At 61.3% G+C, this 54,659-nt stretch carries 56 protein-coding genes, 1 tRNA gene and 3 pseudogenes (1 of these 60 running past the window's edge); 29 read left to right on the forward strand and 31 right to left on the reverse strand.

The window, feature by feature from the left end:
* Positions 1 to 364 precede the first annotated feature (364 nt).
* From LC343_RS19035 to LC343_RS19045, 3 genes are all read left to right on the forward strand, one after another.
* On the forward strand, positions 365 to 634 hold the full coding sequence (locus LC343_RS19035) for a hypothetical protein (protein ID WP_223478762.1): 270 nt from the start codon (positions 365 to 367) through the stop codon (positions 632 to 634).
* Between the two features lie 401 nt (positions 635 to 1,035).
* Positions 1,036 to 1,797: a hypothetical protein gene (locus LC343_RS19040; RefSeq protein ID WP_223478763.1), complete on the forward strand. Its 762-nt coding sequence runs from the start codon at positions 1,036 to 1,038 to the stop codon at positions 1,795 to 1,797.
* Positions 1,798 to 2,061: 264 nt separating this feature from the next.
* On the forward strand, positions 2,062 to 2,727 hold the full coding sequence (locus tag LC343_RS19045) for a recombinase family protein (RefSeq protein ID WP_223478764.1): 666 nt from the start codon (positions 2,062 to 2,064) through the stop codon (positions 2,725 to 2,727).
* Positions 2,728 to 2,729: 2 nt separating this feature from the next.
* On the opposite strand, the gene LC343_RS19050 is transcribed toward LC343_RS19045, so the two are convergent.
* The gene (locus tag LC343_RS19050; protein WP_223478765.1) at positions 2,730 to 3,833 is read right to left on the reverse strand and encodes a hypothetical protein; all 1,104 of its coding nucleotides are present in this window, start codon (positions 3,831 to 3,833) and stop codon (positions 2,730 to 2,732) included.
* A complete protein-coding gene (locus tag LC343_RS19055) occupies positions 3,826 to 4,197 on the reverse strand; it encodes a hypothetical protein (RefSeq protein ID WP_223478766.1) in 372 nt (123 codons plus the stop codon). Before LC343_RS19055 ends, LC343_RS19050 begins: the two co-directional genes overlap by 8 nt.
* Positions 4,198 to 4,640: 443 nt before the next feature.
* On the opposite strand from LC343_RS19055, the gene LC343_RS19060 reads away from it, so the two are divergent.
* Positions 4,641 to 5,303, forward strand: coding sequence for a hypothetical protein (locus tag LC343_RS19060; RefSeq protein WP_223478767.1), 663 nt, complete (start codon positions 4,641 to 4,643; stop codon positions 5,301 to 5,303).
* Positions 5,304 to 5,311: 8 nt separating this feature from the next.
* On the opposite strand, the gene LC343_RS19065 is transcribed toward LC343_RS19060, so the two are convergent.
* The gene (locus LC343_RS19065; RefSeq protein ID WP_223478768.1) at positions 5,312 to 6,847 is read right to left on the reverse strand and encodes a recombinase family protein; all 1,536 of its coding nucleotides are present in this window, start codon (positions 6,845 to 6,847) and stop codon (positions 5,312 to 5,314) included.
* Complete coding sequence (locus LC343_RS19070; protein ID WP_223478769.1) at positions 6,834 to 7,421, reverse strand: DUF4145 domain-containing protein; 588 nt, start codon at positions 7,419 to 7,421, stop codon at positions 6,834 to 6,836. The genes LC343_RS19065 and LC343_RS19070 overlap by 14 nt, the downstream gene beginning before the upstream one ends.
* 53 nt (positions 7,422 to 7,474) lie before the next feature.
* Here LC343_RS19070 and LC343_RS19075 point away from each other — a divergent pair.
* Positions 7,475 to 8,377: pseudogene (locus tag LC343_RS19075) on the forward strand (YifB family Mg chelatase-like AAA ATPase); the annotation flags it as partial.
* A 22-nt stretch (positions 8,378 to 8,399) separates the two neighbouring features.
* On the opposite strand, the gene LC343_RS19080 reads toward LC343_RS19075, so the two are convergent.
* The 6 genes from LC343_RS19080 to LC343_RS19105 form a co-directional block, all read right to left on the reverse strand.
* Entirely contained in the window at positions 8,400 to 9,059 is a 660-nt protein-coding gene (locus LC343_RS19080; RefSeq protein WP_223478770.1) for an HAD family hydrolase, read from the reverse strand.
* Positions 9,060 to 9,072: 13 nt separating this feature from the next.
* Positions 9,073 to 9,531, reverse strand: a complete 459-nt coding sequence (dut, locus tag LC343_RS19085; protein ID WP_223478771.1) for a dUTP diphosphatase — start codon at positions 9,529 to 9,531, stop codon at positions 9,073 to 9,075.
* Positions 9,532 to 9,612: 81 nt separating this feature from the next.
* Positions 9,613 to 10,080, reverse strand: a complete 468-nt coding sequence (locus LC343_RS19090; protein ID WP_223478772.1) for a VOC family protein — start codon at positions 10,078 to 10,080, stop codon at positions 9,613 to 9,615.
* Positions 10,081 to 10,098: 18 nt separating this feature from the next.
* Positions 10,099 to 10,452 carry a DUF1428 domain-containing protein gene (locus tag LC343_RS19095; protein ID WP_223478773.1) on the reverse strand — a complete coding sequence of 118 codons (354 nt, stop codon included), beginning with the start codon at positions 10,450 to 10,452 and terminating at the stop codon, positions 10,099 to 10,101.
* Between the two features lie 32 nt (positions 10,453 to 10,484).
* Positions 10,485 to 10,715 (reverse strand): DUF4287 domain-containing protein, encoded by a 231-nt coding sequence (locus tag LC343_RS19100; RefSeq protein WP_223478774.1) that lies wholly within the window; start codon positions 10,713 to 10,715, stop codon positions 10,485 to 10,487.
* Positions 10,716 to 10,737: 22 nt separating this feature from the next.
* A complete protein-coding gene (locus tag LC343_RS19105) occupies positions 10,738 to 11,157 on the reverse strand; it encodes a VOC family protein (protein ID WP_223478775.1) in 420 nt (139 codons plus the stop codon).
* A gap of 166 nt (positions 11,158 to 11,323) precedes the next feature.
* Here LC343_RS19105 and LC343_RS19110 point away from each other — a divergent pair, with 166 nt between their 5' ends.
* The 3 genes from LC343_RS19110 to LC343_RS19120 all read left to right on the forward strand — a co-directional run bounded on the left by LC343_RS19110 (position 11,324) and on the right by LC343_RS19120 (position 14,986).
* On the forward strand, positions 11,324 to 12,916 hold the full coding sequence (locus LC343_RS19110) for a peptide chain release factor 3 (protein ID WP_223478776.1): 1,593 nt from the start codon (positions 11,324 to 11,326) through the stop codon (positions 12,914 to 12,916).
* Positions 12,917 to 13,051: 135 nt separating this feature from the next.
* Positions 13,052 to 13,705 carry a peroxiredoxin gene (locus LC343_RS19115; protein WP_223478777.1) on the forward strand — a complete coding sequence of 218 codons (654 nt, stop codon included), beginning with the start codon at positions 13,052 to 13,054 and terminating at the stop codon, positions 13,703 to 13,705.
* A gap of 96 nt (positions 13,706 to 13,801) precedes the next feature.
* Positions 13,802 to 14,986: a BaiN/RdsA family NAD(P)/FAD-dependent oxidoreductase gene (locus LC343_RS19120; protein WP_223478778.1), complete on the forward strand. Its 1,185-nt coding sequence runs from the start codon at positions 13,802 to 13,804 to the stop codon at positions 14,984 to 14,986.
* A 7-nt stretch (positions 14,987 to 14,993) separates the two neighbouring features.
* On the opposite strand, the gene LC343_RS19125 is transcribed toward LC343_RS19120, so the two are convergent.
* A complete protein-coding gene (locus LC343_RS19125; RefSeq protein ID WP_223478779.1) occupies positions 14,994 to 15,590 on the reverse strand; it encodes a hypothetical protein in 597 nt (198 codons plus the stop codon).
* 101 nt (positions 15,591 to 15,691) lie between these two features.
* Positions 15,692 to 16,609, reverse strand: coding sequence for a pirin family protein (locus LC343_RS19130; protein ID WP_223478780.1), 918 nt, complete (start codon positions 16,607 to 16,609; stop codon positions 15,692 to 15,694).
* 159 nt (positions 16,610 to 16,768) lie between these two features.
* Here LC343_RS19130 and LC343_RS19135 point away from each other — a divergent pair, with 159 nt between their 5' ends.
* Positions 16,769 to 17,032: a hypothetical protein gene (locus LC343_RS19135; protein ID WP_223478781.1), complete on the forward strand. Its 264-nt coding sequence runs from the start codon at positions 16,769 to 16,771 to the stop codon at positions 17,030 to 17,032.
* Between the two features lie 4 nt (positions 17,033 to 17,036).
* Here LC343_RS19135 and LC343_RS19140 read toward each other — a convergent pair.
* From LC343_RS19140 to ubiE, 4 genes and pseudogenes are all read right to left on the reverse strand, one after another.
* Positions 17,037 to 17,261, reverse strand: a pseudogene (locus LC343_RS19140) (Lrp/AsnC ligand binding domain-containing protein); the annotation flags it as partial.
* A 36-nt stretch (positions 17,262 to 17,297) separates the two neighbouring features.
* Positions 17,298 to 18,539, reverse strand: a complete 1,242-nt coding sequence (gene coaBC / locus LC343_RS19145) for a bifunctional phosphopantothenoylcysteine decarboxylase/phosphopantothenate--cysteine ligase CoaBC (protein WP_223478904.1) — start codon at positions 18,537 to 18,539, stop codon at positions 17,298 to 17,300.
* 304 nt (positions 18,540 to 18,843) lie between these two features.
* Complete coding sequence (gene ubiB, locus LC343_RS19150; RefSeq protein WP_223478782.1) at positions 18,844 to 20,421, reverse strand: 2-polyprenylphenol 6-hydroxylase; 1,578 nt, start codon at positions 20,419 to 20,421, stop codon at positions 18,844 to 18,846.
* A 4-nt stretch (positions 20,422 to 20,425) separates the two neighbouring features.
* The gene (ubiE, locus tag LC343_RS19155) at positions 20,426 to 21,202 is read right to left on the reverse strand and encodes a bifunctional demethylmenaquinone methyltransferase/2-methoxy-6-polyprenyl-1,4-benzoquinol methylase UbiE (RefSeq protein WP_223478783.1); all 777 of its coding nucleotides are present in this window, start codon (positions 21,200 to 21,202) and stop codon (positions 20,426 to 20,428) included.
* 122 nt (positions 21,203 to 21,324) lie between these two features.
* Here ubiE and LC343_RS19160 point away from each other — a divergent pair, with 122 nt between their 5' ends.
* The 3 genes from LC343_RS19160 (at position 21,325) to LC343_RS19170 (ending at position 24,091) form a co-directional block, all read left to right on the forward strand.
* Positions 21,325 to 22,287 carry an adenosine deaminase gene (locus tag LC343_RS19160; protein ID WP_223478784.1) on the forward strand — a complete coding sequence of 321 codons (963 nt, stop codon included), beginning with the start codon at positions 21,325 to 21,327 and terminating at the stop codon, positions 22,285 to 22,287.
* A gap of 101 nt (positions 22,288 to 22,388) precedes the next feature.
* Complete coding sequence (gene upp, locus LC343_RS19165; RefSeq protein WP_223478785.1) at positions 22,389 to 23,018, forward strand: uracil phosphoribosyltransferase; 630 nt, start codon at positions 22,389 to 22,391, stop codon at positions 23,016 to 23,018.
* A gap of 41 nt (positions 23,019 to 23,059) precedes the next feature.
* A complete protein-coding gene (locus LC343_RS19170; protein ID WP_223478786.1) occupies positions 23,060 to 24,091 on the forward strand; it encodes a nucleotidyltransferase family protein in 1,032 nt (343 codons plus the stop codon).
* A gap of 11 nt (positions 24,092 to 24,102) precedes the next feature.
* Here LC343_RS19170 and LC343_RS19175 read toward each other — a convergent pair whose 3' ends face one another.
* A complete protein-coding gene (locus tag LC343_RS19175; protein WP_223478787.1) occupies positions 24,103 to 26,502 on the reverse strand; it encodes a glycosyltransferase in 2,400 nt (799 codons plus the stop codon).
* Between the two features lie 122 nt (positions 26,503 to 26,624).
* Here LC343_RS19175 and LC343_RS19180 point away from each other — a divergent pair, with 122 nt between their 5' ends.
* The 3 genes from LC343_RS19180 (at position 26,625) to LC343_RS19190 (ending at position 28,044) form a co-directional block, all read left to right on the forward strand.
* Positions 26,625 to 27,032, forward strand: a complete 408-nt coding sequence (locus LC343_RS19180) for a hypothetical protein (protein WP_223478788.1) — start codon at positions 26,625 to 26,627, stop codon at positions 27,030 to 27,032.
* A gap of 35 nt (positions 27,033 to 27,067) precedes the next feature.
* Positions 27,068 to 27,355: a PqqD family protein gene (locus tag LC343_RS19185; RefSeq protein ID WP_223478789.1), complete on the forward strand. Its 288-nt coding sequence runs from the start codon at positions 27,068 to 27,070 to the stop codon at positions 27,353 to 27,355.
* 140 nt (positions 27,356 to 27,495) lie between these two features.
* Positions 27,496 to 28,044, forward strand: coding sequence for a retropepsin-like aspartic protease family protein (locus tag LC343_RS19190; RefSeq protein ID WP_223478790.1), 549 nt, complete (start codon positions 27,496 to 27,498; stop codon positions 28,042 to 28,044).
* Between the two features lie 19 nt (positions 28,045 to 28,063).
* Here LC343_RS19190 and LC343_RS19195 read toward each other — a convergent pair whose 3' ends face one another.
* From LC343_RS19195 to cdd, 6 genes are all read right to left on the reverse strand, one after another.
* Positions 28,064 to 29,146 (reverse strand): alpha/beta fold hydrolase, encoded by a 1,083-nt coding sequence (locus tag LC343_RS19195; protein WP_223478791.1) that lies wholly within the window; start codon positions 29,144 to 29,146, stop codon positions 28,064 to 28,066.
* Between the two features lie 125 nt (positions 29,147 to 29,271).
* Positions 29,272 to 30,585 (reverse strand): thymidine phosphorylase, encoded by a 1,314-nt coding sequence (gene deoA, locus LC343_RS19200; RefSeq protein WP_223478792.1) that lies wholly within the window; start codon positions 30,583 to 30,585, stop codon positions 29,272 to 29,274.
* 16 nt (positions 30,586 to 30,601) lie between these two features.
* On the reverse strand, positions 30,602 to 32,995 hold the full coding sequence (locus tag LC343_RS19205; protein WP_223478793.1) for an aldehyde dehydrogenase family protein: 2,394 nt from the start codon (positions 32,993 to 32,995) through the stop codon (positions 30,602 to 30,604).
* Between the two features lie 10 nt (positions 32,996 to 33,005).
* On the reverse strand, positions 33,006 to 34,031 hold the full coding sequence (gene deoC / locus LC343_RS19210; RefSeq protein ID WP_223478794.1) for a deoxyribose-phosphate aldolase: 1,026 nt from the start codon (positions 34,029 to 34,031) through the stop codon (positions 33,006 to 33,008).
* Positions 34,028 to 34,825, reverse strand: a complete 798-nt coding sequence (locus LC343_RS19215) for a purine-nucleoside phosphorylase (RefSeq protein ID WP_223478795.1) — start codon at positions 34,823 to 34,825, stop codon at positions 34,028 to 34,030. Before LC343_RS19215 ends, deoC begins: the two co-directional genes overlap by 4 nt.
* The gene (gene cdd / locus LC343_RS19220) at positions 34,822 to 35,220 is read right to left on the reverse strand and encodes a cytidine deaminase (protein ID WP_223478796.1); all 399 of its coding nucleotides are present in this window, start codon (positions 35,218 to 35,220) and stop codon (positions 34,822 to 34,824) included. The genes LC343_RS19215 and cdd overlap by 4 nt, the downstream gene beginning before the upstream one ends.
* A 213-nt stretch (positions 35,221 to 35,433) precedes the next feature.
* On the opposite strand from cdd, the gene LC343_RS19225 reads away from it, so the two are divergent.
* The 3 genes from LC343_RS19225 to LC343_RS19235 all read left to right on the forward strand — a co-directional run bounded on the left by LC343_RS19225 (position 35,434) and on the right by LC343_RS19235 (position 38,450).
* On the forward strand, positions 35,434 to 35,646 hold the full coding sequence (locus LC343_RS19225) for a SlyX family protein (protein WP_223478797.1): 213 nt from the start codon (positions 35,434 to 35,436) through the stop codon (positions 35,644 to 35,646).
* An 18-nt stretch (positions 35,647 to 35,664) separates the two neighbouring features.
* Positions 35,665 to 37,461 (forward strand): SLC13 family permease, encoded by a 1,797-nt coding sequence (locus LC343_RS19230; RefSeq protein WP_223478798.1) that lies wholly within the window; start codon positions 35,665 to 35,667, stop codon positions 37,459 to 37,461.
* Positions 37,462 to 37,673: 212 nt separating this feature from the next.
* Entirely contained in the window at positions 37,674 to 38,450 is a 777-nt protein-coding gene (locus tag LC343_RS19235) for a helix-turn-helix transcriptional regulator (RefSeq protein WP_223478799.1), read from the forward strand.
* 103 nt (positions 38,451 to 38,553) lie between these two features.
* Here the strand turns inward: LC343_RS19235 and LC343_RS19240 are convergent, their stop codons facing one another.
* On the reverse strand, positions 38,554 to 40,122 hold the full coding sequence (locus LC343_RS19240) for a hypothetical protein (protein ID WP_223478800.1): 1,569 nt from the start codon (positions 40,120 to 40,122) through the stop codon (positions 38,554 to 38,556).
* A gap of 238 nt (positions 40,123 to 40,360) precedes the next feature.
* A complete protein-coding gene (locus LC343_RS19245) occupies positions 40,361 to 40,597 on the reverse strand; it encodes a hypothetical protein (protein WP_223478801.1) in 237 nt (78 codons plus the stop codon).
* Between the two features lie 318 nt (positions 40,598 to 40,915).
* On the opposite strand from LC343_RS19245, the gene LC343_RS19250 reads away from it, so the two are divergent.
* The 3 genes from LC343_RS19250 (at position 40,916) to LC343_RS19260 (ending at position 42,762) form a co-directional block, all read left to right on the forward strand.
* Positions 40,916 to 41,494 carry a hypothetical protein gene (locus tag LC343_RS19250; RefSeq protein ID WP_223478802.1) on the forward strand — a complete coding sequence of 193 codons (579 nt, stop codon included), beginning with the start codon at positions 40,916 to 40,918 and terminating at the stop codon, positions 41,492 to 41,494.
* Between the two features lie 167 nt (positions 41,495 to 41,661).
* Positions 41,662 to 42,222, forward strand: coding sequence for a hypothetical protein (locus LC343_RS19255; RefSeq protein WP_223478803.1), 561 nt, complete (start codon positions 41,662 to 41,664; stop codon positions 42,220 to 42,222).
* 30 nt (positions 42,223 to 42,252) lie between these two features.
* Positions 42,253 to 42,762: a hypothetical protein gene (locus tag LC343_RS19260; protein ID WP_223478804.1), complete on the forward strand. Its 510-nt coding sequence runs from the start codon at positions 42,253 to 42,255 to the stop codon at positions 42,760 to 42,762.
* 24 nt (positions 42,763 to 42,786) lie between these two features.
* Here the strand turns inward: LC343_RS19260 and LC343_RS19265 are convergent.
* Positions 42,787 to 42,876 (reverse strand) — tRNA-Ser (locus LC343_RS19265).
* A gap of 221 nt (positions 42,877 to 43,097) precedes the next feature.
* Between LC343_RS19265 and LC343_RS19270 the strand changes: the two genes are divergently transcribed.
* The 3 genes from LC343_RS19270 to LC343_RS19280 all read left to right on the forward strand — a co-directional run bounded on the left by LC343_RS19270 (position 43,098) and on the right by LC343_RS19280 (position 45,056).
* On the forward strand, positions 43,098 to 43,421 hold the full coding sequence (locus LC343_RS19270) for a hypothetical protein (protein ID WP_223478805.1): 324 nt from the start codon (positions 43,098 to 43,100) through the stop codon (positions 43,419 to 43,421).
* Positions 43,422 to 43,446: 25 nt separating this feature from the next.
* Positions 43,447 to 44,097 carry a peptide-methionine (S)-S-oxide reductase MsrA gene (gene msrA / locus LC343_RS19275; protein WP_223478806.1) on the forward strand — a complete coding sequence of 217 codons (651 nt, stop codon included), beginning with the start codon at positions 43,447 to 43,449 and terminating at the stop codon, positions 44,095 to 44,097.
* 71 nt (positions 44,098 to 44,168) lie between these two features.
* Entirely contained in the window at positions 44,169 to 45,056 is an 888-nt protein-coding gene (locus LC343_RS19280) for a carbon-nitrogen hydrolase family protein (RefSeq protein ID WP_223478807.1), read from the forward strand.
* Positions 45,057 to 45,066: 10 nt separating this feature from the next.
* On the opposite strand, the gene LC343_RS19285 is transcribed toward LC343_RS19280, so the two are convergent.
* Both LC343_RS19285 and LC343_RS19290 read right to left on the reverse strand, forming a co-directional pair.
* Entirely contained in the window at positions 45,067 to 45,756 is a 690-nt protein-coding gene (locus tag LC343_RS19285) for a hypothetical protein (protein WP_223478808.1), read from the reverse strand.
* A gap of 78 nt (positions 45,757 to 45,834) precedes the next feature.
* Complete coding sequence (locus LC343_RS19290) at positions 45,835 to 46,131, reverse strand: DUF1127 domain-containing protein (RefSeq protein ID WP_223478809.1); 297 nt, start codon at positions 46,129 to 46,131, stop codon at positions 45,835 to 45,837.
* A 135-nt stretch (positions 46,132 to 46,266) separates the two neighbouring features.
* Between LC343_RS19290 and LC343_RS19295 the strand changes: the two genes are divergently transcribed.
* The 4 genes and pseudogenes from LC343_RS19295 (at position 46,267) to LC343_RS19310 (ending at position 48,555) form a co-directional block, all read left to right on the forward strand.
* On the forward strand, positions 46,267 to 47,163 hold the full coding sequence (locus tag LC343_RS19295; RefSeq protein WP_223478810.1) for a LysR family transcriptional regulator: 897 nt from the start codon (positions 46,267 to 46,269) through the stop codon (positions 47,161 to 47,163).
* A gap of 222 nt (positions 47,164 to 47,385) precedes the next feature.
* Positions 47,386 to 47,586: pseudogene (locus LC343_RS19300) on the forward strand (transposase); the annotation flags it as partial.
* A 112-nt stretch (positions 47,587 to 47,698) separates the two neighbouring features.
* Positions 47,699 to 48,286 carry a Panacea domain-containing protein gene (locus tag LC343_RS19305; RefSeq protein WP_223478811.1) on the forward strand — a complete coding sequence of 196 codons (588 nt, stop codon included), beginning with the start codon at positions 47,699 to 47,701 and terminating at the stop codon, positions 48,284 to 48,286.
* On the forward strand, positions 48,286 to 48,555 hold the full coding sequence (locus LC343_RS19310; RefSeq protein WP_223478812.1) for a hypothetical protein: 270 nt from the start codon (positions 48,286 to 48,288) through the stop codon (positions 48,553 to 48,555). Before LC343_RS19305 ends, LC343_RS19310 begins: the two co-directional genes overlap by 1 nt.
* Before the next feature lie 108 nt (positions 48,556 to 48,663).
* Here the strand turns inward: LC343_RS19310 and LC343_RS19315 are convergent, their stop codons facing one another.
* Both LC343_RS19315 and polA read right to left on the reverse strand, forming a co-directional pair.
* Positions 48,664 to 49,416, reverse strand: a complete 753-nt coding sequence (locus LC343_RS19315) for a DUF3307 domain-containing protein (protein WP_223478813.1) — start codon at positions 49,414 to 49,416, stop codon at positions 48,664 to 48,666.
* Between the two features lies 1 nt (position 49,417).
* A complete protein-coding gene (polA, locus tag LC343_RS19320) occupies positions 49,418 to 52,351 on the reverse strand; it encodes a DNA polymerase I (RefSeq protein WP_428982623.1) in 2,934 nt (977 codons plus the stop codon).
* A gap of 165 nt (positions 52,352 to 52,516) precedes the next feature.
* Here polA and LC343_RS19325 point away from each other — a divergent pair, with 165 nt between their 5' ends.
* Positions 52,517 to 54,406, forward strand: a complete 1,890-nt coding sequence (locus LC343_RS19325) for a L,D-transpeptidase family protein (RefSeq protein WP_223478815.1) — start codon at positions 52,517 to 52,519, stop codon at positions 54,404 to 54,406.
* Here LC343_RS19325 and LC343_RS19330 read toward each other — a convergent pair.
* Positions 54,403 to 54,659, reverse strand: the 3' portion of a protein-coding gene (locus LC343_RS19330) for a septal ring lytic transglycosylase RlpA family protein (protein WP_223478906.1). The gene runs 73 nt beyond the window's last position; only the last 257 of its 330 coding nucleotides appear in the window; the start codon falls outside the window, past its right edge; it ends in the stop codon at positions 54,403 to 54,405. The two genes, LC343_RS19325 and LC343_RS19330, sit on opposite strands and share 4 nt — an antisense overlap.

The raw sequence follows: 54,659 nt of genomic DNA on the forward strand, positions 1-54,659 counted from the left end.
GTAAGGGCTGATTGTTTATCAGACCCATCCTCATCGATAAGGAAGAGCATGGAGACGGGAGCTTAAAGCATGTGCTTGAGGTGTTTCCTCACGGTAGCGACACCAAGTCCAAGGGGGAGAAGGTGGTCTAACCTCCCCCACTTCTTATAGCTGAGTGGACCCGCACTGAGCCCCTTCCTTTTGTGTTTAACCGGACTGGGTTGCTTCCGGCTCCCGAAGCTGGGCGGCCACCTCAAGCACGACACCGCAAGCCAACCGACCTTCTGTGCTCGCGAGGTCTCCAGCCCCTTGCTCCGCCATCCCGACTCGACCTAAGGCTTTCCACGCGGCGACACTCCACGACCAAGACAGGAGGTCTACCGCCGTGTCCAGCCGCCACAAGCGCCGCCCGAAGCTCCTTGAGACGCAAGCCGCCGAGTTCGTCTTCGAGGCCGCCGAGTTCCACCGCAAGCTCTCTAGGCACCTCATTGCATTGAAGCCGCAGGAGGCTCAGTACCGGGCAATCCTTGCGCTGTCCGAAGAGGTCTTTCGTGCCGTGGCGCTGGTCTCAGAGGAGACGCCTCCTTGGGCAGTCTCTAAGCCCTCCGAGTGGTCTCAGAGTGCCATCGGGACAGAGGATGCCGAGGAACAATAGACCCCCGGCACCCGCTGTGGCAGTCTCCAAGCCGTAACCTAAAGACCGGCCACGTGAGCGGTGATGAGCGGATACGAGAAGTCTCCCGACTATGGTGGCCCCGAGTTCAACCTCAGGCGGACGCTATTCTGGTTTGCCGTTGTGGTGGTCGGAATGGTTGTCATTAAGTGGCTGGTCTTCGGACGGCCTTTTTGACTCCTCAAGCGCCATTGTCAGAAGGTAGGTGAGGAAGTCTTTGCGCTCCCTCTTGGAAAGGAATAAAGCGAATTCGATTGTAGTAGTAAGTTCCATTGGGTTGCCCTCTAGCTAACCCGATGAAGTTGCGAGGGGTCCGGCGAGTGCTTGTATTGCAATAAGCCGTAGCAACTAGTTGTATTGTATGGGGTGTTTGGGGGATTTCGATGAGGTATTTTCGAGCAGCGTTTGGCGTTATTGGTCTGTTCGCTCTTTACGGCTGTGTCACTGAGACCGCTCAGTTTACACCTCTTGACGGACAAACCGCCTTGGTCCGCGACGGACAGCCCGCGATAGTCTCGAAGAAGCCGGGGTCAATTCTGATCGTGCAACCGGCGAAGGAAGGGTTTCCTCAGGGGAGCCGACCCGAGTATGTCATCGGGCTCTTCAATCCTGGGACTGAGCCGCTTGCGTTCTCAGTGGCAAACATCCGCGTCAAGCAAACGCTGGAGACTGGAAAGCCCCATAAGCTCAAGGTGTTCACCTACGAGCAATTGGTGGCGGAAGAGCGCTCCCGGCAAGTCGCCACGGCCATCCTTCTTGGGGTAGCCGCTGCCGCTGACTCCTACTCAGCCTCGCAGGCAGGCTACTACAATTCCACATCCACCGTTTACACCCCAAGAGGCACCGCAGTTGTATCGACCACGGGATATAGCTCAACGGCTGCCGCTATCGCCCAAGCAAGCGCGACGGCAGAGAGCAACGCACGGATGGACAGCGCGATTGAAAGCGGGCGGCGAAACCTAGCGAACCTGCGCAACACGATCCTGAAGGACCACACGTTGCTTCCCGGCGAATGGTATGGGGGCAAGCTGCAATTCGAGCCTCCCAAGAAGCAAAGCACGCCGCAGCAAAGCTATCAGATTACCGTCTACATTGGTGGGGACGCTCACGTGTTCGACATCAAGCAGGGTGACCCAACCAAGTAGCATGGCGGCAATCCCGGACGCGTTCAAAGGGTCGTAAATTCGACATCTGGAGTAAACGTGGCGGCGCTCGCGTTTCCCCCCGTGGCCCCTCCCGCTGCCAGAGAAAACGATCATAGGTCCCCACCCCATGGCGTGAAGGTGTGCCGGGGGCGTCTTGCCCTTCCTGATTTCGCCTTTCTCGTGGAATTGTCAGGCACAACGTTCCTTGACGTTTGACAAATGAACTCCTACCTTGGTGCCAGACGCCATTTGGAGGGCCGAACGATGAAGCGATATGTGGTCTACACGCGAGTGAGCACCAAGGAGCAAGGCAAGAGCGGCCTAGGGCTGGAGGCCCAGGAGCGGGACATTGAGATATTCCTTGAGAACTACTCGGAGGAGCCGTGGGAGGTCATTGGCCGCTTTCAAGACGTACTATCCGGCAAGAGCGACGACAGGCCCGAACTCATGGCGGCGCTGGAGATGGTCCGGCAGACCGGCGCGGAGCTTCTGGTGTCGAAGCTGGACCGACTGAGCCGCAAGGTCTCTTTCGTGTCGGCCTTAATGGAAGACCCTAAGGTGCGGTTCCGCGTGGCGCAGATGCCGCAGGCCGATGAATTTCAACTCCATGTCTACGCGGCGCTGGCGGAGCAAGAACGGAAGTTCATCTCCAAGCGGACCAAGGCGGCGCTAGCCGCAGCTAAGGAGCGTGGCGTGAAGCTCGGCGGTCTAAGAGATGAGACCATGCGGCGTAACGAGGTCCTCAAGGAGAAGGCGGACAGGGAAGCGGAGCGCTTGGTAAAGGTTATCCGACCGATGAGAGAGGGAAGAGCAACCCTCACCACCATAGCGGAGACCTTGCAGGACATGGGGATACCGACCTCAAGGGGCGGACGTTGGACCGCCAAGCAGGTGAGCCGAGCGCTGGAGCGGATGGAAGCCAAGAAGTGACCCTACGTGTCTGCTGTAGGAACGTATTTTCCGGCCAACAGGTCATCAATAACTGACGGATCGGCACCCAAACGCCGTGCCGCAGCATGAATCCGCTGGTTGTCCTGCGGGGCTGAGGCCAAGGGATAGCCCCTCCTTGCGGCCTCCTCTGTAATGTGGGTCATCTCCACCATCATACTTCTGATTATCAAGTCAGGTGGTTTGATCGGCGTATTCTTGTAGAAAGCAGCAACGCCAAGGACGTAGAGCTCATCCCATTTCGCCAGTAGGCGGCCTTCGCTCCAGTCAGCCATGTAGGGGTTCCGCCGGTAGTCAAGTCTCCACCGCTCGTGGGCACGCATCCTCTCGGGAACCGGCTCAATCTCTACAAACTTATTATCCTCGAATTCGGTAGAACCTTTGGGCTCGAAACCATTCCAAGTGCTCCACCGTGCAGCTATCAAATCCAAGACGGCCTGCTTCCACGGATACAGGTGAAGCTCCGGCCCATCCACCTCTACTATCGGAAAGGTGACACGGCCTTCGTGCATCGCTGCATGGCGCTCCGAAATGTAGATGACCGCATCAATGTGCCGATATTTGGGGTCGCCAGTTTTGACGCCCCGAGCAAGCTCTCGAAGGAGCAACTGTGAGGTAACCTCAGGATCATATTGTGCGTGATCTTCATTGACCAGTATCACCACGTTGACGCCGTTGGTCCTCACGCGTCTGTCGTCATGCGCGGCAAGCTGTTTGTTCGCTTTTTGTAGGTGTCGCCCGAAAGGTTTGCCAAGGCGCTCCACCATCTGGTTTGTCAGCTCATCGCCATCTGGAAGATGTTTTACAATCGACTGTAGCGGCCACTTTCCGAAAAATAGAGGCCAGTTCGGATCATTCCTCTTTTCATTCATTTCCGCGTCGAGTCGCGGCTGCGGATCGCCTTCGAGGGTCTTGATTTCCACCACCAAGAGGCCCCGTAAGCATTCGAAGTCTGGGCGGGTGTATTTATCCCCGTCCAAGTCGAGCGATTTGCCACCCATCGCCGTTTCAAGGAAGCGCTCTATCCGGGGGGTAATTGGCTCTGCATCCCCGGTTCTTTCAAACCGGTATTCGGGGCGATTATCCATCGGACGCAAGCAGGGCTTCCCGGAGTCTCCCCAAGACCTCGCGTCCCTTAGGCGTCAGCCTAGCGACCTTCTCCCGCATGTTGTCTGGAGCGATCTCGGTCTCAACAAGGCCCGCTCCAGGTCTCCCACGCCGCACCCCTTTCCCCAAGCTCCTCATGTCATGCGAGACCCGCGTGAAGCTCCGCCCTGTAGCCTCGCCAATGGCCCGCAATCGGACGCCCTCGCTCATGTCCTCACGGCTCTCCAGCATCGCGACAGTCAGGAAGGTGTCCACGTTGGCTGCGGTGAGGTGGCGGCTGGTATCGATGAGGATTTGGTTGGCGCGAAAATAGCTCGTGAGGAGCGCGTTGGGGTCGTTAGTCATGGCCTTACGAGGTCCCTTGGTTCGATGTCTCGGAGTCGCGAAGTTCGAACGACCAGGTCACCACTCGGAGTCCCGATCATTAAAGCTATATGAGAGTCCCGAAGGTGATTGCCAATGGTGGAGGCGGAGATTGCCAAGCAGAGGGGAGACGGCATGTCTATCCGCAATATCGCTGTGGAGGTGGGGTTCTCAAAGGCGACTGTGCAGAAGCTGGTCGGAACACCATAGTTCTCATAGTGGACGGGTAGAAGCGCCATCGTTAAGGCGCTATTGATAGCAGTCCAACAACATGAATAGTGGTAGTCATGCCAGATCGGGAATTTTTAGAGAGTTACCCTCTCTACCGGAAGTTTCGTTACGAGGTGCCTAATTATACTAATGGGCTATCCAAACCTCGCATTAATATGGAGTGTGAAGACTGCGGGAAATTTGAAACCTTCGTCATGGTCAATGATTACTGGGAGGTCACGAGAGTCGTGAACACCTCGACGAGCGGAGAAATTTTTAGGCTGCAATATGTATGTGCCTCCTGCCAAAAATTCGAAAGATACTTCATAATAAAGATAGACGAGGAACGAGGCTGGATATCTAAAGTTGGACAATATCCACCTTGGAGCGTTAAAACTGACGCCAATCTGTCTGCGCTCTTAGGTGAGCATAAAGACTATCTGGCTTCCGGCTTGATACTGGAGTCTCAGGGGTACGGAATAGGGGCGTTCGCGTACTACAGGCGGATTGTCGAAGAGACAATTGATGAGCTCTTATCTGATGTCGGAGAGCTGCTAGCGGGCGAAGAGAAGGAAACCTACCTCACAGCACTTTCCGCCGTTAGAAAAACACGAGTTACTGCTGAGAAGATAGACCTAGTTAAAGACCTATTGCCGCCGATATTAAGGCCTGATGGGATGAATCCACTGAGAGCTCTACACGAGGCGCTCAGCGAAGGCCTCCACGCGCAAACGGACGAAAACTGCCTTACGCAAGCGATGATTATTCGGGAGCTTCTTGTCTATTTGGCAACCCAACTCGCAGCTAGCCGAAATGCCGCGAAGTCTTTCACCGATAACATGCGAAAGCTCTTGGACGCGAAAACCTCCAAATCCTAAACGCTACACTATCCGGCAATGCTCAGCAGACTCCTTCCTCCATGCAGCCAATGGAAGTCTAGCCGCCCAAGGTCCCATTGCACATAGACCCGGCTGAACACCTGAAGCATCGCCGCGTTGGCCGCAGGGTAGTCCAGGTCGGATTTGGAAAGCTCCCTCACCAAGTCCTCAAGGCGCTGCTTGCGGGTAATCGGATTACGGACGGCTTCAAGCTCCTCCAGCTTCTCCTCCTCCTCCCGGACCTCAGCGAGCCTAGCCTCAAGCTCCCTGAGCCTTTGCCGGACTCCCTCCGCCTCGCCTTCCGCAAGGAAGTCCACGAGCTTCTCAATCTGGCCTTGGAGGGTCTCTCGCTCCTCCGCCCGCCGGGCCTTCACGTCTGCTACCGTCTTGGAGCCCCTTGGTGCGCTCTTCGCTAACTCCGAGGCCTGTCCCACAATGGCGGCCTCAAGGTGGTCGATCCTTACACCGTGATACTCGCAACCGGCTCCCGCCTTGGCCTTAGTGCAGACTAGGTACGGATGGCCGCATTTAGGCCCGGACCCTTTGTTGACGCGGGTCATGGAGCTCCGGCATCGGGGGCACCGAGCGAGGCCCGCCAAGAGGTGGGAGACTCCCTTGGAATTCCTTAGCCGCACCGAGGGGGCACGCCGACCCTCCCGCATGGTCTGGACGCGAGCAAAGACCTCAGGCTCCACAACATTGGGGAAGTAGTCCTCCACGGGTTCCTGAGGCTTCCTCGTGCGCTTGCCCTCCACGTATTCGATGGTGTGCGGGGTGAACCGACCCACCACCGCCGGGTTCTCCAGTATCTTCACCACGTAGGAGCGATGCCAGAAGGCCGCCCTCCCGAACGGCTTGACACCATCCTTATTGAGACCATCGGCGATGCCATGAGTCCCCTTCCCTTCAAGATACTCTCGGAAGATACGCTTCACCACCTCCACCCGCTCTGGGACCACCTCATAGGCCCGCCTGTCCTCGCGAAGCTCCAGCCACCCCGGAGCAAGCTTGGTCATTGGTCTCTTACGGGATGCATTCGCCCGCTTGGCGGTCCATGCATTGCGGAGGCGGTGGGACTTAGTGGCACTCTCCTCATGGGCACGGATCAAGATCACCACGGCTTCCAATAGATCAAAGCCGTTACCCTGTGCCGACTCCTCCCCGTAGACCCGCCCTGTGGAAACGGTGACCACACGGATGCCGGACTTAATGATGTTTCGGAGAAGCGACACCGCATCCCACGGGTCATCGCGGCTCATGCGGTCCAAGTTCTCCATGAGGAGGTACGAGCCGGGAGGCACTAGCCCCGTGCGGACGGCTTCAAGGAACTCACCAAGCTTGCCGCCGTGGAGATTGGCACCACGGAACGCGGAGACCCCGAGGTCTAGGAAAGACCTGTTGTCGAGCTTGAGGCCATGCTCACGGGCGTACCGCGCGGCCCCGTCTGTCTGACGCCTAAAGCTGTCACCACGCTGTTGCTCTGGAGTAGAGAAGCGTAGGTAGGAAAAGGCGAGCGGGGCAGTCGAAACGCTATGCGTGTTCATCGGGCTTTGCAGCAGGAACTTTAGCCGGAAACTCATAGATGAATTTGAGGAGCATCTCGATGAAGGTGATTAGCTCGGTGGCATCAGCCTCCGTCATCGCCGGAATCTCGTGAGTGGCCTCATTCCCACGCTTCCGAATGTGATCTACCCAACCACGACCATGAGGCGGGACATACCCACTGCTTGAGAGGAATTCGACGTATTGTACAAAGCTCTGTCCAGCGTTCGCCCCTTGAGTAACCGCGATGTTCATCAGGAGTTTTCTAGAAGCCAAAACTGAGGCTGTGAACGCACCCACCGAGATGCATCTTCGCGCTTCCACGTACAGCCCATCTACATCGCTTGGAACTTCCGCAACGTTGTTTCCGGGAGCAACTGCCGGAGTGCGGCTCTCATCGCAGAAGTACGTAGGCTGCTCGCAGAGTGGACAGATATATATATACCCGTTGTCTGAGTTGCCGGGAATATAGTTTCGGGAGAAGAACCCTTGATTGCTCGCGATTTTGTTTTCACAAAAGCCGCACTGATAACTTATCGACGTTAGGCTCGACCGATTTACCCAGTCTGCGTCCATGTTGTCCTCCTATTCCACCGCTAGCGCACAATCAGCATCGTAGGTCTCTTGTCAATAATATGCTGATGGTCGGGCCGCCCGGATCCGGCAAGTCGATGCTGGCCCAGCGCCTGCCATCGATCCTGCCGCCGCTGACGCCGGCCGAACTGCTCGATGTCTCGATGATCGCCTCGATCGCCGGCCAGCTTGCCGGCGGCAAATTGTCGGATCGCCGTCCCTTCCGTGCGCCGCATCATTCCGCCTCCATGGCGGCGATGGTCGGTGGCGGGCTGCGCGTCAAGCCGGGCGAAGTTTCTCTCGCCCACAATGGCGTACTGTTTCTCGACGAGTTTCCCGAATTCACGCCACAGGTGCTCGATTCGCTTCGCCAGCCGCTGGAGACGGGTGAATGTGTCATCGCCCGCGCCAATCACCGCGTCTCCTATCCGGCGCGCATCCAGCTTGTCGCGGCGATGAATCCGTGCCGCTGCGGCATGGCCGGTGAGCCCGGTCACACATGCGCGCGCGGGCCGCGCTGCGTCGCCGATTATCAGGCCCGCATCTCCGGCCCGCTGATGGACAGGATCGATCTGCGCGTCGAGGTTCCCGCCGTCACGCCTGGTGATCTGATACGCTCCCGCCCCGGCGAGCCGAGCGCGTCGGTCGCCAAGCGTGTCGCTGCCGCCCGCGCGATCCAGACGGAGCGTTATGAAGCGCTCGCGATAAAGGGCGTCACCACCAACCACCACTGCCCGACGGCACTGATCGAACAGGTCGCGGATGTCGATGCCGGAGGGCTGCAACTGCTGAGCGATGCCGCCGACAGGATGAAGTTTTCGGCGCGCGCCTATCACCGCATCATGAAGGTTGCCCGCACGCTGGCCGATCTCGATGGTGCGGCGCAGACGGGCCGCATCCATGTCGCCGAGGCGATTTCCTACCGCATTGCCGGCGAGCGGCTGGCGTCCGCGGCATAGGTTCTCCAGCCGGACAGCACGGTCATCGCAGGCCAAGCAGGGCCGGAAGCGCCCGCATGTCGTCGAACAGAATGGCGCCCGCATCGGCGAGGCCCTCGGCATCGGTCAGCGGATCGGCGGTGTAGCCGAAGACGCGCATGCCCGCTGCCTTGCCGGCCAGCGCGCCGGCCGGGCTGTCTTCGATTACCGCGCAGCGTTCGGGCGGATGGCCCAGTTCGCTCGCGGCAAACAGGAACAGGTCGGGCGCGGGCTTGCCCTTCTCGACCATCCATGCCGAATACAGGACGTTCTCAAACAGTGGCAGGAGCCCTGAAACGCCGAGCGTCAGGTGCATCTTCTCGACCTTCGCCGATGAGGCGACGCAATAGGGCGTGTCGATGGCGTTCAGATAGAGGATGACCTCGCGCACATGCGGGATGGCCTCCACGCCGGCGGAAAAAAGGTCCGGCAGGCCGGCCAGCCAGCGGTCGGGGAAATCCGCGCCGAGATCGATCCCTTCTTCCTCCAGCAGAATGTCGCGGACGCTCTTCATGGTGCGGCCCATGAAGCGCTTGCGGCATTGTGCCATTGTCAGGTCCAGGCCGTGCTCCGCGATGATCGCTGAAAGCCGCTGATTGGCGACGGTTTCGGTATCGACGAGCACGCCGTCGCAGTCGAAGATTACAAGTTCGGGGGGTGTCATTTGGGGGTGTCCGTCAGTGGGTGCCCGTCGAGCCGAATCCGCCACCGCCGCGTGTCGTCCCGGAGGCCAGTTCGCCTTCCGTGACGGCGACCTGCGTGACCGGAGCGATGACCATCTGGGCGATACGCATGCCGCGCGTGATTTCGAAGGGATCCGTCCCGTGGTTGATCAGCAGAACTTGCACCTCGCCGCGATAATCGGCGTCGATCGTGCCCGGCGTGTTGAGGCAGGTGATCCCGTGCTTGAGAGCGAGGCCGGAACGCGGCCGGATCTGGCCTTCGTGGCCGGCCGGAATCTCGAAAACGAAACCGGTCGGCACGAGCGCCCGCGCGCCCGGCTGCAAGGTCAACCGCATGTCGTCGGCCACAGCCGCGCGTAGATCCATGCCGGCGGCCTCCTCGGTTTCGTAACCGGGAAGGGCGATCCCGTCGCCATGCGGCAGGCGGATGAGTGTCAGGGTTGGAGACGTCATTGCGGCTATCTGCCGCGCCCGCCCGTCTTCCGCAAGCGAAAGACGCAGCAATTCTGTGAGCAACGTCTCACATCGGGAGACTCACGCCGCCGCCGCTTCCAGCGCGGCGATGTCGATCTTCTGCATGGTCATCAGCACCGGCCAGACTTTCGACGCCTGCGGGCCGCTGAAAAGCTCGGCCGCGCGTTTCGGCACGATCTGCCAGGACAGGCCGAACCGGTCCTTGCACCATCCGCACTGGCTTTCCGCGCCGCCGTCGGCGGTGAGCGCCGCCCACAGGCGGTCTGTCTCCGACTGATCTTCGGTGCTGACCGAGATCGACACGGCTTCGGACAGCTTGAAATGCGGTCCGCCATTGATCGCCTGATAGGGCGTTCCGGCCAGGGTGAACTCAACCGCAAGCACCTCGCCCGGCTCGCCATGCGTCGCGTTCTCGATATGGCGGCTCACATGGTCGATGCGCGAATCCGGTATCAGGGAGCAATAGAACTCCGTCGCGGCAAGCGCCCCGTCATCGAACCACAGGCAGGTCTTGACCTTCCGCGTCATGTCGGCGTCCTCCCTGGTTCAGGATCTGGCGATTGTCTCGAAGCCGCCGAAGATCAGCCGCTTTCCGTCGAAGGGCATCTCGCCGAGACGTTCGAAAATCGAGGGATCGTCCTCGAACTTTTTCCAGCCCGCGTCGCGTGCTTCCTTCGAGGGCCATTCGACCCAGGAGAAGACGACGACCTCGTCATCCTTCTTCTTGACGGCCATCGGAAACGACGTGACTTCGCCATCCGGCACCGTCTCACCCCAGCAGTCGACAACGGATGTCGCGCCCAGACTTTTGAAAACCTCGGCGGTGCGTTTCGCATATTCGAGATATGCCTCTTTTCCATTCGCCGGCGCCGCGGCGACCATTCCGTCTACATAGGTCATGATGCTTGTCCTTTAGTGCTTGGCCGCCGAAGCTATTGGCTGCCTTCCTTGTTTGCGCCTTTGAGAAGCGCGACGATCGCCATGGCGTGGCCGTGGCCGAGCCCGAAATCCTGCTTCAGCCAGTCGGTGATCTGCGTCGCCTTCACGCCCGGGGCGAGCCCGGAGCTGCCGGTGAAGCCTTTTCGGGCGGCCATCGCCTTGAAATCCGCCGGTGATTTGCAGGTCTTGGCCTGTATGTTGTCGAGATATGCTCGGAAAGACATCGGGTTGTCCGCCTCCCTTGCCTCAGTTCATCGCCTTGGAACCGGTGAAATTGATCATCCACGGCGTACCGAACCGGTCGGAGAACATGGCAAAGCGTTCCGCCCAAAAGGTCTCCTCCAGAGGCATGCGCACGTCACCGTCCCTGGACAGGGCGTTGAAGATCCGCTCTGCCTCCTCAATCGAGTTCGCCGCCAACGAGATGTTGAAGCCTTGCGGCTTCGTATACCATTCGCCCGGCGCGTCAGAGGCCATGATATTGGCCGAGCCGAGCCGCATGTTCATGTTCATCACAAGATCGTCGCCGCCGGGCATTCGGCTTTCCGGGTCCGGCGCGTCACCATTCTTGAACACGCTGGTGATCTCGCCGCCGAGCGCCTCGGCATAGAACGTCATGGCTTCAAGGCAGTTGCCGTCGAAATAGAGATAGATGGTCGGTTCCATGCGGGTTCCTCTCGCAATGGCTGTGTGGATGAGGCGACTGTAGATCGAAGATAGATTGATATCAACGTATATTTGACGAAAAGATGCAGTCGTCGCCCCTCGTGATCGTGTTTGACAGCCGCGCCCGCGCCTGCGAGAAGCGCGGCAAGTTTTCACGGACACGACCATGGCCGAAAATCTCAAGGACGCCGTCGCGCGCCGTCGCACTTTCGCGATCATTTCCCACCCGGATGCGGGCAAGACCACGCTGACCGAAAAGCTGCTGCTGTTCGGCGGTGCGATCCAGCTCGCGGGTGAGGTGAAGGCCAAGCGCAATCGCGTGCAGAGCCGGTCCGACTGGATGAAGATCGAGCGTGAGCGCGGTATCTCCGTCGTCACCTCGGTGATGACCTTCGAATATGGCGGGCATGTCTTCAACCTGCTGGACACGCCGGGTCACGAGGACTTTTCCGACGACACCTATCGCACGCTGACCGCCGTCGATGCCGCCGTTATGGTGATCGACGCCGCGAAGGGCATCGAGCCGCGCACGCTCAAATTGTTCGAGGTCTGCCGCCTGCGCGATATCCCGATCGTCACCTTCGTCAACAAGATGGACCGCGAAAGCCGCGATCCCTTCGAGATCCTGGACGAGATCGAACAGAAGCTCGCGCTCGATACCGCGCCTGTGACGTGGCCGATCGGTCGCGCCAAGACCTTCGCCGGAACGTGGAACATGGCCGAGGGCACGATGCGCCGCGAAGACGCTCAGGTCGAGCCGGTAAAGGTCAATGGCCCGGAATCGGACGGTGTCTCGGGCCTGCTGCCGGAAAACGAGCGCGAGACCTTCATCGAGGAGGCCGCGCTCGCGCAGGAAGCCTGCCGCCCCTTCGACAGACAAGCCTTTCTCGAGGGCCATCTGACGCCGGTCTATTTCGGTTCGGCCCTGAAGAACTACGGCGTGCGCGACCTGATCGAGGCGCTTGGCGATTTCGCGCCGCCGCCGCGCGCCCAGGAAAGTGACAAGCGCGTCATCGAGGCGACCGAGCCGTCACTGACGGCCTTCGTCTTCAAGATCCAGGCCAATATGGACCCGAACCACCGCGATCGCATCGCCTTCGTACGCGTCTGCTCCGGTTCGCTCGATCGTGGCATGAAGGCGAAGCTCGTGCGCACCGGCAAGTCGATGACGCTGTCGGCGCCGATGTTCTTCTTCGCCCACCAGAGACAGATCGCCGACAATGCGGTTGCCGGTGACGTGGTCGGCATTCCGAACCACGGCACGCTTCGCATCGGCGATACGCTGACCGAGGGAGAGGATCTGCTGTTTCGCGGCGTGCCGAACTTCGCGCCGGAAATCCTCCGCCGCGTCCGCCTCGGCGATGCGATGAAGGCCAAGAAGCTGCGCGAGGCGCTGCAACAGATGGCCGAGGAAGGCGTTGTCCAGCTCTTCGTGCCCGAAGACGGCTCGCCGGCTGTTGTCGGCGTGGTCGGCGCGCTGCAGCTCGACGTGCTCAAGGAGCGGCTGAAGCAGGAATACGGTCTGCCGGTCGATTTCGAGGCCGCGCGTTTCAATGTCTGCCGCTGGATCTCGCATGAGGACCGGGGTCAGCTCGAAACCTTCATGCAGAAACACCGCGCCGCGATTGCACGGGACCTCGACGGCGACCCTGTTTTTCTCGCCGAGAACGCCTTCTCGCTCAATTACGAGGCCGACCGCGCGCCGGGCATGGTCTTCGACGAAATCAAGGACTATCAGATCCGCGCCAAGGCCGCCTGACCGCCGGTTGGCACGATGCGCTGTTCTGCCGCGCAAAGGCAGAAAGCTATGTCTTTGTTCCAGGCGGTCGGATGACTATCTGAGGCATGAACACAGATTTTGCGCCTTGGCGCGGTAACCGAAAAGGAGAGTATGATGAGCCTTCGTATCAACGACACAGTGCCGGACTTCACCGCAGAAACCAGCGAGGGAACGATCAGCTTCCATGACTGGATCGGCGATTCCTGGGCCATCCTGTTTTCGCATCCGAAGGATTTCACGCCCGTTTGCACCACCGAATTCGGTGCCGTCGCGCGCCTCGACGACGAGTGGACCAAGCGCAACACCAAGGTGATCGGCATCTCCGTCGATGGCGTCGAGGAACACAAGCAGTGGAAGAGCGATATCGAATCCTATGCCGGACTGCCGGCGAAGTTCCCGATCATCGCCGATACCGACCTCGCGGTCTCCAAGGCCTTCGACATGCTGCCCGCTGAATATTACCTTCCGGGCACGCCGACGCCGGCCGATAGCCAGACCGTGCGATCCGTGTTCATCATCGGTCCCGACAAGAAGCTGAAACTGTCGATGACCTACCCGATGACCGTCGGCCGCAACTTCGCCGAGGTTCTTCGCGCGCTTGATGCGCTGCAGACATCGACGAAAAACGCTGTCGCGACGCCGGCGGACTGGAAGATCGGCGAACCGATCATCATTCCGACCTCGGTCAATGACGAGGCGGCGAAAGAGAAGTTCGGCGAATTCGAGACGATCTTCCCGTATCTGCGCAAGGCAAACCTGCCGGGCTGATATCGGGTCGCATCAAGTTTGGAACCGGCGGCATTGTCCGCCGGTTTTTTCTTGCGCGGTTCTGACATCGCCGACGCGCCGGGTTAAGGGAATGGCATGAAGTCTCGCCGCTACGATGTCGTCATTCTCGGAGCCGGAGCCGCCGGTTTGTTCTGCGGCGTGGAAGCCGCTAGGCGCGGCCGTGCCGTGCTCGTCGTCGATCATGCGCGACAGCCCGGAGAAAAGATCCGGATTTCAGGTGGAGGCCGCTGCAACTTCACCAACATCCATGCGTCGCCGGCCAACTTCCTCTCCGCCAACCCGCATTTTTGCATTTCGGCCCTGAAGCGGTTCACCGCCGCCGATTTCCTCGCCCGCGTGGAGGAACGCGGCATAGCCTGGCACGAGAAGACGCTCGGTCAGCTGTTCTGCGACGGCTCGGCAAGACAGATCGTCGACATGTTGACCGACGATCTCGTGCAGGCCGGCGGAACGCTCGAACTCTCGACAAGCGTCGACGAGATCACGCGGCCGGGCGCAGCATTCGAATTGCGCCTGTCCACGGGCCCGGTCTCCTGCGCGTCGCTTGTGATCGCGACCGGCGGCAAATCGATCCCGAAAATGGGCGCGACCGGTTTCGCCTATCGTGTCGCCGAGCAATTCGGCCTTGCTGTCACCGAAACCCGGCCGGGTCTCGTCCCGCTGACATTCGAACCGAACCTCCTGGAGCGTATCAAGCCGCTGGCGGGCGTCAGCACGGAGGCGCGCGTTGCCCATGGCGGGACGAGCTTCGACGAGGCGTTGCTGTTTACCCATCGCGGCCTCTCGGGCCCGGCGATCCTGCAAATCTCGAGTTACTGGCGCGAAGGCGACGCGATCAGCGTCGATCTGGCGCCGGGCGATGATGTTTTCGCGATCCTGCGCGAAGCCCGCCAGTTGGCCGGCAAACAGGAGGCCCAGACCGTCCTCGCTAGAACGCTGCCGAAGGCGCTGGCGCAATTTATCGTCACAGAGGCAGGCGCCTCGGGCACGCTGGCGGAACTGAACGACGCCGCGCTGCGCCGTATCGCCGACACGATTCATCGCTGGAAGGTCAAGCCGTCCGGCTCGGAAGGCTATCGCACGGCCGAAGTAACGCTGGGCGGCATTGACACGGCCGGCCTCGATCAGAAAACGATGGAATCGAAATCGGTTCCGGGACTTCATGTCATCGGCGAGGCTGCCGATGTTACCGGCTGGCTCGGCGGCTACAATTTCCAGTGGGCCTGGTCGTCCGGCTGGGCGGCGGGACAGGCGGTCTAGATACCCGTCAACGTTTCAGATCGCCTCTTATCTGCTTGAGGTTCGCGCGATAGGTCTCGGCGTCCCCGTAATCGACAAACGCCTCGAAATGGTCATGCGGATCGGCGCTTCGGCGGGCATGCTTGATCGGGCACCAATATTGTTCCGTACGCCCGGCCACCTCGCGCACATAGGCGATCAGCCCGTTGGCATAACCGCAATAGACGCAGTTCAGCTTCTCGATCCCGTTCAGATAGGCGAGATGCTGCCGGTCGACGATGATGTGGTCGCGCCGGCGCACAAGCGGGATCCCGTAAATCCGGAAACAGACATGCTGGTAGAGCGTCACGGCCGCATCGAGAAAGACCAGCGGCACAATCAGCCCGTAGATCAGCGGTGCCGACAGGATGAAGCCGAGCGGCGCGCCGACGATGTATTTCACCAGTCCGATGCGATAGCGCCGCTGCAATTCGCGGATATCGCGTTCGAAACGCACCTTGCCGCGATGCAGCGTATAGCGGAAATGTTCGCGCTGTTCGGCGAGCTCCGTTTCGAATTCGGATTCGATCTCCTGCCGCGTGGCGCTCAACCGCGCCTGCAGGTCTTCGAGAACGGAACGTCCCATCGTCACACCTCATTTCGACAATGGGTGGACGATAGCACCGGGTGACCGATTGTCGATCCGGAAGAAATGGCCGCCGGATGGAGTGCCGGCGGCCATAAGTCCTAAACGGTGGCGGATTCCCGGATGAAGGAGCCGCTGCGAAGGTCGCGGAACGCCTGTTCCAGTTCCTCGCGGGTGTTCATCACGATCGGCCCGTGCCAGGCGACCGGCTCCTTGATCGGCGCGCCGGAAACGAGCAGGAAACGCACGCCTTGCTCGCCCGACTGCACGACGATCTCGTCACCGGTTCCGAAAACCACGAGCGTGCGGTTGCCCGACATGTCGCGCATATGGACTTCCTCGCCGCCGATTTCCTTTTCCACCAGAACGCCGAACGGTTTCGACGCGTCGCGGAAAGTCGCGGAGCCGGCGAAGATGTAGGCGAAAGCCGAGCGATAGGTGTCGATGGGCAATACCTTGCGGGTGTTCGGCGGAATCGAGATATCCAGATATTGCGGATCCGCCGCGACGCCATCGACCGGGCCGCGCTTGCCCCAGAACTCGCCAACCACGACACGCACGCGCGTTCCGTCGTCATCGATGATCTCGGGAATGTCGGTGGCGCCGATATCCTGGTAGCGCGGGGTCGTCATCTTCAGGCTCGACGGCAAATTCGCCCAGAGCTGGAAGCCGTGCATGCGGCCGCGAAAATCGCCCTTCGGCATCTCCTGGTGCATGATGCCCGAACCGGCGGTCATCCATTGTACGGAGCCGGGGCCGAGCGTGCCTGAATTGCCGAGGCTGTCGGCATGGTCGACCGAGCCTTCCAGCACATAGGTGATGGTCTCGATGCCGCGATGCGGGTGCCACGGAAAGCCGGCCTGGTAATCCTGCGGACGGTCATTGCGAAAATCGTCCATCATCAGGAAAGGGTCGGTCATTGACGGATCGCCGAAACCGAAGACGCGCTCCAGCTTGACGCCGGCGCCTTCCAGGGCGGACTGCGTGCCGGAAATATGTTTCACGGGTCGAATGGACATTTGGGGTCTCCTTGTTGCCCATAAGATAGGACGTTTCAGCCGTCGTTCACAGATTCCCGTATTGCGGACGCATTGTTCAGTCTCGGTGAACGCCGCACTCTTGGAACTTCGTTGGGGCCGATCCGTTTTGCTCTCAGACAAAAACGAAAGGAGACGACGATGTTCGACAGACCGGACCTTTCTTCCGAAGCCGACATGACGCCGGAAGCGATCGTGGCGGATAGCTTCTTCTCACGCGAGGAGAAACTGGCGCGTCTGCGCGACATGAAGCACGAGCTTTCCCGCAAGGCGGCTGACGGTACCGCCAGTATCGATGCGGTCGAAAACCGCATGGCCGCGATCAACATGGCCGTCTCGGAGGTCAAGCACGAACAGGCCGATGACGATACCGGGCAGGCGTTGGGGCGCATGCCGAACGCCTGACAGCTTAAACAGCCTCCAGCGGAACGCCCCTGTTTTCCTTGATCTCCTCCATCACGAAGGAGGCCGAGACATCGGCGGGCGGCACTGCGCGGATCAGTTTCTGGTAGAAACTATCAGAGGCAGGCATGTCCGCGACCCGCACCTTCAGCATGTAGTCGAGGTCGCCGCTCATTCGGTAGGCTTCGACCACATGCGGGATCGTGGCGACCGCGCGGCGGAACTTCTCCACACTCGCATTCACAACCGCTTCGGCTGAAACCGATCGTCAGTCCGCCAGGGTTTCGGCGACCAGCGTCGCCAGCCGCGCCGCGACCTCGTCCTTGGTCATTTCGGGCCACGGATCAGCGCCGTCTGCCGACAGGAGCGTGATGCGATTCCGGTCGCCCCCCATCACGCCGGTTCCGCCGATGCCGCTGTCGGGCGAGACATCATTGGCAACAATATAGTCAGCCCCTTTTCGCTTCAGCTTGGCGCTGCCATGTTCGACCAGCTTTTCCGTCTCGGCGGCAAAGCCGATGACGAGGCGCGGCCTGAGCGTTTCGTGATTGCCAATCCCGGCAAGGATATCCGGATTCTCGGTCAACGGCAGGTGCGAGGGGCCCTTGCCGCCTTCCTTCTTCATCTTCTCTCCGGCTTCGGTCGCCGCGCGCCAGTCCGCCACGGCGGCTGCGAAAATCGCCGCGTCGGCGGGCAGGTTGCTTTCCACCGCATCGCGCATCTGCCGGGCGGTTTCGACATGTGTCGTGGAAACGCCTGCCGGATCGGCGATCGTCACCGGACCCGCGACGAGCCGGACATCCGCGCCGAGCCGGGCCAGTGCCGCCGCGATGGCGTGGCCCTGCTTTCCGGACGACCGGTTGGCGATATAGCGCACCGGATCGATCGGTTCATGCGTCGGTCCGGAGGTCACGATGATTCTCTTTCCGGCCAGCGGCTTCGGAGATGCGTCCAGCATCGCTTCTATCGCCGCGACGATCTCCAGCGCTTCGGCCATGCGCCCGGTGCCGGCTTCGCCCGACTCGGCCATCTCGCCTGAATTCGGGCCGACAAAGCCGATCCCGTCCGCTTCGAGCATGGTGCAGTTTCGAACGGTCGCCGGGTGGCTCCACATATGCGGGTTCATCGCCGGCGCGATCAGGACCGGCGACCCCGCCGCGAGCAGGATGGTCGAGGCAAGGTCGTTGGCGAGCCCCGCCGCCATTTTCGCCATCAGGTCGGCGGTCGCCGGCGCGACGACGATCAGGTCTGTTTCGCGCGCCAGCCGGATGTGGCCGACATCCTGCTCGTCCTCCCGGTCGAACAGTTCCGTGAAAACCCTGTCTGCGGCGAGTGCGCCTACCGACAGCGGCGTCACGAACTCGGTCGCCGCCTTCGTCATCACCGGCCTTACTGACGCGCCGCGCTCGCGCAGGCGGCGGATCAGGTCGAGGCACTTGTAGGCAGCGATGCCGCCGCCGATGATCAGCAGGATGCGCTTGTCTTTTACGGGGCTATGTTCGATTCCCATCGATACCGGCGTCCGATCGTCGCGTGTTCCGGTCATGTCGCGGCCTTGCAGGTCGAGCAATTGTTGCGAAGTCGCGCCGATGGCTTCGGCCACTTTTTCGATCATGTCGGCGCGGATGGTCTGTTTCTTGCCGACGATCAGGTCGCGAAGGTAGGAACGCTCCAACCCTGCTTCCAGCGCGGCGGTTACCGGGCGCTTGTTTAGCTCAGATAACCGCTTTTTGACAAATTTTCCGATCTTGGACATGGGTTATTTCCAACTAAGTTGGAATAATCCAATCACAGAATGACTGTGCCGTAAAGATTTAGCTCACTTGCCAGGCGATCCAAAGCGCCGCCAGCGCGATAATCCAGAGCGCGACCCGTCCCGAGCGGGATTCCCGCGCCTCGGCCTTGCCGATGGCGTTGACCGTTTCGGGATCGAGTTTCATGCCGTGTTCGGCCATGTCGCCCACCTCGTGCGAGAGGCGTTCGGTGCGTTCGGCCAGATCCGGCAGCGTGCGTGCCAGCCGGCCCAGCGATTCCAGCCCGTTCCGGGCATCGGCCAGCATCGCGCCCGGTCCCAGATTGCGCGCGATCCAGTCGCCGACCACCGGTTCCGACGCCTTCCACATGTTGAAGCGCGGATTGAGCGCACGTGCGTTGCCCTCGACCACGACCATCGTCTTTTGCAGCAGAAGCAGCTCAGGCCGCGTCTGCATGTCGAAAATATCCGTCACCTCGAACAAAAGCGTCAGAAGGTTGGCCATCGAGATCGTCTCGGCCGGTTGTCCGTGGATCGGCTCGCCGATGGCGCGGATCGCCTGCGCGAAGGCTTCGACATCCTGGTGCGGCGGTACGTAGCCCGCCTCGAAATGCACCTGCGCGACGCGCTGGAAATCCCGCGTGATGAACCCGTACAGGATTTCGGCGAGGAACCGCCGTTCCTTAAGGCCGATTCGTCCGGCGATACCGAGATCGACGGCGACGATATCGCCTTTCGGATCGACGAAGAGATTGCCCGGGTGCATGTCGGCGTGGAAGAAGCCGTCGCGCATGGCGTGGCGAAGGAAGTTCTGCACCACTGCGTCGGCCAGTCGATCGAGATCGTGACCGGCCGCGCGCAGCGCGTCGATTTCGGACATCTTGATGCCGTCGACCCAATCGAGCGTCAGCACATCACGCCCTGTGCGCAGCCAGTCGACCGTGGGCAGGCGGAAACCCGGATCGTCTTTCGTGTTCTCGCCCATCTCCGACAATGCTGCGGCCTCGAGCCTCAGATCCATCTCGATCTTGGTCGATTGCGCCAGCGTCTCGGCGATGGCTACCGGGCGCAGGCGCCGCGAGGCAGGAATGTACTTTTCCTGCATTTGCGCAAACAGGAAGAACGTGTCGAGATCGCGTGCGAAACGCTGTCTGACACCCGGCCGAATGACCTTGACCGCGACCTTCCGCGTGGTTCCATCCGGATCGCGCACCGTGGCCGGATGAACCTGCGCGATGGAGGCGGCAGCCACCGGCTCACCGATCTCGACAAACAGCTCCGACACCGACTGACCCAGAGAATCCTCGATCCGTCGGATCGAGTCCTCCATCGGGAAGCTTTCCATGCGGTCCTGCAGATGCGCGAGGTCGAGCGCAAGATCAAGGCCGATGACGTCCGGTCGCGTCGCGAGGAACTGCCCCAGCTTGGCATAGGAGGGACCGAGCCTGGCGATCGCCCGCGTCATGCGCTCGGCATTGTCGAGCGAGCGGCTGCGCTTGCGCGCCAGCGCACTGGCGACGCCATGCGCGGTTGCCGCGGGACCGGTCAGCCCGTTCGCGGGAAAGCCCGCGATCACGCCTTCGCGCGCGAGCACCCAGCCGGCGCGGATCATCCGCAATGTCGCCATGAGGGTGTTCATGTGCTCAGAGCTTCCAACCCGAATGCAGCGCTGCGATCCCGCCGGTATAGTTGGTATAGGTCACCCTGGAGAATCCCGCATTGCGGATCATTGCCGCGAAATTCTCCTGATTTGGGAATTTAGCGATCGATTCCACGAGGTAGCGATAAGGCTCGCCGTCGCCGGTCACTGCCTGGCCGATACGCGGGATCGCGTTGAACGACCATTTCTCGTAGAGCGTTTCGAGAAGCGGTGCATCCACCTCGGAAAACTCGAGACACAGGAAGCGCCCGCCGCGTTTCAGCACGCGGTAGGCCTCGCCGAGCGCCTTGGGTATATCCGGCACGTTGCGGATACCGAAGGCGATTGTGTAGGCATCGAAACTCCCGTCCTCGAAGGGCAGGTCTTCGGCATTGGCCTCGACGAATGCCAGATTGTCGGCCAGCCCGCGCTTCTCCGCCCGTTCGCGCCCGACCTCCAGCATCGAACCGTTGATGTCGAGCACATCGACCTGGGCATTGCCGCGGGATGCCTCGACGATGCGAAAGGCAATGTCGCCCGTGCCGCCGGCGACGTCCAGCGAGTGCCAAGGCCGGTCTTTCGGCGGGTTGAGCGCCGTCACCATGGCGTCCTTCCAGACGCGATGCATCCCGGCCGACATCAGGTCGTTCATCACGTCGTAGCGTTGCGCCACCTTGTGGAACACGTCGTTGACGCGGCCCTGCTTTTCGCCTTCGCCCACCTGCGCGAAGCCGAACGACGTTCTCATCGCGCCGCCCGCTGTGGTTCTCGATTGCGACATGGGTCTGATCCGTTCGTGATGCCTCGGTTTTCAGGAACGTAGCCTATGCAGGCAAACGGGGCCATTGCGCAAGCCGTGCCATCATGTCACGGAGATTTGCCCTTTACGCGGAGATGTCGCCCATGGTCCTGAAAGCGGAAATCCACTGTCACATTGAAGGTGCGGCGAGTCCCGCTCTTGTCGAGGAACAGGCACGCAAATACGGCGTCGACATTTCCGCCATCATTCGAGACGGCTCCTATGTCTGGTCGGATTTCACGACCTTCCTGCGTGCCTATGACGTCGCGTCGATGCTGTTCCGCTGCGAGGAGGATTACGCGCTTCTTGCCGAGACCTATCTCGCCGACTTGGCCGGACAGGGCGCGATCTACTCTGAAGTCTTCATTTCCACCGACCACGCCGTCAATGCGGGGCTGACACCGCACGCATACATAACCGGTCTTGCTGAGGGCATTCGCCGCGCGCGGGAAAAATACGGCATCGAAGGACGGATGATCGCGACCGGTCTCCGCCATGAGGGCCCGGAAGCCGTGGAGCGGGCCGCCCGCTATATCGCCGCCAACCCGCACCCCCTCGTGACCGGTTTCGGAATGGCCGGTGACGAGCGCATGCATGCGCCGGAGGATTTCGCGCGCGCCTTCGATATCGCACGCGATGCCGGGCTCGGTATCACCGTTCACGCCGGGGAACTCGTCGGGGCCGAAAGCGTGCGCGGCGCGCTCGATCATCTGCGGCCGTCGCGTATCGGCCATGGCGTGCGCGCCATCGAGGATGCGGCCCTGGTGCGTCGTCTTGCAGACGAAGGTGTCGTGCTCGAGGTCTGCCCGGGCTCCAACATCGCACTGTCGGTCTTCCCCTCATACGGAGATCATCCTTTCCCTGCACTGCGCGACGCCGGCGTGAAGGTGACTTTGTCGTCGGACGACCCGCCCTTCTTCCACACGTCGCTCGCCGCTGAATACGAGATCGCGCGGACGCATTTCGGCCTCGACGATGACGCCCTGTTGGCTGTCACCCGGACCGCGCTCGAAGCGGCATTTGTCGACGAGGAAACGCGCAGGGAGCTGCTCGCCCGCCTCGGCTGACGGTTTGAGCCTTGGATAGCGGTCGATGACGGCTTCTTGCGGCTTTTCCCGCCGGTCGCGTGCCGCTAGGGTGACCGCACCATTCTTCTGCGAGGCACCCCATGGACAGCGTCACCGTCGTCGATCACCCGCTCGTGCAGCACAAGCTCACCTTCATGCGCAAGAAGGAGTCCTCGACGGCCGGGTTCAGGCGGCTGTTGCGCGAGATTTCGCTTCTGCTCTGTTACGAGGTGACACGCGAACTGCCGATGACGATGGAAACGATCGAGACACCGCTGGCCGAGATGCGGTCGCCGGTGCTCGAAGGCAAGAAGCTCGTTTTCGCCTCTGTGCTGCGTGCCGGCAACGGCCTGCTTGAAGGCATGCTCGATCTCGTTCCATCCGCCCGGGTCGCCCATATCGGTCTCTATCGAGACCATGAGACGCTGGAGCCGGTCGAATACTATTTCAAGGCACCGGAAGACCTCTCCGACCGCCTTGTCATCGTCGTTGACCCGATGCTGGCGACCGCCAATTCGGCCATCGCGGCAATCGCAAAACTGAAGGAACGTGGCGCAAAGGACTTGCGCTTCGTCTGCCTGCTCGCCGCGCCCGAGGGCGTGAAGAAGTTTACCGAGGCGCACCCTGACGTGCCGATCGTCACCGCGTCGATCGACGAACGCCTGAACGAGAAGGGCTATATCGTTCCCGGTCTCGGCGACGCCGGCGACCGCATGTACGGCACGAAGTAGCGGCCCGGCCGCTCCGACAGAGTGTTGCGATGGGCAATGCCATGCCTGACGAAAGACCTCGCCTGACGCCGTCGCAACAGCGGTTGCTCTGCCGATTGGCGGATCCGGAAGGCGGGCCGCTGGCAGCGGATGCGTTTCCCGTCGCGGAAATCGAACCGGTCCTGCATGCCGCGCGCGACCACAATGTCGAGCCGGTCGTGCTTCGCAAGATCGCCGGGATCGGACTGTCGGACAACGCGGAATTCGAGCACTACCGCTCATCGGCCGTCAGGGACCGCATGTTCCTGTCGGCGGTCACCAAGGCGCTGGCGGATCAGGCTTCGCGCATCGCGCGGGCGCTGGGCGAGGCAGGCGTTCCATATGCCCTGATCAAGGGCCAAGCCTTCGCCGAGGAGTTGTATCCCGACCCGTCGGACCGCCCCTATTCGGATATCGACATCCTTCTGCCGAGAGCTGCGTTGGCGCGCGCCGGGGAGATCATGCAAACGCTCGATTTCGTCCAGTTCAAGCGCCAGCATTTCGACAAGTCCGAGGCCAACGAGGAACAGAAATGGGGATATGGGGGCGACACCTCCCTTCTCGCCGAACTGCATACCGATATCGTTCATGTCCCGGCTTTGCGACGCCGGGTGTCTTTCGGGTTCGATGAGTATGATCTGGCGCGCGGCGGCGGCCTGTGGCCTGCCGCCGGGCATTTTGTCGTCGCGGTCATACATGCCGCCGCGGGCCACAAGTTCCATCAGCTCCGGCTGCTTGTCGATGTGCTTCAGGCGACTCGCAAACTGTCCGACGACAGCCTGCGCCATTTGGCGGACACCGTCTCGCGCCTGCACATCCAGCCCGAAGTCTCGATGTCGCTATCGCTGATCGACGGCCTTTTTCCGCAGGCGCTTCCCGATGGCCGGATAAAGGTCATTCGCGACGCGCTTCGCCTGCCTTCCTGCTGGAAAATCGTCACGCCTCAGGCGGTGCTGGAAGCGACGGGCGAAGGCTACTGGCGTTCGAAATTCCTGCGCCACGCATTCCGCTATTACCAGATGACACTCGCGCCGAGGCGAAGCCTGGGAGCTTGAGGCAATTCCGGCTAGGCCTTTGCGTAGTGCTCCTGACCCTTGAAATTCGCTTGTGTGGTCAGTTCCGGCTGGATAGCGAGCATCGGCTCGGTGAGTAATTTTCGCACATCCAGGCGGCCAAGATATTGATCGATGCCGTGATGTATTTTGAGCCAGGACGCCATTGAATCGTGATCGTCGGGAAGGTCTCCCAGTATGCGGTCAAAAACCGTATGATTCACCGCGTAGGACTGCAGGCTCGTTAGGAATTTCGCTTCACGGAACATGCTGCTGCCCGGAACCATATCGAAATCCCTGCCCCATACGGTTGCGCCGAGATAAAGCAGGTCCCAGTCGGTCTTTTCGAGCTCGTCCATAACGACCGGCATGAACTCCATGATCCGGTCATGAAAGATGACGTCATCCTCGAAGATGAATACGTTTCTCAAACCGCGCTGCCGGGCGTCAGCGATGATCGCGCGATGAGAAAGCGCGCAGCCGATATGGTGATTTTCCGGGGTCTTGATAGCGGGCAACCGCTTGACCAGCCGGGAGATGCCGATTTTCTCGAAACGCTTGTCGACGGCGGCATACCGGTCGGATCGATCATCGAGATTTATGCACCGTAGTGCATCGAAGCGGTTGAACGGATTCTGAAGTTCGACATCGATCTCCTCCATTGCGCGCTTGGTGAATTCCTTTCCGAGCAGTTCGCCGAAATGACTTTCTATTGGTCCCTCGTCGAGGCCGAGTTCGCGATGACCGATTATGTAATTCCGGATTCTGTCTTCCCAGATCGGCCTGTATGGGATTCCCATCGGCCGTTGAAAACGGTGCAGCCATCTCAGAAATGGCAGGCACAGCGTTCGGTCGCCCCGCTGTCGGAATTTTTCGTGAATGTAGCCTTCTTCGCCGCCGAAGCCGCGGAACTTCAAGTTGAATCCTGGCCAACTGTCGCGTTTGCACACAAACAGCCCGAGACCTTGCATCGGAACCTCGAAGGGCTCGGCATCAACATCCCTTGCCCTTTCGTCGACGCCCCACGTGCCGTACATTCCATTGTTCCACTCCGGCTTGAAATGCGTGGAAATCTGATCCAGCCAGTCATAAATCAACGGACCCTGATACAAATCAGTGCTGTCGGGATGTGCGTCGAGAAAGTCCATAAGGCGTTTGAGAACGCCGGGCGGGAGCAGCACATGACAATCCATGCACAGCACGAAATCGCCGCTGGCTTCGGAAAAAACGACATCCCTGATTGCCGTACCTGACTGACCGGTAAAGGGGACGTAGCGGAGGGTCTTACAGTGGTTCTCGAGTGCCTTGAGATCATCGCCGCATGGTCCGTCCGGGTGATTGTCGATGACGAGAAACTCGATATCGTCCATCAACTCCGGATTGTTCAGGCGTAACGACTGCAGTGTGAAATAGACACCGTCGAAATCGTCGTAAGTCGCCATCCCGATTGTCAGTTTGAATTTCCCTCGCGACGGGGTCGCCGCATTCACTTTCGTCGGAGCACGCACGGGAGGAGCGGCCTGGACGGATGGTAAAGCCTGATTTTGTCCAAAGGCAGAGTGGATCCTGTGCCAGGATTTCGGGTCAGGCGCGTTCTCGATGATATCGTCGATGACATCTTCGAGAACCCCTTCCAGCTGTCCGAATTCTCCATAACGGAGTTCAAAGGCGGGGGTCGAATTGGCGATCTGGGCCAGGCTTGCGAGGCCACCATCGGCCAGATTTGCCCCGTTCAAATTGTTTTCGAGCAGGCGCAAAGCGGCCTGGCTGGGACTCAGTGGGCGAATTGAGATATCGGCATCCGCGTGGAAGGCCGGAAAAATGATCGCACCTGGCGTCAGAGTTTTGCCGGAATATTCGCTCGGAATGGCAACGTGGCTCTTGTCGCCAAATGAATGCTGGTTCGAATTGTCGAAACCATCTTCTTCAAGCGCCCTGACTGAATCCGCCCGTAGCACCAATGGCCTGCGAAACGGTGTGACTTGCAACGGGTCGGCCAATGGGACGAAGACGATCTCGTCCGTGCAATATCGGAAGCCGTTTGTCGCCAACCAGGCTGTCAGCGTGGATTTACCGGCACCGGAAATACCTGCGACAAGAATTGCCTTGCCCTGCCGCTCAACGGCCGCCGCATGAAGTATGACGCCTTTGGACTGATCGGTCACCAGGCCTCGAATGACCGCATCCATGGCGAATTCGGGTAGGTCGCTCGCCTTCAGGTCCGGCACTGGTGGCGAAAAAGGGGTCTCGATAAGAAACGAATCGTCACCAGTCTGCGTGATCGAAACCGAGTGGTTGGCGGTGACGTCGAACGCCCTTTGGTATCCGAACAGATACCCGGCCATTTCACCAAAGATATCCGGAACTGTCAGAGAAACCGTCTGACCGGCTAGTTCGATGAGCAACTCAGGCATTTTGCCAGCCGTATGCAGTCTTCCAAAAACAAGATGGCCAGCAAAATGCCGGCCATCGCGATATAATCGCTAAAGCAGTCTGATCAGTTTTCGATCAATTCCCTTACGCCTAGGTGGGCGTCGTGGTTACAGTCGTCGAAGTGGTCGTGGCCGTAGTCCCGGTCGTAACAGTGGTCGGCGGCGCGGAAGAAGCCGCATGCGCCGGCGTGATCACCGAATCGACGATTGGCTTTGTCCACTTGCCCGGCAACATGACTGCCGTTGCGACGCCGCCGATAGCGACCGTTGTCATCACCTGCCTGCGGCTGATGTTCTTTTTGTTGCCTTCCGACATGGACTACCCCTTATTGAAATCTTGTGGCTTTGTTACGAATGCCCCAAAGCCCTTAACGTCAGGTAACATCGCATGGGGGACGCGGCAAGTTCGAAATCTTGTTGTTCGAGACGAAAGCCCTTGTCGGCAGCCAAAATGGTTGACGGGAGACGCCTTGGCGTTGGAGTTACCGGATGAAATCACGATCCGTGAATGAATGCATCCATTGAACCGAACGAGCAGAGCAGGACCATGACCGCAAACGAATCAGGCGGAAAGCTGACGCGCAATGAAGCCTTCTATACGGTGGAAATGGATGGCAACACGCTGCTCTACCGCCCGACATCGCAGAACGCCGTTCATCTGGATTCCGTCGCCTCGTTGATCTGGAAAATGTGCGACGGCACGCGCACCGCCGGGGAACTGGCGGGTGAACTGGCCGAAATCTATCCGGAAAGCGCGGATACCGTGAAATCGGACGTGCTTGAGACGGTCAAGACGTTGCTGCAGAGCGGAGCGATATCGGCCGGCGGTGCCTGATTCGCCTCTGATCACGTTGAATCGCTCAATTTTCCGGTGGTTCGCTGTTGAAGCGTTAACCGCCTTTCGGGAATTGGCGGCCGTTTAACCGGTGAAAAAGCGCGGCATGCGAAAACGCCTTCGGCAAGGAGGCCGCGCCGATGTTGCGCTATCTTTTCATCGTTGTTTCCGTGTCGATTTCCGCGCTCGGCGTGGTGTCGTTCCTGAACGACAATCCGCATGTCGTGGACACGGCCGCGATCGCGCTGAAAGATCGCGTGGAAGCCGATTCCGCCCGCCGCGCCGCGGTAAAATCGAAAGAACCGGTCCGCGCATGGTCCGGCACTGAACGTCTTCGTGCGGACGCGCGCGGCCACTACATCGCCGAATTCAGCCTGAATTCGCGTCGTGTCACCGGCGTCGTCGATACCGGCGCGACGATGATCGCCATGAACCGGTCGCAGGCGCGCAGGGCGGGCATTCATGTTTCACCTTCCGAGTTCATCTACACCGTCAACACAGCCAACGGTTCGACGAAGGCCGCGCGCGCCATCGTGCGAGAGGTGCGTCTGAGCTCAATTCGCGTGCGTGACGTCGAGGCGATGATTCTGGAAGACGATTCGCTCAACATCGTGCTGATCGGAATGAGCTTCCTCAAGCGTCTGCGAAACTTCGAATTCTCCAATGGCCAGCTGGTGATGAAGCTCTGACGATCGGCGCCCCGTCCTGTCAGTGTTGCTCGGCCGTTTCTCCGGCAATCCGGATCAGCGCCTTCGCCCAGGCGAGCGGGGCGTCGAACGGGACGTCGTGCCCGGCGCTTTGGACGATGGTCAGGCTCTTGTCCGGCGCATCCAGCTCGCCGGCGTAATCCTCGACGAGGCTGACCGGGGTCTGGTGGTCTTCCATCCCCATGATGAAATGCACCGGGATCGGCGATTTCGGAAAGTCCTCGAAAAGGTTGTAGTTGAGCGCCTGCGGGATCACCGCGCGTTGCGAGAACTCCAGGCCCTGCGTGTAACTGCCGACTTCGGCCGGCGTGTAATAGGGGCTCTGGCCGCTGCTGGCGTAGTCCTGATAGGCGTCCCACAGGCCTTCGGTGTGAATGTCGCCACCGCCGAACGTATCGAGCAGCTCGTTCTTGACGGCGATATCGCCGAAATCGGCCGGATCGAACGGTTCGATTGCCGCCAGCCGCTCCAGCGCGTCCTGATCGCCGGCCTTCTTGGCCTCCGCCTTCACCCACTCATATCCAAGCGTCTGGCTGCGGCGCCAATCGACCCGTTCGCTGGTCGCGACGAAGGCGTGAAATGGCGAACTTTCGCGCTGCAGCGTCAGGAAGCCGAGCGCGCTTCCCCAGGAGACGCCGGTCAGGAAAATCCTGTTCTTGCCGAAACGCCGACGAAGAAGATCGGCAAGTTCCAGCGTATCATCGACATAGGATGCGATGTCGAGATCCTCGGTCGTCAGCCCGGAGGAGAACGATTTGCCCGCGCCGCGCTGGTCCCAGTGCACCACCACGAAACTGGATTCCAGTTCGGTCGTGTGGAACAGATCCACCCAGGGCATCATCGAGGCGCCCGGCCCGCCATGCAGTACGAGCAGCACCGGTTTGTTGCGGTCGCGCCCACGGATCAGAACCCACTGACCGATGCCGCCGAGATTGAGTTTTTCAAGGGAAACGACGGCGTTTGGCAAGGGATTGCCCGCTTCGTCGACGATTTGCGGCAGATCGCCCGTATCCTGCGCGAAGCCGCCGACAACAAGCAGGAAAAGAAAGACGACGGCGCTGGTCGCGACGGAAACCACTCGCATCGATTTGCCCCGTATTCGAATGCCGCCCTCCCACCCGGACGCGGCTCGCCCGGGACTTTAAGGTCCGGGGCAGACGGATTCAACGCGGACGGCGCCATTCTCTCCGGAGACGCGCCGGAGACGGTCTAGCCGACGATCCGTTCGGCGACCGGCTCGGCAACCTCGGGTTCGGCCTCGGAGATCACATAGGCGGCAAGTATCGCGTCGCGCGCGACGGCGAGCGATGCCTCGTCACGCGCATGCACAACCGCCAGGGGCGCGCCCTTCTCGACGGCGGTTCCGGTGTCGATGAGACCGGTAATCCCGACCGCATGGTCGATCTTGTCCTCCGACCGCCGTCTTCCTCCGCCCAGTTCGACCACCGCGATGCCGATGTCGCGGGTCGAGATCGAGGCGACATGGCCGGCTTCGGGCGCATCCACGGTTGCGGTCAATGCCGCTTTTTCCAGATGCGCCGCATGGTTCTCGACGAAATCGGACGGACCGCCCAGCACATGCACCATTTTGCCGAACGTCTCTGCTGCCGCGCCGCTGTTCAGCGCATCGCGGGCACGTGAGAGCGCGGTTGCCGGCGAGGAGTCCAGTTCCGAAACCACGAGCATTTCGGCGGCGAGCGCCAGCGTCACGGTTTCCAGCCGCGGGTCGCGATGCACTCCGGTGAGGAACTCCACCGCATTCGTCACTTCCACCGCATTGCCGGCCGCCGATGCCAGTGGCTGGTTCATGTCGGTCATCAGTGCGGTCGTCTGCGTGCCGGCGCCATTGGCGACCTTGACGAGCGTCTTCGCCAGCTCCCGCGCCTTGTCGTAATCCGCTATGAAGGCGCCGTTGCCGAATTTCACGTCCAGCACCAGAGAGCCGAGCCCGGCCGCGAGCTTTTTCGAAAGGATCGAGGCCGTGATGAGCTGGATGCTCTCGACCGTCGCGGTCACGTCGCGCACTCCGTAGAAGCGCTTGTCGGCGGGCGCCAGATCGGCCGTCTGGCCGATGATCGCGCAACCGGCTTCCTCGACAGCGCGCCGGAACAGCGCATTGTCGGGCTGTGTCGTGTAACCGGGGATGGAATCCATCTTGTCGAGCGTGCCGCCGGTGTGGCCAAGCCCGCGCCCGGAGATCATCGGCACACCCAGCCCGCAGGCTGCGGCGATCGGCGCCAGCATCAGCGAGACATTGTCGCCCACGCCGCCCGTCGAGTGCTTGTCGCAGATCGGCCGGTCGATTCCCGACCAGTCGAGCACATCCCCGGAGTCGCGCATGGACAAGGTCAGCGCCACGGTCTCATCCGCCGAAAGCCCGTTAAAAAACACTGCCATGGCGAAAGCCGAGATCTGCGCGTCGGTCACCGAACCGTCGGTGATGCCACGCACGAACTCCGCGATGGCATCCGCCGCGAGGTCGCCGCCATCGCGCTTTCGCCGAATGAATTCCTGGGCCAGCATGAAAAGTCCTTTTCGGTCAGACGCCGAACGGCGTCCAGATCGTCTTGATGCGTGTCGCCCGGAACAGGAACTCTTCGCCTTCGCCCTGTTCGGCGTCGAACCAGTCCCGCGCCTTGCCGTTATTCGCCCAGACGGGTTTCAGATTGCCGGCGGATTCGCGCTCGGCCTTTGCCGTGCCATCGGCCGATCCGAAATACCAGAGCGCCGCGATGTCATCGTGTTTCGCCATCGTGTCGGCCAGCGTATCGCGGTCGCCCGTCACGATGTTGACGACGCCGCCCGGTACGTCGGACGTGTCGAGAACCTGATAGAGATCGCACGCCGCAAGCGGTTGCAGCGGTGACGGCGTGACGACGACCCGGTTGCCCATGGCAATCGCCGGCATGACCAGCGACACGAAGGAGAGCAGCGGCGCTTCGTCCGGACAGGAAATACCCATTACCTCGTAAGGCTCGTTGAGTGCGAGCGAGAGCATTCGCGCCGTCGGCGCGCGCACCGCGCCGTCATATTTGTCCGCCCATGCAGCGTAATGCATGATTCGAGCGACGGAGGCGTCCACCTCGCGTTTGGCCGCCGTCGCGGACGCTCCGGCTTCCGCCAGCCTTTCCGAAAATTCCTTTGCGCGAAGTTCGAGGTTCTCGGCGAGGAAATAGAGCACCTGTGCCCGTCCGTGGCCGGTCATGCCACTCCAGCCCGCTGCCTTGTGCGCGGCTTCGACGGCATTGCGGATGTCCTTGCGGTTGCCCAGGCCGACTTCGGCGAGGTGCTTTCCGCCTTTGCCCGTCACCGGGTAGGAGTAGCCCGAGTCCGGCCGCGCCTGCTTGCCGCCGACATACATTTTCACGGTCCGGTCAAGGCTGACGCCATCCCCGCCAGGCCCGGGCACCGGCGCGGGAAGCGGGTCGGAGGCCGGCAGGGCCTTCGCCTTTTTCTGCCAGGCGGGCACGAGGTATTCGAGCATCCCCTCGCTACCGCCTTCGCGGCCGTAGCCGCTTTCCTTGTAGCCGCCGAAACCGGCCGCCGCATCGAACAGGTTGGTGGAGTTGATCCAGACCACACCCGCCTTCACCTTGCGCGCCGTATCGAAGGCCTCGTCGAGATTCTGCGACCAGATCGAGGCTGCGAGCCCGTAGCGGGAATTGTTGGCGAGCTGAACCGCTTCGCCCGGCGTGCGAAAGGTCATCGAGGCGAGCACCGGCCCGAACACCTCTTCCTGCGCCAGTGTCGAAGCCGGCGAAACATGGGTGAACAGGGTGGGCGGAAAGAAGCAGCCTTCGTTGTCGCCGGTGATCCGGTCGGCCCAGCTCGGCTGCCACAGGGCCGCGCCTTCCTCGATGCCCGCCTTCACCTTCGCCGCGATCTGCTCGACCTGAACCGGCGCAACGACCGCCCCCATGTCCATCGCCTTGTCGAGCGGGTCGCCGACGCGCAGTTTTTCCATGCGCGCCTTCAGTTTCTCGTGGAAGCGGTCGGCGATGCCTTCCTGCACAATGGCGCGCGAGCCCGCGCAGCACACTTCGCCCTGGTTGAACCAGATCGCGTCGACCACGCCTTCTACCGCCGCGTCGATATCGGCGTTGTCGAAGACGATGAAGGGCGACTTGCCGCCGAGTTCCAGCGAGAGCTTCTTGCCCGACCCGGCGGTCTGGCGGCGCAATATGCGGCCGACCTCGGTCGAACCGGTGAAGGCCAGCTTGGCGACGTCTTCATGCGCGGCGAGCGCCGCGCCTGCCTCGCCGTCGCCGTTGACGAGGTTGAAGACGCCGGCCGGCAGGCCCGCCTCCATGCAGATTTCGGCAAATGCGAGCGCCGTCAGCGGCGTGTGTTCGGCCGATTTCAACACCACGGTACAGCCCGCGGCCAGTGCCGGCGCGACCTTCCAGGAAAGCATCAGTAGCGGGAAATTCCACGGGATGATCTGACCGCAGACGCCCACCGCCTCATGGCCGGGAAACGACCGGTCGCGAAGTTCCGCCCATCCGGCGTGATGATAGAAATGCCGGGCGACCAGCGGGATGTCGATATCGCGCGTCTCCCGGATCGTCTTGCCGTTGTCGAGCGTTTCCAGCACGGCGAGAAAGCGCGCATGTTTCTGGACATGGCGCGCCAGCGCATAGAGATGCCGCGCCCTCTGATTGCAAGACAAGGCCTGCCACTTCTTCGACGCCTTGTCCGCGGCGGCGACGGCTTCATCGATGTCCTTCGCATTACCAAGCGCGACTTTCGCCAGCGGCGCGCCATTGGCGGGATTGCTGGCGGCGAAGGTTTTCTTGCCGGGTTTGGTAAAGTCGCCGCCGATGAAATGGCCGAAGCCGTTGCTGTGTTTTTCCAGCCAGGCGCGCACGTCTTTCGCGTCCTCGGGTGCCGGGCCATACTCCATCGTGTCGAGAATGTTGCTGATGTCGTTCATGACGCGTCCCTCAGGCGATGCCGTGCCGGTCGGCCGACGAATAGCGGCCGGTGACGAAATGCTCGATCTGGCGTTCGATGTCGCCGAGCAGCGAGCTTGCGCCGAAGCGGAAGAGATCGGGTTTCAGCCAGGGGTCGCCCAGTTCCTCCTTCATCAGGATCAGCCAGGCGATCGCGTCCTTGGCGGTGCGAATGCCGCCGGCAGGCTTGAAGCCGCAGACATTGCCCGTCGCTTCCAGGAAATCCCGCACCGAACGCACCATGACGAGGCTCACCGGAAGCGTCGCGTTCACTGCCTCCATGCCGGTTGACGTCTTGACGAAATCCGCACCTGCCATCATCGCGACCATCGAGGCCTTGTAGACATTGGTGAGGGTTTTCAGTTCCCCGGTCGCGAGGATCGCCTTCATATGCGCCTCGCCGCAGGTCTCGCGCATTTCGCGCACTTCCTCGTAGAGCGCGGTCCAGTTGCCGGTCAGGACATGACGGCGGGAGATCACGATATCGATCTCGTGCGCGCCGTGATCGACCGCGTATCGGATCTCGGCGAGCCGGTCGCGCATCGGCGTTAGCCCGGCCGGAAAGCCTGTCGCCACCGAGGCCACGGGAACGCCGGATCCTTCCAGGGCGCTCACCGCCGGTGCGACCATCTCCGGATAGACGCAGACCGCGCCGGTCGTCAGCCGCCGGCCTTCGAGGCCGAGCGCCTTGACGAGATCGGCGCGCAGCGGATTGCGTGCCTTGGCGCAAAGCCGCTCGACACGCCCGGGCGTGTCGTCGCCCGCCAGTGTCGTCAGGTCGATGCATTCGATGGCGCGCAGCAGCCAAGCCGCCTGCCACTCCTTCTTGACCGTGCGTCGCGTCGTCAGCGCCGCGGTCCGGCGCTCGGCCGCCGACAGGTTGACCGAGATGTTCTCGAACAGGTCGGGCCGGAAATCCGTTCCCGTGTTGCGCGCGCGGGTCGCCGCAAGAGAAACCAGTTGCGATCCCGTCGCGCTCTTTGCGCCGGTTTCCGCCGTCTCCGCCATGGATGTCATTGCATGTCCCCGATGGCCCGCGTCAGGATCGCCTGCAGCTTCCCGCCGCCGATCGGCGCCATGTCCTTGGTCTCGGTATGCGACAGTTCCCCGCCGGTCATCCCGGCTCCGTAATTGGTGATGACCGAACAGGCGGCGCATGACAGGCCGAGGAAACGCCCCAGGATGACCTCCGGCACGGTCGACATGCCGACCGCGTCCGCACCCATCGTCTGGGCCATGCGGATTTCCGCCGGTGTTTCGAAGCTTGGCCCGGAAAACCACATATAGACGCCATGGCCGATGGCGATGCCTTCGTCCTCGGCCGCTTTTTCGATGCGCTGGCGCAACTCCGTGTCATAGGCCGACGTCATGCCGACGAAACGCGCATCGCTCTCTTCGCCGATCAGCGGGTTGGTGCCGGAGAAATTGATGTGGTCGGTGATCAGCATCACCGAACCGGGCGGCAGGTCCTCGCGCAGCGAACCGGCGGCGTTGGTCAGGATCAGCTTCTCGATGCCGAGGCCCTTGAGAACCTCCAGAACCGGTCGCATCGCTGCCGCGTCGCCCTTTTCGTAGTAATGCACGCGGCCGGACAGAAGCAGCACCGGCGTGCCGCCGATTGAACCCGCCACGACTTCGCCGGCATGGCCGCTGACGCCGCTTTCCGGGAAGCCCTGCAGGGTCGAATAGGGCACGTGAACGGCGTTCTCGACGGCTTTCACCAGACCGCCCAGCCCGGATCCGAGCACGAGCGCAACGCGCGGGACGAGGCCGTTCAGCGCCTCGATGATGGTGTCGCTCGCCGTCTTCATGTCGACAGGATCTCCGTCTTGAACCCGAGTGGCAGGAGGTCGACCATGGTTATCGTTTTGGTGATGCCGGCCTGGTCGGTCAGGTGCACGCGGGCATCCGGTGGGGCGAATTCGGCGAGCCTCTGCCGGCAGCCGCCACAGGGCGTGCATTCGTCGAGCCGTTCCGCCGTGACGCAGATATCGGTGATCCTGCCGCCGCCGCCCATCACGTAATGCCCCAGCGCGGTCGTTTCTGCGCACCAGCCTTCCGGAAAGCTCACCACCTCGATATTCGCGCCGGTGAAGACCCGTCCGTCCTCGGTCAGGATCGCCGCTCCGACGGGAAATTTCGAATAGGGCGAATGTGTCTTCGCCATGGCCTCGCGCGCAGCCGAAAAAAGGTCGTCCAGTGTCATTCCGTTGTGTCCCGGCGGTATCCGGCCGCCGATACCGGCCCGCGCTCGGACGCGCGGGAATTTGAGGTTCCGCCGCGACCGTAGCACGGCTTTGCGCCGATTCCAGCCGCGAAAAGGCGCCGTTACCCGCGATGTCGCATTGCGCGCAATGCTAGTCCCTTTCCGCAACTCCCGGACCCCGCTAGAATGAAAGGTGACCGCAGGGAGATGCGCATGGCCAAAAGCGACACGGATCGGCTGGACGAATTGGAAATCCTCGCCGCCCATCAGGCGCGCATCATCGAGGATCTGAACGATACGGTGATCCGGCAGGGCCGCGCGATCGACCGCCTCGAACGCCTGGTCGAGGCGCTTGTCGAACGTTTCAGGACGGTAGAGGAGCAGGTTCAGTCCGGTGTTCCCGTCGCCAAACCGCCGCATTGGTAACCCGGGGTCGTCGATTCGATGCCTGACTTGATGGAATACGGCGTCGTTGCGCCGTCTGTCGTCGCGCTCGTCATCCTGGCGATGCTGGTGGCTTTCGTCGCCGAATGGCGTCCGCCGGAAATCACGGCAGGTGTCGCCGTGTCGGTGCTGCTGGTCACCGGCATTCTCGACATTTCCGATGTTCTCGGCGTTCTGTCGTCGAGCGCGCCGGCGACGATCGGGGCAATGTTCGTCCTGTCGGCGGCGCTGATCCGCACGGGCGCGATCGAGCGCTTCGCCCGTTTCGTCACCACCCATGCGCGAACCTCGCCCATGGTCGCCTATCTGGCATTCCTCGTGGCGGTGGCCGCGGCCTCCGCCTTCATGAACAACACACCGCTGGTCATGCTGATGATCCCGGTCGCGACCTCGATGGCCCGCGAGATGGGAGAATCCCCGTCGCGCATCCTGATCCCGCTGTCCTATGCGGCGATCCTTGGCGGCACCTGCACATTGATCGGAACCTCGACCAACCTGTTGGTAGACGGCGTCTCACGCGACCTCGGCCTTGAGCCCTTCCATATTCTCGAAATCGCGCCTGTCGGCATCGTCATCACGCTGCTCGGCATCGCCGCAATGATGCTCGGGCGCCGATTGCTGCCGGATCGCGAGACGGTTTCGGGTGTCGCGGGGTCGCCTGCGGACCGCAAGTTCATCGTCCAGGCGGTGATCGACGAGGACTCGCCTCATGTCGGCGCGCTGGTGCGCTCGATCGGAGCCTTCAACAGGCCGGATCGACGTCTGGTCGACGTTATTCGCGCCAATGTCTCGCTGCGCCGCGAACTCGACGAGACCGCGCTGGAAGCGGGCGACATCGTCGTCCTGCGCACGCCGGTCGCCGAAATCCTTTCGATGAAGGAAGAGAGCGGCGTGACGCTTGGCGCGGCGAGCCGCATCCATCAGACTGCCGCGCGCTCCTCGGCGGTTGTCGAGATCCTGATCGGTCCCGGCGCGCGCGTGCTCGGCCGCACCTTGCGGCATTTGCGGCTTTGGCGGCGCTACGGCGTCTACCCCATGGCGCTGCATCGCGGCGGCATGAACATGGCGGACAGTTTCGAGACCACGCCGCTGACCGTCGGCGACACGCTTCTGGTGGAGGGCGCCCCGGAAGACCTCGCCCGTTTCGCCGAAGACAACAATCTCGTCAATGTCGCACAGCCGAGCGTTCGCGGTTTTCGGCGCGCCAAAGCGCCATTGGCGATCGCCATCACGGCAAGCGTGGTTGTCGGCGCGGCCGCTGGCGTCATGCCGATTGCCGCACTCGCGCTAATCGGCGCGGTGCTGGTTCTCGTCTTGCGCTGCGTCGAGGTCGACGAGGCTGTGCAATCTGTCGATTGGCGCGTGCTCGGTCTGATCTTCGCGATGCTGTCTGTCGGCGTGGCGATGGATCGCACGGGCCTGGTTCGCATTGTCGTGGATGCCGCCGCGCCGCTGCTCGCCGGATTTCCGCCGCTGGTCGCGCTCGCCGCCGTCTATATCCTGGCGACCGTGCTGACCGAGATCGTCACAAACAACGCGGTTGCCGTCATTGTCACGCCTGTCGCGGTCGGTCTTGCCGCAACGCTGGGTCTCGACGCGCGGCCTTTCGTCGTTGCGGTCATGGTTGCAGCCTCTGCAAGCTTCATGACGCCCATCGGCTATCAGACCAACACCTTGGTGTACAATGCCGGTGGCTACCGTTTCTCCGACTTCCTGCGTCTTGGATTCCTGATGGATATGACGACGTTTGTTTCCGCAATGATTGTTATTCCGATGGTTTGGCCGCTGACCGATTGATATTGTGCATTATTGCGGCGCCTTATTCTTTTTTAATTGGCGGATAAATTCTCGAAAGCTTGAAGTTATTGTCTGGAAATATGAGGGTTTCTGTCCGAATTTCATTACGGATTTCGATAGTTATTTCTTGCTGGTTTATCTTGGCTAAAAAGTGCATCTAGTATATATATTATCCGGGTCGCATTCCCGGTCTCGCTTCGGGGGGTAGCCAGATGCAAGATATCCGAAGATTGCATGGTGACGAGGACACGCATGGAGCTGCGACCAAGTTAACCGGTGAATCTGTCGAGGCAGTCAGGCAGATCGCGGGCGCCCGCACCAGCTACGACATTTTCAAGATATTAAAGAACTACCTTCCCGCCTTTGGCCTCGATTATTTTATCGTTTTCGTTTCGCGAGACGACGGGGAAACCAAGCTCGATGACAGGGTTGTTCTCACCAATTGGGACAGCGAAGTAATCCACCGCTGCATGGACGAGGACTATTATCACTGGTCCTTTGTCCAGGAATTGCGCAATTCGGTCTTGCCCGAAGTCAAGTCGTTGACCCGTTATCTTGAAAACGGCGACGAAGCGGACAATCCGGAACTCGGCAAATTCCTTTTGGCGCGCGGTTACAATGCATTCGTTCATCTGCCGGCGCGCAGCAGCATCGGGCGCGTCGGGATGATTTCCTTTGCCGGCCGGCGCGACGATGTGGGTATTGGCGAGATGATGCAGCTCAATTTCGTCGCGGAACATGCATTCGAACAGTTGATCCGCATCGTCGGTGATGTTGACGCACGCGAGAATCCTCTCAGCGAACGTGAGATCGAATGCCTGAAGGCGGCGGCGCGGGGATTCAGCGTGGCGGAAACCAGCGACCGCGTCGGAATCACCACGCACACGGTCAATTATCACCTCGCCAACGCGCAGAAAAAGCTTGAAGCGCGCAACAAGCTGCAAGCTGTCGTCAACGCGATACAGCATGGCTGGCTCGGAAAGTACTGAGCTTCGCGTAGAATTGCGTAATCAAAAAGCCCGCGCGTTTCACCGGATACGCACGGGCTTTCCTTCTGACCGGGACCCGAGTTGCCCCGTGTCATGAAAGGGTTCAGAATTCGCCGGACAGGCCGGCGCGCGCGCCGGGCACGCCGGTTGCGTTCAGGCTCATCGCTGCATTGAAACTCACAGGTGTGCTTCCGGGCAGCCGGTGCGCCACGGCGAAGCCGGACGCCCATTCTCCCTTGAACGTTGCCACATTCGCCGCCCAGGTCGTGCGTCCCGGCGCCGATGGCATCGGTGCCTGCGCCATCGCCATGGCGGCCGCGATACCCTGCCGCGATTCGGTACGCACGTCGTCGATCCGGTTGCTGAGTTCGGTAACGTCGCTGTCGAAATTGTTGATGATATCGGCCAGCAGGTCTTCGGCTGCGACGGTTGCGAGATTGCCGCCTGCGTCCGAGGTCACGATACCGACCGGACCGGATTGCGCCGCCAGGCTCGCCGCCGAGGAGACGCCCGACATGGTGTATGTGTTGGCTGCCGTGCCGAAGCTCATTTGCCCGACGCGGGTCGTCGTCGCGCCTGCGCCGATGGCCGTGGATCCGTCTTCGTCGGCGGTTGCGCCCGCGCCTACGGCGGTCGCACTGGCCCCTCCGGCGGATGCCGATGTGCCATAGGCCGTGGCCTCCGCGCCTCCGGCGCTCGATCCGTAGCCGGTGGCCAGCGCGTCATCGCCGGTGGCGCTTGCGTCCGCGTAGCCGTTCGTGTTGTTGGCCGCGATCACGCCGAAGCCGCTGTCGAGCGCCGCCAGCGCCGATCCGACGTCGTTGTAGACCGATCCCCGGATCGTATAGCTCGGACCGGTGAAAATCCCCGTTGTGGCGTCGAAGCCCGCACCGCCGCCGATCGCGCCTGCAAGATCGTTCCCCACGGAGCGCAGCTGACGCAGATTGACCGCATCGGTGTCCTCGGTGCCGCCGGCGACATTGGTGATCTGCCGTTCGCTGCCGGCCGAACCGACGGAGAAGGCGCCTGCCGTCGATGCGACAGCCGTTCCGGAGAAGTCTTCCGCGCCGCCGCCCATGCCGTCACGATCGGCCGTCGAATCCGCGCCGATCGCAACTCCGCCTTCCGCGGTTGTCGACGAATCTCTTCCGATCGCCACGCCATCGACCGCATCCACCGACCCTCGCAAACCGAGCGCAATCGCGCTGGTGGCGGTCGGGTCCGTGTCGGCATCGTTGCCGATGGCGATCGAGTTGATTTCGCCTGCATTGGCCAGGGGATTGGATGTGCCGCCCAGCGAACTGACCGTGCCGCCGCCGATCGCGATACCGGCATTCTCGTCGATGACGATATCGTCTGCGACCAGATTGCAATTGTCCGAACTCGTCACCGGATTGTTGTCTTCGTCGAGAACTGTCAGTCCGATATTCTCCTGGCTCAGGACATCGACGATATTGGTGTTCACATCGCCGATGATCGCGTTGAGCACTGGATCGAGCAGCCCTGAAAGCAGGCCGGATGACGTGTCGGTCACCGAATTGAGCAGCGGCATGTCCACGCTGAGCCCGGTACAAACATCGACCAGCGATTGCGCCTTGGCGGGCGAGAAAGTTGAAAAGGCGCCGATCGCAATGAGCGATGACGCTGCGGCCAGTCTGAATCGGTACGGCATACTCGTATCCCCGGTGAAACCCCAACCGGATGAAGTGAGCCACGGGCATGCTTAGCAGGCGGATAAACGGGAACTGTATTTACAAGCTGTCGTGAAGTCCTGCGTAAATGTTCAGGATAAAAAAGTATGAACTGTTAAGCCGTGTAAAGACTCAATACAAAATAACCCGGCCAATTTCACTGTGATAATTCATAGGATTGGCGAAAATGCCGCTCACTGCCCGGTTGGCGTGAAGAGCTCAGCGCGGATAGGCGCCGGGCTGCACCTTGCACCAATCGGGATCGTCACCTGTCACGTCGAGGATTGCCTGGCGCAATGCCGCCGTTAGCGTATGCACTGCCCTGTAGTCGGGACCACGCGGTTCCAGCGCATGAAGATAGCCTGCGAGGCCGTGATGAAATTTCGTGATGTCGCCCACGAACCGGGCGCGTTCGATTTCGGTCATGGACCGGCGGCGTGTGTGGCGTCGTACCATCGGGATCTCCCCGTGATATGTATCGCCGCGACATACCGATGCCGCGAAACCGTCCGGCGATCAACCACCAGCGGCAACACAATCGGACGTCATTTTGTCGGATCAGTACGGTTCGCGCTGCAACAGCAATGCCGATACCAGCAAACCCGAGACAAACGCGATCACCGCGAACCCAATCAACCAGACCATCGTAACCCACCCACTCGATGTCGGCAGCATGATCGCCGCCCCGGGTTAATCGAGCGTGAACCGCATTGAAGCTTGCGGCCTGTCGCGGCTTTTGGTTTGCTTTTCCGGGGTTTTGAGGGGTGTCAGCCGATGTTTCGCAAGGTTCTTGCCGTTATCCTCCTGCTGTCATGCGCGGCATGCAGCATCGTATCCGACAAGCGCCTGATTCCGCTCGGCGAATCGGTATTCCCACTGCCGGCGAAGGCGCTGCTGGTGTCGTTCGGCGAGGGGCGCGAATCGAGCGCGTCGCGCATCAGCCGCAACGGCCGGTCCTATGTGATGCCCGCGCCGCAAAATGACGGCCGGGACCTGAAAATCCCGGTGACCTTCTACAGGGGCCCCTCGGGTTTTCTTGTCGCCGAGGCGGAAGGCCGCAGCAAGGACAGGTCCGGATTTCACTACGTGCTCGCAAGAGTCGAGGGCGACGTGTTGACGCTTTATACGATCGACAACGCCGAAGACCTGGAAATCTTCGGCGAACTCACCGGCGGCCGCTTTCTGCAATCGCTGAAAATATCCAGCCGCAGCAATCTCTATGGCGCGTTCAGCGCCATGATCGCCAACCCCGATACGCTGATGACGGAACTGGGCCGGCTGAAGATTTTCGATCTTGCCCGCAAGGACGCATCGGCCGCCGCCGAACGGTTCGCCGCAAGTCAAGGCGAATGAATTAGCCGGTAGGTCACGGTTCGTCTCGGAAAAATACGGCAAATAGTAATAATTGCCGTAGGGAAACATGGTGCGTATCCTGTTCCAACATATGAAATGACCAAGCCTTACTCGGGGTAAGATGCCCGGATAGACATTTCATAGGCATCCGTTGCGGGGGATTTGCCATGACGATCAGAATTCCGGTTCGGGAAACGCTGGCTGTTTTCCTGTTCATATCAGCCCCGGTCCTTGCGCAAACGCAGGCGGATCAGGGCCCGGAGACACCTCCAGAGCAGATCGAGACGCAGCAGACCGGAGGCGGCGGCGCGGCTCCACCGGCTCCCGCGCCGCCTCCCTGTACCTGCTATTGCCTGGTCAATTGGGGAGCGGCCATCGCCGCACCCCATGTGCCGACAAATACCTTCACGACGACGAATTGGTTCGCGCCGCCGCCGACGCAGACCGAGACCGAGGACGGCGACGAGTTCTGGGACGCGAATACGAACAAGAAGGACTACAACTGCGCCACAAAACAGGTCACGCTGGTAACGCCCGACACGCCCAATCTCGTGCACAACACCTACCGCCGTACCCGCAGCCGAACGCTTGGTATCACTGGTTGGGGTGCATGGACGGCCTGGACGGCGCCGGCCAACACAGGCAACCTGGCCAATGCCGCCGCTCTCGCCACATCCGCGCCGCCGCAAACGCCGATCTGTATCGCCCAGGGCGTGCCCTGTCCGTAACGGAGAGACGGGTTTCTGGGGGAAAGCGAAATGGCCAAATACACCGTCGATGACGAATGCTGCAGAAATATCGACGCCTATATCAAACAGACCCAGTCGACCGTCGATACGCTCGTGCAAATCCATTCGAGCCATGATTTCTCGGACGGAAAGAGTTTCAACAAGGTCCTGAAGGAATACGGGCTGGGCGTCGAGGCGGTCGCAGGCGGCGGCATGTCGTCGTCGGCCGCGAAGAAGGCCGAGTGCTACAAGGAAGTCATCCGCGAGATCGAATCGAGTACCACCATCAACGTGACGATGGCGATCCAGCTGGCCCTGATCGGCGGGCACGGTTACTACAATCCCGTTTCCTGGCTGATCCACGACAAGGGCTATGCCCATGCACAGTGGATGCTGACCCGGCTGGTGATCGAAATCACGCGTGTGTCCTGGAAGCTCGCCAAGCTGAAGCAGATCAAGGACCTGTGCAAGAAGCGCCGCGCCGCCGCAGGGGAGAACAAGGCGGACGGCAAGGGCAGGTCCGAAGGGAAGGGCGAATAGGTGCGTTTGGCTCGATGGGGGAAATGGCGGTGAGACAGGGATTCGAACCCTGGAGACGGTTCCCCGCCTACACGCGTTCCAGGCGTGCGCCTTCAACCACTCGGCCACCTCACCGTTATCCGCCTGGCCCGGACGGTTGCTGTCGGGCGCGGGGACGGGTCCGTCCACGGTGGCGGCAATATAGTCGGAACGCTTGGCGGTTCAACTCCCCATTTGTCTCTTTTTTCATGCTTTCGAACAAGCGATCCGCCGGCCTCGCTCAAAGGCGCATTGCCATGTCGCCGGGCGTTTCGTATTGACGCTGAGGCGCCAGATTTGCCATCGCCCGATTGACCATGATCCGCTTTTTTCTGAAGACCCTCTCTTTCATTGCCTTTGCCATCGCGCTGATGTTCATCGTCATCGATGCGACGCGGTCGATCGGCGTGTCCAGTATCGTGTTCACGCCCTTCGGCGAGAGTCTAGAACTGGTCATTCCGACGCTTCTTGAAACGTTCCGGGACTGGCTGGCCGGCGCCGCTCCCGAATTTGTGAGCGATCCGCTGCTTGTTTCGCTGTTCGCCCTGCCCACATTTGCCGTGTTCGCCGTTCTTGCGCTCCTGCTCTACGCATTGGGCCGCAAGCCGCCGGAGAAGGGCCTCAAGCGCCGCCCGCGCTAGGCCGTCCTTTCAAGGGAGAGCCGCCATGTTTCTGTCCAGCCTGTTCGAGAAGAAGACGAAAATGCCCGATGCCGCGCAGGCGCTGCCGGGCCGCGACGAGCCGCTGCCGACCGCGACGCATCACTTCGTCAACGGCATGCCGCTCAAGGGTCCGTGGCCGGACGGCATGGAGGTCGTCTATTTCGGCATGGGCTGTTTCTGGGGCGCTGAACGCCTGTTCTGGAAGCTCGACGGCGTCTACGTCACCGCGGTGGGCTATGCTGGCGGCCTGACGCCGAACCCGACCTACCAGGAAACGACGACCGGCCTGACCGGCCACGCGGAAGTCGTGATGGTCGTCTTCGACCCGGCAAAGATCAGCCTGCAGAAATTGCTGGAGACCTTCTGGGAAGAGCACGACCCGACACAGGGCATGCGCCAGGGCAACGATGTCGGCACCACCTACCGTTCGGCGATCTACGCGACCAGTGACGAACAACTGGCTGCCGTGCAGGCCAGCCGCGATGCTTACCAGGCGGCGCTGAAGGGCGCCGGTATAGCCGCGCCGATCACCACCGAGATCGCGCCGGCGCCGCAATTCTTCTACGCCGAGGACTATCACCAGCAATATCTGGCGAAGAACCCGGGCGGCTACTGCGGATTGCAGGGCACCGGCGTTTCCTGCGTAGGCGGTTGAACGGGGCTGATTTTTTCGCGGTCTCGTGTCATTGAGCGCCGCAAATATCCTTTTGGCCCGAGGAAAGCCCCATGACCGCCTCGCAGCACACCGTCCGTGTCGCCAGCGTCCAGTTCGCCGCCCGGCAGACGGATTCGCCCGACGCCTTTTTTGACCGGATCGCGACCTATGTTCGATCCGCCGGTGACTATGGCGCGGATTTCGTGTGTTTTCCGGAACATTTTACGCTGCAGCTGCTGTCCGGCGCATCCTCCATGGTGCCCGCCGGCGAGGCGATCGACCGGCTGAGCGAATACACGCCGCTTCTGAAAGAGCGCCTTGCAGCGCTTGCCCGCGAGCATGACGTCAACATCATCGGCGGCTCGCACGCGACGATATTCGAAGGCGAGGCGCACAACATCACCTTCGTGGCGTTGCGGGACGGCACGCTGCATGCGCGCCACAAGCTGCACCCGACGCCCGATGAGAAGGCCGTCTGGAACATCCGCGGCGGCGCATCGGCTGAGCCCGTCGAGACCGATCGCGGCCCGGTCGGCGTGATGATCTGCTACGACAGCGAGTTTCCCGAGATGGGCCGGCATCTCACCGATGCCGGCGCAAGCCTGTTCTTCGTGCCCTATTGCACCGACACGCGGCACGGCCATTTGCGGGTGCGCTATTGCTGTCACGCCCGCACGGTTGAAAACCAGTGCTATGTCGTGACGTCCGGCCTCGTGGGCACGGTGCCGAATGTCGCCAATATGGATATCAATTTCGCGCAGTCGGCGGTGCTTACGCCGTCGGATCACCCCTTCGCGCGCGACGGGATCGCGGCCGAGGCGACCGAGAATGCCGAGATGATGATCGTCGCCGATCTCGATCTCGACCGGCTCGAAACCGCGCGGGCGCGCGGTTCCGTTCGCAATCTGCATGACCGGCGGCCGGAACTCTACCGCGTCGATTGGCGCGGCGAGGGCTAGCCGCCGCGCGTCAGCTGTCGCCCATGCGTCGCCACATCGTGACCGCCGTGCCGTCCGCGAGCGTGCCGGAGAAGTAGTTGATACCGTCGCGCTTCATGCTGGCCACGACCGTCTTGCGGTCCGGTGCGAGCAGCTGGAACGGCGCGTCGTAACCGGTGAAGCTGTGTCCGAGCGTCCAGTTCGCCGCGCCGGCGACCAGCGAAGAGCAGCCTTTCGGCTTCAACCGGCCCTTGTTGGACGATTGCATGCGCATATTGGTGCCCGAGCTGATGTCGATCTGGCAGCCGCAATCCTGCGAGCCGTCCGTGATCATCCATGTGCCCTTGAGATCCTGCTCGGTGCGGATCTGGTCGCGGGCGATGCCGCCGGCGATGGCGCCGCCCAACCCGCCGCCGAGGCGGCCGCCGATACCGGCGATCACGTTGCGCCCCGCATTGCGGGCGACGTTCTTGCCGACGGCGTTCTTGGCGAAATCGGCGCCCTTGGCCGGCTTTGGCGGCGGCCCCCCGGCCAGCGCGATCGAGCATTGACCGCCGGCCGCGGCGTCGGCATTCGCGGCCTGTGTCGTCTCTTCTGCAAGTGAAAGTGATGGATTGTCAGCGCCGGCGGAAGCGTCGGCTCCCGGCAGCGACATGCTTTGACAAGACGCAACTATTGCTGCGGCGCCCGTGAGCGCCGCCAGGCGTTTCAGGTTTTTCATGGGTAGCTCCCCGTTCCCAGTACACGGAATGTAAAAGACTGAAATCGGGCGCTATCAAGGCGTTGTGTACTGCCGGCCTCAAAGGTTCCCCGCGCTCCGCGTACGGAGTTTTTCGAGTTCCTTTGCCGCGTTGACATGCATCGGCAGCCGGGAAGCCCACTCCACGTCGCCGCGGTGGATGCCGAGATCGCGATAGACCCAGTCATCCTTGCCGGCCAGTGTCATGAACGCGGCCCGGTCGCGGCGCTGCCGGTGCCAGCGCAGCAACGCCGAGACAGTACCGCCAGCGGCTGACGCAGCCAGCTTTGCGAGGGTGACGATGATGCTGCCGTCATTGCGCGGTTGGTGAGCCTGTTCGAATTCGATCGTGGTCATTGTCCGTCTCCTTTGTTCGGGGCGGTTGTTTCTCGTGTCGTCCGCCGTGGTCTGGACAATGCTCGCGAAGCATGGTTCAATCAAACGAATAGATTTGACGCGATCATTCAGAAAACTTGAACTGAGGCTGACCCCATGAATGCTCCGAGTGCAAGACCGGCCCTGGCGCAGGCGCCAGCCGATATCGATCTCCTGCGCACCTTTCTGGCGATTGCCGAGACAGGCAGTTTTTCCAAGGCCGCGGAACGCGTCTTCCGCACGCCGTCAGCCGTGTCCATGCAGGTCAAGAAGCTGGAGGAAACGCTCGGCACATCGGTCTTCGAGCGCGATTCCCGTTCGGTGAAGCTCACCCAGAGCGGTGAGATGCTGGTCAGCTATGCGCGCCGCATACTCGCGCTTTCAAACGAGATGATGGCGCGCTTCGTCATGCCGGAGATGGAAGGCACGGTCTGCCTCGGCGCGCCCGACGACTATGGCGAGCGTATCATGCCGCAAGTCCTGAAGCGTTTCGCCGAGACGCACCCGAACGTGCAGGTCAACGTGATCATCGAGACCAGCGATCTTCTCATCAAGCGCTTCGAGAACGGCCAGCTCGACGTGATGGTTTATACCGCCCAGTCGCAGCAGCTGGAGGAGGGCGCGCAGGTGCTGCTCGAGGAGGATCTCGTCTGGGCCGGCGTGCGCGGCGGCTGTGCGTGGGAACGCGATCCCCTGCCGCTATCCATGTGGGAGGAAGGTTGCGCCTGGCGGTCCGGCGCGGTGCAGGCGCTGACCGAAGTCGGCCGCAGTTACCGAACCGCTTACATGACGGCGCACACCCAGGCCCAGCGTGCCGCGATAGCCTCCGATCTCGCCATCGCGCCCTTCCCGAAGAGCTTCATCTCCGAGCCGTTGATCGAACTCGGCGAAAAGCAGGGCCTGCCGAAGCTCTGCAAATACCAGATTCGCATGCGGGTGAAGGACAATCCCGGCTGCTGCTCGCGCGCCGTCGCCGACCACGTCACCGCCTGTTTCGACGAGATGTGCGGCTGATCGCGCGATATCATGCATGGCAAACCGATCCCTGATTCCTATCTTGGAATCAAGGAGATACGGAAATGTCGGTACTTGCGAACAAATGGTTCCACGATGAGGCGGCGGCTTTCGAGCATTGTCCTATCCGCGCATTGCGCAGCTGTTCGCCAAGCATGAACGTGTCGCGCACCGCAAGAAAGAATAGGTTCGCGGCGAGTTCACACGGACGCGATTTAATGCTTCTTTTCGATTTTCAAACGCGGCATGACGGGCGTGTACTGGCATTGCGCGGAACACCATCTGTACCGCTATCTCGCGGAATTCGATTTCCGTTATTCGAGCCGCATCAAGCTTGGCATTGACGACAAGGAGCGCGCCGAGCGCATCCTTTTGGGCGTCAAAGATCGCCGCCTTACATATAGACCTTTCGCAAGTGTATGAAAACGTTGAGATAACGCTGAATTACTTGCGAAAAGCGCGGGGCGATACTCGAAATGATTTGCCATGTCAAGATAGAATCACTAGATTCTTAATAGGTTAACTTGCGTTTGGCATGGAAATGGACATCGCGGATTTCGCTACCAAGGCTGTTTACAAAGTTGAACTTTCTGGCGGCCAACGTCGCCTTAAAGAAGCGATCCTCTATGTCTGCAAGAAATCCAACGAAATGGAGAGATTTGGCGCGATCAAGTTGAACAAGATTCTATGGCGCGCAGATTTCCGGGCTTATTACGACCGCCAGATTCCTGTGACGGGAAGACAGTATCAACGAATCGCCTTAGGCCCGGCCCCTGTCGAAATGCCTCCCCTAATCAATGAGCTTCTTCGTGATGAATTGCTGGAGATAAAGCCAACGGACGTTGGCGGCTTTATAGAGAAACGCCATATTGCTTTGGCCGACCCCGTTACAAATCTTTTCAGCCGCGAAGATCTGGATTATCTTGATGAGGCGATTACTCACTATTGGGGCATGACTGGCGCTGAGACTAGTGATGAGTCGCACGGCGTTGCATGGAGAACGCGGGAAAATGGCGACCCAATGCCATATCAAACGTCGTTTTTCGAAGATGCGCCGCTGTCAAATGATCACTTGCGACGGCTCACACGCCTTGGTCGCGAAAGGGGTTGGACGTCTAACTAATGCGCCAAATCATCGCTTCGAGCGGCTTTGACGAAGCGGTGATCGCGCTGGGCGGCTACCGAGCCATTGATTTGGCTATGGAGCCGTTAATCGACGGGCTAATCCGTGACCCTTATGGGTTTCCATCCTTCGAAAGCGATCTGATTTCCTTTCGATACGTTAGGACAAAAAGAGTAGGTATAGTGCCGGCGTTGGTTTTCGTCTTCTCGATAGACGGAGATAAGAACGTGGTATTGGAACATGTCGAAGAAGACACAAACCCAAGCTGATTGTCTGTAGTCGTCCTACAATTTGCCAGTATCAATCTGAAACTGCGAATATTGTTAGAAACTAATCGATTTTCACGGGTTTGTAAAAGATAACGTCCGGCTGATCGTTCAGAAAAGCCCGGCCGCCCACACCGCCAGATAGGCGATGCCGACGGCCCAGCCGAGGCTCGCGAAGGCCGACAGCATCGCATACTCCGCCCGTTTTCTATCGTTTGCTCCGCGCAACTCGCCGAACGCCATGATCGCGCGGGCGGCGATGACGAGGCCGGCGGCAAGCGGCTGTCCCATCACGATGAAAACGAAGACCGGTAGCCGTTCCAGCTGGCCGATGGCGCGCGCGCCCTTTTTCAGCCCGGCCTCGAACTCGAACCCGTCGATTTCTTCGCCGAAGGGCTTGAGGAACAGTTCCACCGCATAGGTGCCCGCCAGAACGGCGATGATGAAGCCGGAGCCGAGCATCATCGCGGACAGGACGGCCGAAAGCTGGTCCGGCGTCAGGTGGCTATAAATCAGCGAGCGGGACAGGTCCGCCGGCCAGAGAATCGAGACGGCGGCGACGACCACGATATGCGCCGCCTGATCGGCAAGGAACCAGGCAAGATTGAACGTGCCTTTGCGCGACTTGAACAGGTCGATGCAGAAATGCGTGACCGCGATTGTCGCGATGATCGCCGGCGCAAAGAAGCCGAGCACCACCACCGCCGTACCCGCGATGATCGCGATATGGATCGACAGGATCGGGATCTGGCCCTTCCTGATCGCGATACGCTCCGGCTGCAGCGGAAAGTCGCCGAGCAGATGCGCGAAAAGAAGCACTGTGAAGGTCTGCAGAATCGCCGCGGCGTTCATGGCGTCGGTCAACTCAGTGCGCCTCGTCCCAATTGTCCGCCGCGGACGCATCGACATGAAGCGGCACGGCCATCTGGATCGCCGGCAGCGCGGCGTTTTCCATGACATGGCGCACCACCTCGATCGTCTCGTCGACCTCTCCTTCCGGCGCTTCGAAGATCAGTTCGTCATGGACCTGTAGCAGCATCCGGGCCGACAGCTTCGCATCGGCCAGGGCGCCCTCCATGCGGATCATCGCGCGGCGGATGATGTCGGCGGCCGACCCCTGGATCGGTGCGTTGATCGCCGCGCGTTCGTTGAAGGCACGCATCTGCGGATTGGAGGACTTGATTTCCGGGTAATGGGCGCGCCGTCCGAAGATCGTTTCGACATAGCCATGCTCGCGCGCGAACGCCTTGGTCGCGTCCATGTAGTCCTTGATGCCCGGGAAGCGCTCGAAATAGGTCTTGATATAGGCGCCCGCCTCGGACCGCTCGATGCCGAGCTGGTTGGCCAGGCCGAAGGCCGAGATGCCGTAGATGATGCCGAAATTGATCGCCTTGGCGCGCCGCCGCACTTCCGAGGGCATGCCTTCCACAGGGACACCGAACATCTCGGACGCGGTCATGGCGTGGATGTCGATGCCGTCCGCGAAGGCCTGCTTCAATTGCGTGATGTCGGCGACATGGGCGAGCACCCGCAGCTCGATCTGGCTGTAGTCGGCCGAGATCAGCTTGTTGCCCTTCTCGGCGATGAAGGCCGTGCGGATGCGCCGTCCCTCCGTCGTCCGGATCGGGATGTTCTGCAGGTTCGGCTCCGACGAAGCGAGTCGTCCGGTCGAGGTCGCCGCCAGCGAATAGGAGGTGTGGACCCGCTTGGTCTCCGGATTGATATAATCGGGCAGGGCGTCGGTGTAGGTGGATTTCAGCTTGGTGAGCTGTCGCCAATCGACAATCCGGCGCGGCAGTTCGTGGCCCTCGGCGGCGAGGTCTTCCAGCAGTTGCGCGCCGGTCGCCCACTGGCCGGATTTCGTCTTCGTGCCGCCCGGCAGTCCCATCTTGCCGAACAAGATCTCGCCGAGTTGCCGGGGCGATCCGACATTGAACTTTTCGCCGGCGAGTTCGTGGATCTCGTCTTCGATCGCGGCGGCCTTCTGTGCGAACTCGCCGGAAAGGCGGCTCAGGATCTGCCGGTCGACGGAGATGCCGCGCGCCTCCATGCGCGCCAGCACCGCCACAAGCGGCCGCTCCAGACGCTCATAGACATGCATCAGGCCCCGGGCGAGCACCTGCGGTTTCAGCACCCGCCAGAGGCGCAGCGTGATGTCGGCGTCCTCGGCGGCGTAGCGGGTCGCCGTTTCCAGGTCGATCATGTCGAAGGTCAGCGCCTTCTTGCCGGTGCCGGCGATGTCCTTGAACGCGATTGGCTGGTGGCCGAGCCAGCGGTCGGACAGGGCATCCATGCCGTGGCCGCCGGTGCCGGCATCGACGACATAGGAGAGCAGCATCGTATCGTCGAGCGAGGCGATCTCGATGCCGTAGCGCCGCATCACCAGCCAGTCATATTTGAGGTTCTGCCCGACCACGAGGATCGACGGGTCTTCCAGCAGCGTCTTCAATCGCTCCAGCGCGGCATCCGCCGGAATTTGGTTTTCCAGCAGCCCGCCGCCCAGAAGGTCGCCATTGCCGGACTTGTGGTTGAGCGGCACATAGGCCGCCTCGCCGGGCGTCGAGCACAGCGAGAAACCGGCCAGTTCGGCCTGCATCGCGTCGAGCGAATTGGTCTCGGTGTCGAAGGCGACGACACCCGCGTCGCGTGCTTTCGCGATCCATTCATCGAGCGTCTCGATGTCCCGGATGCAGACATAGGCCTCGCGATCGAACTTTGCCGCGGCCGCCGCGTCGGCGCGGGCTTGTGCATGCGCTCCCGGGGTCAGGGCGTCATCCTCCGACGCATCGGCCGGGGCACCGTCCCGTTCCTTTGCCGTCCCCTCGTCGAGATCCGGCCCGTGCGCCTTCGCGCCAGCCTCAACCTCGATCGCCGCCGCGTCCACCTCGTTGACCTCGGTGCCGGTGGCTTCCGCCACGCGCCGGGTCAGCGTGTTGAATTCCATCGCTTTCAGGAAGCCGATCAGCTTCGGGCCGTCCTGCGGCTCGAGCTTCAGCCCGTCGAGATCGATATCGAGCGGCGTGTCGGTCTTCAGCGTCACCAGTTCCCGCGAGAGCCGCGCCTGGTCGGCGAATTCGATCAGGTTTTCGCGCCTCTTGTTCTGCTTGATCTCCGAGGCGCGTTCCAGAAGCGTGTCGAGATCGCCATATTCCTCCAGCAGCTGCGCCGCTGTCTTCGGCCCGATTCCGGGAACGCCGGGCACATTGTCGGTCGAATCGCCGTTCAGCGCCTGCAGGTCGATCATCTTCTCCGGACCGACGCCGAACTTCTCGATGACCTCGGCAATGCCGATCTGCTTGTCCTTCATCGAATCGTACATCGACACATGGTCGGAGACGAGTTGCATCAGGTCCTTGTCCGACGAGATGATCGTCGTATGCGCGCCGACCTTCTCGGCCTGGCGCGCATAGGTCGCGATGATGTCGTCGGCCTCGTAGCCCTCGACCTCGATACAGGGCAGGTTGAAGGCGCGCGTCGCCTCGCGAATCAGCCCGAATTGCGGGACCAGATCTTCCGGCGGCTCGGACCGATTCGCCTTGTATTCGGGATAGAGTTCCTTGCGGAAAGTCTTCGAGGAATAATCGAAGATCACCGCGAAATGGCTCGGCGTCACGCCGACATCCGTGTCGCGGGCGTCCTGCAGCAGTTTCCAGAGCATGTTGCAGAAACCGGCGACAGCGCCGACCGGCAGCCCGTCGGATTTGCGTGTCAGCGGCGGAAGCGCATGAAAAGCCCGGAAGATATAGGCCGATCCGTCGACCAGGAAGAGGTGATCGTCTTTGTTCATGGCCAATGCCATAGCGCGGGCCGGACAAGCCGTCCATTCCAAACGCGGCGTGTTGCGGTTCGCCCGATGGCGAAAACGTGATCGCCATTCGCGCGGTCCTTACCCTTTATAAACCCTGTTCGGTTGGTTATTGTCGCTTACCCAAGGGGCAGGACAGCGAGCGAATCGGAGTTTGCCGTGATTTCCAGGAATATTCTGAAACTTTGCCTGACTGCGGCGATCGCCGTTCCGGCCGTGCCCGTCATGTCGGTGACATCACAGGCGCAGGTCCAGCTGCATGAATTGCTGTTCGGCATCAATCGCCGCGACGACAGGCGAAGGCAGCGCGAAACGCGCGAAAGAGAAGTACAGCAGGTGCAGCGTCGTGCCGCCGCGCCGGTCAAGCGCGTCACCGGGCCGCGCTATTATTCATACCAGCCCGCAGCGCTGACCACGGTCACGGTCGCGTCGCTTCTGCCCGACACGGTCGAGGCCGGGGGGCTGGAGCCCAGCCTCGATTTCGAGGCCACCCGCTTCGCCGAGGCGATCCGGCTCGCACCCGACACGTCGATCGCGATGGAAAAGGCCGTCGCCGACGCGCTCAAGGCGCATTACGCGGAGAACCCGAAATTCATCTGGTCGCGCGGCAGCAGCGTGACCGAACACGCCAAGGCCGTCGCCGCCCTTCTCGAGAAAGCGGGCGATCACGGGCTTGAGGCATCGGAATATTCCGTCGCCGTACCGCGTGACGGCTGGTCGATGGATGATCCCGCCGGCCGCACGGCTGACATGCTCGCCTTCGAGATGAAGATGTCGGCGCGCGCCGTGCGCTACGCCATGGATATCAAGGACGGCGCGGTCATTCCCGACAAGCTCTCCGGCTATCACGATTTCCCGCTGCCGCGCCTGGCCGCCGACAAGGCGATCGGCATTCTTTCGCGGACCGCCGATCCGGCGGCATGGCTACAGACGCTTGAGCCGCGCCAGCCCGAATATGCCGAACTCAAGGCCGAACTGGCGGATCTGAGGACCCAGGACGTCGAGGAAATCGTCATCCCCGACGGGACCTTCGTGAAGGTCGGCCAGACGGAAGAGGCCCTGCCGCTGATCATGAAGGCGCTTCGCAAGCGCGTCAGCGAGGAAGCGCGCACGAAACACGCGGCGACGTTCGCCGAATATCTCGGCGGCGAGGAATACACCCACGAGATCGCTGAACTCGTGCAGGATTTTCAGCGCGAGAACGGTCTCGTTCCCGACGGGATCGTGGGCCGGAACACGGTTTCCCATCTGAGCGATGTCGGCCATGCCTCGAAGATCGAGCGCATCGAGATGGCGCTGGAGCGCCTGCGCTGGCACCCGGAGGAATTCGGCGTCCGCCACGTACTGATCAACCAGCCGGCTTTCCGCGCAAGCTATTTCGAGAATGACAAGACGAAGCTCTCGATGCGCGCCATCATCGGCAAGAAGTCGAACCAGACGTCGTTCTTCTTCGATGAGGTCGAACGGGTGGTCTACAATCCCTATTGGGGCGTTCCGCAATCGATCATCGTCAACGAAATGTTGCCGAAGCTCCATCGCGATCCGAGCTATCTCGACCGTGCCGGTTACGAGGTAACCAATGCATCAGGCCGCCGGGTTTCGTCGGCCAGCGTCAACTGGTGGAATTACTCGACCAGCCGGCCTTACAGCGTGCGCCAGAAGCCAGGACCGTCGAACGCGCTTGGCAAGGTGAAGATCCTGTTCCCCAACAAGCATGCCATCTACATGCATGACACGCCGTCGCGGAACCTCTTCGAACGCGACATGCGGGCGCTCAGCCACGGTTGCGTTCGCCTGCAGCAGCCGCAGGCGATGGCGGCCGCCGTGCTCGGCAAGACCGAGGATTACGTGCATGGCAGGATCGCCGCCGGCGGTGGCGAAAAGGCGGAGGAAGTTCCGGAGAAGATTCCGGTCTTCATCTCCTATTACACAGCATGGCCGAACGAGGCCGGTGAAGTGGAGTACTTCACCGACATCTATGACCGTGACGTGCATCTGGAGCGGGCGCTCAAGGCCGTGCATGAATCGCGCGGCAGCGTCGATTCCTAGCTGGTCGTGGAAATGCAGACAGGCGCGTGACCGGAGCGGATCATACCGATCCGGCTGGCCGCCGCCTTGGAGAGATCGATAATCCGGCCCTTGATGAAGGGCCCGCGATCGTTGATGCGCACCACGACGGACTTGCCCGTCGATTTGTTCGTGACCTTGACCTTGGTGCCGAAGGGCAGCGTCTTGTGCGCCGCCGTCATCTGCGCCGGGTTCATCATTTCGCCGGACGCGGTGCGCGAATGAAGCGCATACC

The sequence above is a fragment of the Oricola indica genome (assembly GCF_019966595.1).
Classification (GTDB): Bacteria; Pseudomonadota; Alphaproteobacteria; order Rhizobiales; family Rhizobiaceae; genus Oricola; species Oricola indica.

What these genes read in the sequence shown, in the direction of transcription:
- LC343_RS19230 (WP_223478798.1), top strand. Translation starts at nt 35,665, where the DNA reads ATGCCTGACTTGATGGAATACGGCGTCGTTGCGCCGTCTGTCGTCGCG.
- LC343_RS19290 (WP_223478809.1), bottom strand. Translation starts at nt 46,131, where the DNA reads ATGACCACGATCGAATTCGAACAGGCTCACCAACCGCGCAATGACGGC.
- polA (WP_428982623.1), bottom strand. Translation starts at nt 52,351, where the DNA reads ATGGCATTGGCCATGAACAAAGACGATCACCTCTTCCTGGTCGACGGA.
- LC343_RS19250 (WP_223478802.1), top strand. Translation starts at nt 40,916, where the DNA reads ATGTTTCGCAAGGTTCTTGCCGTTATCCTCCTGCTGTCATGCGCGGCA.
- LC343_RS19215 (WP_223478795.1), bottom strand. Translation starts at nt 34,825, where the DNA reads ATGAAGACGGCGAGCGACACCATCATCGAGGCGCTGAACGGCCTCGTC.
- LC343_RS19185 (WP_223478789.1), top strand. Translation starts at nt 27,068, where the DNA reads ATGACCGCAAACGAATCAGGCGGAAAGCTGACGCGCAATGAAGCCTTC.
- LC343_RS19135 (WP_223478781.1), top strand. Translation starts at nt 16,769, where the DNA reads ATGTTCGACAGACCGGACCTTTCTTCCGAAGCCGACATGACGCCGGAA.
- LC343_RS19110 (WP_223478776.1), top strand. Translation starts at nt 11,324, where the DNA reads ATGGCCGAAAATCTCAAGGACGCCGTCGCGCGCCGTCGCACTTTCGCG.
- msrA (WP_223478806.1), top strand. Translation starts at nt 43,447, where the DNA reads ATGTTTCTGTCCAGCCTGTTCGAGAAGAAGACGAAAATGCCCGATGCC.
- LC343_RS19090 (WP_223478772.1), bottom strand. Translation starts at nt 10,080, where the DNA reads ATGACGCGGAAGGTCAAGACCTGCCTGTGGTTCGATGACGGGGCGCTT.
- LC343_RS19060 (WP_223478767.1), top strand. Translation starts at nt 4,641, where the DNA reads ATGGTCAATGATTACTGGGAGGTCACGAGAGTCGTGAACACCTCGACG.
- deoC (WP_223478794.1), bottom strand. Translation starts at nt 34,031, where the DNA reads ATGACATCCATGGCGGAGACGGCGGAAACCGGCGCAAAGAGCGCGACG.
- LC343_RS19195 (WP_223478791.1), bottom strand. Translation starts at nt 29,146, where the DNA reads ATGCGAGTGGTTTCCGTCGCGACCAGCGCCGTCGTCTTTCTTTTCCTG.
- LC343_RS19100 (WP_223478774.1), bottom strand. Translation starts at nt 10,715, where the DNA reads ATGTCTTTCCGAGCATATCTCGACAACATACAGGCCAAGACCTGCAAA.
- LC343_RS19245 (WP_223478801.1), bottom strand. Translation starts at nt 40,597, where the DNA reads ATGGTACGACGCCACACACGCCGCCGGTCCATGACCGAAATCGAACGC.
- LC343_RS19040 (WP_223478763.1), top strand. Translation starts at nt 1,036, where the DNA reads ATGAGGTATTTTCGAGCAGCGTTTGGCGTTATTGGTCTGTTCGCTCTT.
- LC343_RS19280 (WP_223478807.1), top strand. Translation starts at nt 44,169, where the DNA reads ATGACCGCCTCGCAGCACACCGTCCGTGTCGCCAGCGTCCAGTTCGCC.
- LC343_RS19310 (WP_223478812.1), top strand. Translation starts at nt 48,286, where the DNA reads ATGCGCCAAATCATCGCTTCGAGCGGCTTTGACGAAGCGGTGATCGCG.
- LC343_RS19240 (WP_223478800.1), bottom strand. Translation starts at nt 40,122, where the DNA reads ATGCCGTACCGATTCAGACTGGCCGCAGCGTCATCGCTCATTGCGATC.
- coaBC (WP_223478904.1), bottom strand. Translation starts at nt 18,539, where the DNA reads ATGGGAATCGAACATAGCCCCGTAAAAGACAAGCGCATCCTGCTGATC.
- LC343_RS19055 (WP_223478766.1), bottom strand. Translation starts at nt 4,197, where the DNA reads ATGACTAACGACCCCAACGCGCTCCTCACGAGCTATTTTCGCGCCAAC.
- LC343_RS19260 (WP_223478804.1), top strand. Translation starts at nt 42,253, where the DNA reads ATGGCCAAATACACCGTCGATGACGAATGCTGCAGAAATATCGACGCC.
- LC343_RS19270 (WP_223478805.1), top strand. Translation starts at nt 43,098, where the DNA reads ATGATCCGCTTTTTTCTGAAGACCCTCTCTTTCATTGCCTTTGCCATC.
- LC343_RS19105 (WP_223478775.1), bottom strand. Translation starts at nt 11,157, where the DNA reads ATGGAACCGACCATCTATCTCTATTTCGACGGCAACTGCCTTGAAGCC.
- cdd (WP_223478796.1), bottom strand. Translation starts at nt 35,220, where the DNA reads ATGACACTGGACGACCTTTTTTCGGCTGCGCGCGAGGCCATGGCGAAG.
- LC343_RS19080 (WP_223478770.1), bottom strand. Translation starts at nt 9,059, where the DNA reads ATGACACCCCCCGAACTTGTAATCTTCGACTGCGACGGCGTGCTCGTC.
- LC343_RS19225 (WP_223478797.1), top strand. Translation starts at nt 35,434, where the DNA reads ATGGCCAAAAGCGACACGGATCGGCTGGACGAATTGGAAATCCTCGCC.
- LC343_RS19070 (WP_223478769.1), bottom strand. Translation starts at nt 7,421, where the DNA reads ATGGACGCAGACTGGGTAAATCGGTCGAGCCTAACGTCGATAAGTTAT.
- LC343_RS19095 (WP_223478773.1), bottom strand. Translation starts at nt 10,452, where the DNA reads ATGACCTATGTAGACGGAATGGTCGCCGCGGCGCCGGCGAATGGAAAA.
- LC343_RS19255 (WP_223478803.1), top strand. Translation starts at nt 41,662, where the DNA reads ATGACGATCAGAATTCCGGTTCGGGAAACGCTGGCTGTTTTCCTGTTC.
- ubiE (WP_223478783.1), bottom strand. Translation starts at nt 21,202, where the DNA reads ATGTCGCAATCGAGAACCACAGCGGGCGGCGCGATGAGAACGTCGTTC.
- LC343_RS19115 (WP_223478777.1), top strand. Translation starts at nt 13,052, where the DNA reads ATGAGCCTTCGTATCAACGACACAGTGCCGGACTTCACCGCAGAAACC.
- upp (WP_223478785.1), top strand. Translation starts at nt 22,389, where the DNA reads ATGGACAGCGTCACCGTCGTCGATCACCCGCTCGTGCAGCACAAGCTC.
- LC343_RS19045 (WP_223478764.1), top strand. Translation starts at nt 2,062, where the DNA reads ATGAAGCGATATGTGGTCTACACGCGAGTGAGCACCAAGGAGCAAGGC.
- LC343_RS19285 (WP_223478808.1), bottom strand. Translation starts at nt 45,756, where the DNA reads ATGAAAAACCTGAAACGCCTGGCGGCGCTCACGGGCGCCGCAGCAATA.
- LC343_RS19120 (WP_223478778.1), top strand. Translation starts at nt 13,802, where the DNA reads ATGAAGTCTCGCCGCTACGATGTCGTCATTCTCGGAGCCGGAGCCGCC.
- LC343_RS19050 (WP_223478765.1), bottom strand. Translation starts at nt 3,833, where the DNA reads ATGGATAATCGCCCCGAATACCGGTTTGAAAGAACCGGGGATGCAGAG.
- LC343_RS19170 (WP_223478786.1), top strand. Translation starts at nt 23,060, where the DNA reads ATGCCTGACGAAAGACCTCGCCTGACGCCGTCGCAACAGCGGTTGCTC.
- LC343_RS19130 (WP_223478780.1), bottom strand. Translation starts at nt 16,609, where the DNA reads ATGTCCATTCGACCCGTGAAACATATTTCCGGCACGCAGTCCGCCCTG.
- LC343_RS19160 (WP_223478784.1), top strand. Translation starts at nt 21,325, where the DNA reads ATGGTCCTGAAAGCGGAAATCCACTGTCACATTGAAGGTGCGGCGAGT.
- LC343_RS19235 (WP_223478799.1), top strand. Translation starts at nt 37,674, where the DNA reads ATGCAAGATATCCGAAGATTGCATGGTGACGAGGACACGCATGGAGCT.
- LC343_RS19205 (WP_223478793.1), bottom strand. Translation starts at nt 32,995, where the DNA reads ATGAACGACATCAGCAACATTCTCGACACGATGGAGTATGGCCCGGCA.
- LC343_RS19175 (WP_223478787.1), bottom strand. Translation starts at nt 26,502, where the DNA reads ATGCCTGAGTTGCTCATCGAACTAGCCGGTCAGACGGTTTCTCTGACA.
- ubiB (WP_223478782.1), bottom strand. Translation starts at nt 20,421, where the DNA reads ATGAACACCCTCATGGCGACATTGCGGATGATCCGCGCCGGCTGGGTG.
- dut (WP_223478771.1), bottom strand. Translation starts at nt 9,531, where the DNA reads ATGACGTCTCCAACCCTGACACTCATCCGCCTGCCGCATGGCGACGGG.
- deoA (WP_223478792.1), bottom strand. Translation starts at nt 30,585, where the DNA reads ATGCTGGCCCAGGAATTCATTCGGCGAAAGCGCGATGGCGGCGACCTC.
- LC343_RS19305 (WP_223478811.1), top strand. Translation starts at nt 47,699, where the DNA reads ATGGAAATGGACATCGCGGATTTCGCTACCAAGGCTGTTTACAAAGTT.
- LC343_RS19190 (WP_223478790.1), top strand. Translation starts at nt 27,496, where the DNA reads ATGTTGCGCTATCTTTTCATCGTTGTTTCCGTGTCGATTTCCGCGCTC.
- LC343_RS19295 (WP_223478810.1), top strand. Translation starts at nt 46,267, where the DNA reads ATGAATGCTCCGAGTGCAAGACCGGCCCTGGCGCAGGCGCCAGCCGAT.
- LC343_RS19065 (WP_223478768.1), bottom strand. Translation starts at nt 6,847, where the DNA reads ATGAACACGCATAGCGTTTCGACTGCCCCGCTCGCCTTTTCCTACCTA.
- LC343_RS19125 (WP_223478779.1), bottom strand. Translation starts at nt 15,590, where the DNA reads ATGGGACGTTCCGTTCTCGAAGACCTGCAGGCGCGGTTGAGCGCCACG.